Genomic DNA, 57671 nt, shown 5'->3' on the forward strand with positions numbered 1-57671 from the left:
TTCCTCCTAAGTTTGAGTTAGAGTCGTGTCTTACTCATATCTTACTGAGGAGCCCTATTTTTTTCAAAGCTCAGAAATAACGATCTACAGGAATGCTAAACTGCCCCGTTAGTTTAAGTGCATTTCTTTAAAATGTCTAACCTAATTTTAGTATTTTTAACAACCAGGTTATTCAACAATTTGACCCTTAACATAAAGAAAAAGCGCCTTTCTGCAGCAAGAATAGCGCTTTTTCAGAATAAAGCAATCAGAATTAGCTGTCTTATTCAACAAGCCTTTTAATATTTTGTATATCCTTCTCGCTCATTCTAGAACGTAAGCTATCATTAATCAGCAATTGCATCTCACGAATAAATTGTTCTCCTTTTTCCATAAGAAAGATATCAACAGATCGTTTGTCATTTGCATCCGTTTGGCGTTCAACTAAGGATCCGCCTCGATGTTGTTCCAGTCTTGAAACTAAGCGTGATAGAGCACTATGACTCAGACCCACTTTTGGAACTAAATCTGATAACCTAATCTTTTTATGTTCTGATTGTGCCAAGTAATACATAAGGTAAAATTCTTTAATTCCTAATTGGAAATGATCTTGAAGTGTATAATCCATTGATTTCAATATACGGTCATGATATTTCGTCAGATTAATCCAAGCATTAAACAACTCATTATTATTCATGATATTTATCCTTTCCAGCCCTATTTATTGACATTATTATAACATAAGTTATATTATATGCATGCGCAAGCAAGTGTTTTGTTCAAGATTCACCTTCTTGTAATCCAGGCTTCAAAATTATATGCATGCGCAAACAAATAAGAGGGAAGGGGTTTTTTGTTTGATTCGTTTATTCAGCCCATATACAATTAAAAATCTTACATTGAAAAATCGTATTGTTATGGCACCAATGTGTCAATATTCGGTCACTAAAGAAGATGGTGCACCAAACGATTGGCACTTTGTTCACTATGTCTCAAGAGCGATCGGAGGAACAGGTCTAATAATAATGGAAATGACTAGTATAACTCCCGAGGGACGTATTACAAATGGCGATCTTGGTCTTTGGTCAGATGAACAAGTACCACAATACCAACGACTTGTTAATGAAATAAAAAAGTACGGCACCAAGGTTGGAATTCAAATTGCTCATGCAGGCCGAAAAGCAGAAGATGCCAATCAACCTGTGGGAGCTTCCGATATACCTGTAGAAGTATTACCTGAAGAAACAATGAATGGTGAACTTAAACCCCCAAGAGCTTTAACAAACCAAGAAGTGAAAGAAACCGTTCAGCAATTCAAACAAGCTGCTGAGAGAGCAATAAAAGCGGGTTTTGATACAATCGAATTGCACGGCGCTCATGGCTATCTCTTGCATCAGTTTATGTCACCAAGCACCAACAATCGTACAGATGAGTACGGAGAAGACCTAGCGCTCTTCGGAGAAGAAGTTATAAAAGCGGTAAGAAGTGTTATGCCAGCAGATATGCCGCTAATCATGCGAATATCTGCCATTGAGTATATAGATGGGGGCTATGAATTATCACACTCTATTGATATGGCAAAACGTTTTAAAAATGCTGGTGTCGATGTTTTTCACATCTCAAGTGGTGGAGAAGGACCTCCTGGAGAACGCAAACCACAAAACACACCGGGTTATCAGGTGCCCTTTGCACGCGAATTTAAAAAACAATTAGGCCTTCCAGTTATCGCTGTTGGTAAATTAAGCAGCCCAGAACTGGCAGAAGCGACCATTTCAAATGGCGATGCAGAACTTGTGGCCATTGCAAGAGGTATGCTTGATGATCCATATTGGAGTTTACACGCAGAAGAGATTAACTCATAAAGTTAGTCCGCCTTTTCAATATTCAAAAGGTATAAGATAAGTGATAAGAAGGTTCCTTATTAGGAGCCTTTTTAACCTGCACCCGTTCTATTTCTATTACCTCTTTTTCAAATAAACTGGACCTTTAATGGGCGCTCTAGACACAATTTGTAATTTTATAGATTTGAATTACAGCTTTACCAACTTATGATGGTATTTTGGATATATTGTACTAACCTGCCTCTTAGTCGAAAAAAAAACCTGGATGGCGGTTAATCTTAAACATAGCGTTGAGCAATATTAATTTAGTTTAATATCCTCCAAATGTTTCCGTCATTCATCTTAAAGAAAGTACCAAATATCCCAAGAGTTCTAAAAGTGAATTGCTCACCGTTTTGAAATTCAAAATCCGTCTCATAGGAGGCAAATATGCCAGTGTTTCTAAAATGAGAAGAACTACTCCATATTATCAGATTGTCTTTTGTACATTCTTCATTCCAACCTATATTGTTACAAACAATTCCATTCTCTGTTAATATCCATTTATCAAATTCATCCTTGGTAGGATTAGTAAGCACCATTATAACTATTAAAAGAATTACTGTAAAAATCCCTAATGCAAATCTCCTCTTCTTATTTTTCAAATGAGATACACCACCTTACTGCTTAATTACCCCATTTCCATAATCACATTTTTTATTTCCTTATTCCACTAACCTGCCCCGTTAGTCAAATAAGAAAAGCCGCCTGTTTCGGCAGCTGATTTATATCGTGAGTTCAAGAGAATTTTCACTTGAAATTATTAATATACGGTGGAGCTTCTTGAATCCAATCACGTTCTAACATAAGTTGTTTTAATGGTATTGAAACGGATATATGTTTGAATAAAAACTTTGAGACCAAAAATCCCACATCTGCACGTATTGATTCCGTTATTATTCTCATTCCCTGAGTCATGGCAATAAGAAGGTTAAAAGATAATAAATTAGCGATTTCTTCCTCCGTAAACTTTGCCCCATCCGGAATAGAATGATAATCAGCTATTGGCTTGGGTGCACTAGTTTTGGGTAATGGTACACTTTCTTGCAATAGAAACTCATTTAAATCATTTACAATTTCTTTATGAACATGGAAAACACTCGTAACTATCTCTTTAAATTCAATATCTTGAACTGTATTTATCCATACTTCCTCAAGCCGTAATGTATTTTGACCCATTCCTGCATATAACCATAAATTACTTGCTTCCAATGTATTTAATGGCTTTTTTTCACCATCTAAAAAAGGTTTAATGGTATCTAATAAAGTTTCAAAATAATTCATTTAAATCCTCCCGAAAATATAACATTTTTGAGTTAATTTAACCTTAGATGTCACATTTATTCAGATAGGTAATAAGATTACTCTAAAATTTATCAATATGTCCCCACTAGCTAGGTTTCAATTCTTTCTTTCTAAACCTAAGCCCCTGCACCTATTAGCATAATAAGAAAAAGCATAATTAATCAGTTATAGTGCTTAGTTACTTTAAAAACTTTTGGAATTATATGTTAAATCGAGTTAATGAAGATATAATAAAATATAGGGGGCTGAGGAATTGAGAATTAGGATTTATATTTTGCTAATTGGTTTGATGTTGATTGTCAGTGCTTGTTCTTTTCCATCAAATGGAGTTGCAGACACCATTACGAACCAGTCAAATGAAGAATTTGGAACAGGAATATTTATGCCTGAATATGAAGAGTTTCCAATTACTTCTGCAGAGATTATATATCCACCCACCGGTAACAAAAAAGATTTGGTTGTGGTCTATTCAAAAGAAAAAGGCAAGTTAATGGATGATGAATTCATAAAAAAATACAAAAAGAGTATAGGTTCGAAAGTTTTGTACGGGTTATACGATGGAGAACCTTGGCTTTTTAGAATAACCTACAGTAATTTTAAAATAACGGATGGAGATGGTGATAGCGAAACTAAAGATATAAACGGGGTAGATGTTAAATATAACGAAATAAAAACTAAGGACACAGAGTTGGTAGTGACGTTTTTTAATCTTAAGGAAGGCTCTTATTCTATAGAGTTTTCATTGAGAGAGGGATTAACCAAAGAAAAAGCATTCGAGATAGTCGAGTCTATTATTAAAGAAATGAAATAATTACAAAAGGGATGGAACTTTCCATCCTTTATTTGCAATTTCTTATCAAAAGGGGTGTCACATCTATTCAACAAAACTGCCCCGTTTGTTAAATAGTAAAAAGCCGCCTGCAAGGGAGCTGATCTTGGCATAAGCGTCGGTTTACTTTCCATATTTATCATCTCTTACTTGAATATCATACTCTTCAGGCTGATTAAAGTAATCCTCATAGGTTAATGAACTAACACTTCAAGTCATTTGGTATTAGGATAATATTCAAACAGTTCAATTCTCAAAAGGCTGTACAAATAGACCGTCGCCTTCAAGCCATTCTGCTATAAAAACATCTTTGTAGTCAGTAATATCATGAGTATTTAATTGTGACTTTAACCAAAATTCATTAAAGCCCAAATCAATAATTTCATCCCATAAAACTTTACCGTCTCTTATTAAAGTCACTGGAACTGAAACTACTTTTGAAGCCATGTTAAAATCTTCCTGAGTTGTTTTTTGATACTTTGATTTTTTTAAAATACTAATCGAACCATTTGCCTCTAAATAACAAAAGGCAACCTCACGAAGTGAAAAGGTTTCACTCTGTCGAAGTAAACTTTGCAGCTGGTTTATATTCATTCTATTTTTCCTTAACTCTTCTCGGTCTACAATTCCATTTTTAATAAGTGCAGAGGGTTTCCCTTCAAAAAGCCCCCTGAATGCAAGGAATTTTTGACCTAGATATTCAACTGAAAATAGTAATCCTCCCCAAAGGGTCATCGAATAAACAATATAAAATACTCCTATTTTATGATCGTATAAAGCATTTCCTAATAATTCTCCCAATACAATAGATGCGATAAAAGTAAAAGGAGAAATTTGATTAATGATTTTTTTACCCAAAAACTTTACCATTATAAATAGAAAAAAAGCCAACTATTAATTCAATTGTTAAGTACGATAATTTCATTTATCTGTGCCCCCCTTCATCTATGACTTAAAATTATATCCTCAACTATTGTTTTCAATAATAGAACTCATCAATATTTTCTCCATTTATTTGAAAATATAAAAAATGACTACATGACTTACATAGAATTATTAAACTATCCTGCCCCTTTTTTCAACAATAAAAACAGCTGCCTGATTAGCAGCTATTTTAAAACAAAATCGCCCCTTAGTCGGAGATGAAAAAAGAGTTGCCGATCCCTGATGGATCTTCAACTCTCAACCTTTCCCGTTATTGAGGAATGAACGGGCGATGTTTTAATAAAACATTCCCTCCTTATTAAATTATCTATTTGGAAATTAGATATTTTTCTTTGAAGATTGGACTAAGTTTACTCCATACATCAAATTTATTTCCATCTAAATCATAAAAAACGAAATTTCTTCCCGTGTGTCCTCTGTTTTCAATTTCTCCAACTCTAATGTCACTTTGCCTAAAGTCTTTATGTATTGCTTCTAAGGCATTTAATCCATTAACTTCGAATGTTAACGAAAAACGTTCATTACCGTAAATATCAAAGAAATTGGAGCTTTGATTTTCATTAGATTTCACAAGAAAAATACTTTGATTGGCAAAGTTTAATATAGCTTTGTCTTGATCTTTGTAACTTAACTCTGCTCCTAGTTTATTTACATACCAATCAGAGGAAAGATCTACATTAGTCACTGGAATATATGTTGTGCCTACCCTTAATAATTTCTCGCCCATTTTTTGTCTCCTTTCAAAATACCAAATTATACTAAATTTATTTATTCAACAAAAAAACCTTGCTTCCTGCATCAGGTAAGGAGTTTATACTTAATTTATACAACTTTTATTGAACAAATCTGCCCCGTTTTGAATAAGTCATCTTTTATTTTTTTATTTAAATTCAAATTTTACTGGTCTTAAGAGCAGGTTCTCTAATATTTCTTTTGCATCTTTATTTTCAAATAAAATCTCATATAATGCGTTACAAATCGGAAGTTCAACCTCATACTGTCTAGATATTTCCTTTATGGCCTTTATTGTTGAAACACCCTCTGCCAGTTTTCCAAACCTTTCTCCTTCAACATAAGATTGTCCAAATTTTCTATTGTTGCTATGTATTGAGAAAAGTGTTGCTTCATAATCACCTAAATGACTTAAACCATAAATCGTTAAATCATTCCCACCCATTATACTTACTAGACGAGAAATTTCTCTTGTTCCTCTAGCCATAAGTGATCCTTTTAGGCTGCTATAATTTAATCCATCTAACATACCAGCTGCAATTCCTATAACATTTTTCGTTGCAGCACCAATTTCATTTCCAATAAGATCCTGACCATAATAGAACCTAATTAAATCACTATTAAGTTCCTGTACAATCTTTTTAGTAATGTCAAAATTCTCTGAACCAATAACCATACAATTAGGAATTTTATTTACGTACTCCTGTACATGTCCTGGACCTACCCATACTGCTACATTCACATTTCTTCCAAGCTCCTCGCTAAACACTTGCGAGAGTCTTTTTCCACTAGAGGCCTCTAGTCCTTTCATACATAAAATGAATGTTTTGTTTTGCGATTCTTTTATTGAATTTAGTTGCTTAGCAAATGACCTTAATTCTTGAGCACTGATTGAAATGATAATTAGTTCCGCAAATGATATGGATTTATCTAATGAACTGCATAATTCAATTGTATCTGGCAGTGAGAGATATTCATTTTTTCTAGTTTCTTTTAATCCAGCCAAACTTTTTGAAGTTTCTCTCCCCCATAGCATTACATCATGACCAATTTTATTGGCATACCAAGCCATAAATGTGCCCCATCGACCACATCCTAAAACAGAAACTCTCATCTTTATCTCCCTTATCCTTATTATTTCTTTATTCATTTTTAATGTCTTTTAAAAAAGAATGACCACTAATGAACCAGACACTAATAATTTAATTCGACTACATAAACGTAATTCCTTTTTAAACTAAACCTGCCCCGTTAGTTAAGCAAGAAAAAAAGCCGCCTGAAACGGCAGCTGGATCTTAAAATAACGCACTCGTTACTTTAAGTGTAAATCTTTACAAACTTATTCATCGTAATATATAACTGTTGTGAAATCACCATCTCACTGTAATAAAGCATAAAATATACATCTAAAACTTTATTATGGAGTACACTTTTAAATCCTTATGTTCCCCTTTAACATACATTACCTTTCTGCTTATACCTTCGAAAGACATACCTAATTTTTTCATAACACTCTCTGAACCCTTGTTTTCTAAGAAGCATCTCGCTTGTATACGAACTAAGTTCATACTGTCGAAACCAAAAAAAATGATTGCCCTTGCTGCTTCGGTAATTAGCCCTTTGCCCCAGTATTCATTAGATAAAACATATCCAATTTCAGCACTTTTGTGTTCTGGCTGCCACCAAACAAAGTGAACTGTTCCAATAAATTTACCATTTTCTTTAAGCTCAATCCCCCAAAGAGCATCATATTGAGGTAAAAACGTATTGATAAACACAATTGTATCTGATAATGAAGAATGCGTATCCCAAGTTACATATCTCGTTACTTCTTCATTCGAAGCATATAAATACATATCTTCTGCATCATCTAATGTGATCTTTCGAAGGATGAGACGTTCCGTTTCTATTTTAGGTACATCAGCAAACTTTTCTAAAATATTCATGAATCCACCACTTTACAAAATATTATCAACTGATAATAAGTTTATCATTTTTTAAAATTATGTATTTAATTAAACGGCGACGTTTGTATGGAAAGGAATGAATGCGTAATACTTCGTAAATCAAGAGGGCATACTCTAATAATAAATCTTAAAATAACACACAGATGAGGTGATAATATGATTCGTAAGGGACTATTTTTATTTGTTGTTATTCTGTTTCAATTTAACTTATCAATTGTAAACGCCCAGGAAAATAATATTGTTAAGCTTCTTGATATTAAAAAGGATCAAATAATAAAAACAACTCCAACAAATTCTAACGTTCAATTAGAAACTGAAAAAATAATTAAAGGCATTGATGGTATTGTGAAAAAATTCAAGCCTATTCCAAACCAGGGCTATATGGTTAAAATCCCTTTAGAACCGCCTTACCTTATAGAGAATAAATGGATAAACACTTTAATTGATGAAATTATCATAATAATTCCTAATGAGGAGGATCCTTATTTGGTTACCTTTGATGACGAAAACAATCCTTATTTTTTTACCTTTAAAACAAAAATTGATGCGTTATTGAATACTTTAGACTTCTCCCTTTAAGAGAACTTAATGCACTTTTTAAAGTAATCCGCCCCATAGTACCTAAGATAATTCATTTTTAGATCGAAAAAATATCCCTCTTAAATCTAAGTTTGACAAAAGATAAAATGATCATTTGGATTCCAAACGTGCAGATCATCTGCATTGTATCCTCTCAGCCACAACACGCCGTTAATTCTTCTAAGATAAAAGCCTTTTGGAAAATCATCTTCTTTAGATAGTTTCTCCGAGGCTATTGTGATTGATCCTGATGGAGCTTGATTCCTCTGTAAAGATTTCCCCGAATTACCCTCAGGCTGATCCAGATATTCCAGTCTTAAATAAGGTCCCAGTTCAAGCGGACACAATTCCAAACCTAATTCGCTCGCTTTTTTAAAGATTTGAGCCGTAGTAGCTCCATCTGGGAAGCCAAGATTGCCTACCGTTAGTTCTATGGTATGAAGGTTGTACTTTGCATCAGAGCTAGTAAATTTATTATCAGCTATTAGTTTTTCTCCATACTCATTCATCAAGATAGAGTACTTTTGCATTTTCTGGATGAGCTGCGATTTCGTGAGTCCACCAACTTCTATTTTTCTGGTAATAACTAAACAATTAGGGTATACTTTCCCATTTTCAAAACGCATTCGTTGTCACTCCTAACATATTGGTACATAGATCGTAACGATACAATGGACTACATCTTAATATTCTGCAATTGCCAATAAATTTCCTTGTTGGACTAACCTGCCCCGTAAGTCAATTAAGATAAGCCACCTGATTTATATCGTTCACCTTTTGAATAGTTATTCTTATGAAACAAACAATAAGAGTAATTAAGCTAAAAAATCAGGAGGGATCACATGCTAAATGTATGGGAAACAGTTATGGATACCATGAAATCGATGACAGATCAAGATGAAGATCAACCTCTTCATGTAGGAGAAGTGATGGCATGCTGGATTTACTTAGCAGGCCTTGAATTAGCAAAAGTTTCTGTTCAAGCAGGTATAAATACCACGACGGATAATGAATTAAAAGCAATACTTGAAGAAGACATGAAACTAGGGAACAGTCAGAGGGAACGACTTCATGATTTTATGATTAAGGAAGGAATTACATTGCCTTCTGCCCCTGAAGACATGCCAAAATCAGACCCTAACACTGTTCCTCTCGGTGTAAAATTAACAGATGATGTAATTGCAAATGAATTATCTTTAAAAATTATTAGCTTAATTATGCGTGCCGCCAGTACTGCTTCAGAATCGATTCGTACTGATGTAGGTATTTTGTTTATTCAGTTTCAAGCAGAAAAATTAGCTTTCGCAACTAGATTAAAACATTTAATGCGCAAGCGCGGATGGATAAAAGTCCCGCCTTTTTACGTCCCACCTGGTTCTCAACAACCCTTAGGCTAAAAATTCTCTAGTTCTGCTAAGTGGGTGATAAAGGTAAACATTAGGTAGAGCAAAAACAATCAAATGCAATTTTAGGTTTACATAAACATAACGATAAAAGTAGAAAAACGCCAAAATCCATATGAATCGGAGGATTGGCGTTTTTTTATTTTTTGTAAAATTTTCTATCATTTATGAAATGAACCTGTCCCGTGAATTTAAAAGAAACCAGCTGCCTGTTAGCAGCTGATCTTAAAGCCTGTCTTGCAGTTCTTATTTTTTAAATGATAACCCTTCTTCTTTTAAGAAAGATCTCATAATGGGTAAGGAAGCCGGTCCAATACCATGAATTTTTAATATTTCTTTTTCAGTGTACTTTGATAGTTTTCTCAAAGTGTCTATTCCTTCGTGAACCAATGCATTCCTTGCAGGAGCACTGAGTTTCGAAAGGAAGCCGCTTTTAGGCCTATTCTCTTTATCACAGGCAGGGCAGCTTTTACACTCACTACTTTTGTAAAACTTATGTCCCTTTTCACAAACCCTTAAACTTTTATTTACTGTCAAAATAATTCCTCCAAACAAATTCTGACCCAGTATTATATATTATTAATTATTAGTTATATAAACTCGGCAAAATATGAATTCCATTATTAAACAAACCTGCCCTTTTATCCAAAAGGAAAAAGCCGCCTTAAAATGATCATTCATTACCAGGATTATGTTTCGGGAGAGAGATTATAGCCTTAAATAAGTCTCCGTCAATTTGTATGTTGAATTTCCCTTTTTGTATTTCAATCAGGCTTTTCGCAATTGACAGTCCCAATCCGCTGCCTTGGCTGGATCTGGATTCATCGCCTCTTTTAAAACGCTCCATTAATTCGTCTGCTGAGATATTTAACTCAGAAGCTGAGATGTTTTTGAAGGTAAGGAGGATTTCACTGCCTAATTCCTCAATAGAAATATATACCCTTGAGCTTTTGAGGGCATAATTAAATATATTTGATAATAAATTCTCGATGGACCTCCACAATAATTTCCCATCTGCTGTAATATAGACTTTCTCCGGCGGATAACTCAGCTTAATATCTAAATCCAGTAATTCAATCTTATCATTCACTTCCCCTAGCCCCTGGGTTATTAAAGACACGACATCTATTTTTTCAAAATGAACTGGAATATTTCCGCTGGACGCCTTTGTTGCTTCAAATAAATCTTCTGCCAGTATTTTTAGCCTTTTTGACTTTTGATCCAGTACTTCAATGTAACCTTCTGCCTTCGATGAATCCTTTTCAAATTTCAATAAGTCAACATAAGTAATAATGGAAGTTAAGGGGTTTCGAATATCATGCGATACATTGGTGATTAGCTCTGTTTTCAACCGCTCACTTTTTAGTTCGTTATCCACCGCTTTTTTTAATCCATCCGTGATGCTGTTGATGTTGGCAGCAAGCCTGCTGAATTCTCCTTTTTCGCCTGCTTCAATACGGTGATGAAGGTTCCCTTCCTTAATTCTCTCTACCCCGCTCTGTATAGAGTTAAAGGTCTTGATTTTCTTAAAGGCAAACCAGGCAGCCAGGCCAATCGTTACCGGAAACATGAAGAACGTTAAAGCAATCACTATTGGATAGCCGATGACAAGCAGTACCGTCTTTACGCCGGTGCTTCCGCTTTGATATACATCTCCTATAAATTTAACCAGTTTGTGGATCAATGTATAAATTAATGTATGTCTGATAAGCGTTCTATTTTTGAAATGCTTTATGAGTGATAGAATCGGCACGAATCCCAGAGCGGCAAAAGGGATCGTAATAGGTGTGATCATTTTTTCTATATTCTCAAACACATCATCCACTAAAGCAACCCAAAATACTATAAGCATAATACATAATACGATATTGATGTCATTGTATAATTTATCTGCCGGATGAAAATGCAGCTCTTGATCCTTAAATGACTTTCTGCCTGCTATAAGTACAAGGTAAAAGAATGAAAGAATAAATCCAGCCAGGAATCCAAATACTTGATATACATTTTTTCCAGCAATGGCTTTGTTTTTTTGCCACTCTTCTGTTTTAAGATCCAGCAAATCTTCCGGAAAAGCAACATACACAACTGTTTTTCCTGAATTTAGTTCATCCATTTGCTCAGTAATTACATGCAAATGTTCATTTTCTTCCATTTCCTTTGGATAGAACTCTCGTTTATATTCCTCGAACAGCATATAAGAAGGGTAGCTTTCAAACTGTTCTTTTTCGGTCTTTGAACTGTTTTTAAACACATTTGTCCCATCACTGGCATAAAACATTAGCTCTGAAGACTCTATATTCTGCAAAAGCAAATGAAATTCTCTTAAATCCTCCCTGATCAGCTGGTCCTTTTCCTGAGAGAGTGTCTCTGCGTACTCTTCTTTAAACCGTTTGAAATTTTCTTCTTCATTTAATTCAGGATTATAACTTCTGGATTGGTTCCGAAATTCTGAATATAAATTCTCTTCAACACTTCTCCATTCATCCTGGCTGATTGTTTTGCCGCTTAAAATATGTTCCTCATTCTTATATTCCCCTAATAGTCTTGTGAGATCACCTATGAGAGCTTCATTTTCCAGCACAAATGCCCTGCTCTCTAAATAATTGTCTTCTAACACGCTGCTGAATTGACCATCATTTACGACCTCTACCTCAACAATGGCTCGAATGGCCCCCGTAAAACAGATGACGGCTATGATGAAGACAATGATTTTCGTCATGACAGAATGACTATATCTTTTCAACTTTATATCCAACTCCCCACACCACCTTCAAATATTTTGGCTCTTTCGGATTTATCTCTATTTTTTCTCTAATTTTCCTGATATGAACGGTTACTGTATTTTCAGGACTAAAGGATTTTTCATTCCATATCTTTTCATAGATCTCTTCAATGGAGAAAACCCTTCCGGCATTTGCTGTCAGAAGCTTTAAGATCTTATATTGTACGGGTGTCAGATGGACCTCCTTCCCATCGATCGAAACTGTTCTCCTTTCATCATCAATCATAAGTCCCCCCGTCTGATATACATTGCTTCTTGTTTCAAGACTTCCAAATGTCGTATATCGTCTCAGCTGTGATTTAACCCTTGCAATTAGCTCCAGGGGATTAAATGGCTTTGTTATATAATCATCTGCTCCTAAATTTAAGCCTAAAATTTTATCCGAATCCTCCGATTTGGCAGAAAGCATGATTAATGGGATATTGTTTTCTTCTCTAATCTTCATGGTAGCTCTAATCCCATCCATCTTGGGCATCATAATATCCATGATAACAAGATGAATCTCATGATCTCTGATTACTTCAATGGCTTCTTCTCCATTAAATGATTTATGTATTTTATAGCCTTCGTTTTCTAAATAGATGCTTATCGCATCTACAATGGCTTTATCATCATCACAAACCAATATGTTCATGAAAATTCACTCCCAAAAATGTTTTCAATATAAGACCCATCCCTTTATTATTCCTGCTAATAGAATAATATCAGTTAAATCTTAACAAACACTTTATGCAATTCTTAAGATTTTCTTAGTGTTTTAAAAAAACAGCAATAAACCGGCCAGTTATATGGTTATTATCAGAAAAGAGATAAGCTCAATTAACCTTTCAGGCACAGCTGCTATCCTGGTGTATGAGGCGTTGCCCCAGCAGGATTTCCGAATGAATAAACCATCTTCCGCGCTGGAAGATGGTTTATTTGATTCCGTTTTTTACTCCACAGGAATAAACTGGTGGTATAGTAACTCTACATCGTTAAGGAGGTCTATGATGTGGCTGATGTATCTTGTGTCATTCAAATAGCCGAAGCAGAAGTTGGTTATCTTGAAAAAGCAAGTATCAGTAACCTTGATGACAAAACCGCTAATGCTGGCACCAATAATTACACTAAGTATGCACGAGACTTAGATGCAATCAGCGGATTTTATAAAGGTTCAAAGCAGGGATTGGCCTGGTGCGACGTATTCGTTGATTGGTGCTTCGTTCAGGCATACGGTGTCGATGAAGCAAAAAGGCTTTTGTGCCATGGAGTGCTTGGGGCTCGGTGCCCAAATTCCGCTGAGTATTTCAATAACAATGGGCAATTTTATACGTCCAGTCCTAAAATTGGTGATCAAATTTTCTTTGGTACAAGCATTTCGAGTGCTCATCACACAGGAATCGTTTATGCGGTTGATTCCAAGTATGTTTATACAATCGAAGGCAATACTTCAGGTGCTTCCAGCATGATTTCTAACGGAGGAGGTGTTTGCAAGAAGTATTATTTTTTGTCTAATTCAAAGATTGCCGGTTATGGAAGGCCAGCTTTTGATCAATAGCAGTTACTTAGGCTGAAGATATAGAAAAGTTCCAGTCTTTTTCTAAACGAAAGTTACTCTCCAGAGCTTGGTAATATTTACTCTGACTCCTCAAATCCAGGCAGCGGTTTGAGAAAGTCCCATAAACAAACAAAAGCCCTTTTGGGTTTACAAAGGGCTAAATACTTATAAAGTAAATGATTTAAAACCCTAATAAACCTACCTTGGGTCAAGACATCACTTTTAGTTTGATATCCAGACATTGAGCCGGCAAAAAGCGCGAAAAGATAAATGATATCAAACCGCAAACTGTTAGAAAATCTCTAACAATTGAGATGCAGTTTCATACAGCCTTGTTAAGAGAATCAACCATTACCAGGGGCACCGGGCATATATTCTTAATATCCAATCAGGTTTTAAAACTTGCCCAATTACCGACACTCTTAAATTCTTTATACTCTGGTTCCCACACTGCATCTGCCACAGCTTTTGCCACATCCGTGATGTCTGCTCTTGCAATTCCTTCTTCTATCGCGGCTTTCGCTACTTCAACACCCACATAGATAGAGACATCATGCAATTTTTCAATCGGAGGGAGCAGGGACGCTCCTTGCTGTACTAAAAATAGGCGGGTCATAAGCATAACAGCAGGTAAAAACAGCATTCCCGCTGTAAGCCAATGGAGTGAATCGACAGGAATTCCTACAGCAATCCTGGAACCAAAGTAGGAAAAAATGGCTCCAAAGATGCCTGCGGTTAAGCCCGCTTTCACATCAATATTGCCCTGCCGGTAATGGCTGTAAGCTCCGGACAAGGTCGTAAACACCATAGCCGCAAGCGAAGTCCCTAACGCTGTGTGGATAGGCACTCCAAAAACAACGGTTAAAATGGCAATGATAAACCCGGAACCTCCGGCCCCAATAAACCCTAGTAAAATCCCTATTAAAAACATAGTAAATGTAATAATAGTAAATGCCCCCAAATACACTTTCATATCATTCGACAAACTTAGTCCAACTATTATTATAGTATAGGAAACATACAGGAGACTTTTTGTAATTAAAAAAAGTGTTCAGTTAGAGGCTTTTAGTATATAAGAATGTTTACGAAACTAGCAGCCTCCCAAATTTAAAATGGACCTGCAGATGCAGGTCCACTCAAATTAAACGGCAGATGATGCTGCGTATTTTTCTTCCAAGGTCTTCTTTAATAATGAAGCTAATTCGAGCATGCCATATTTTCCGGCCTTTGCTTCTGCATCCGTATTATAGTTTGTGTTTGTATTAATATCATAAGTGTAAATGTCACCTTCAGCATTTCTGATAAATTCAATTCCAGCAACTTGAATATCATTCCTGGCCAGAACGTCTTTATATTTTTCTAAAATTTCGTCCTCAAAACCTTCAATGATCTGGAACTTAGGCTTCTCTTCAACCTCTTCTCCGACCGGACAGAATAAGTCGCCAATCTGGCATGCGTCCGCCGGGCAAAGTTCAAATCCTTCAGAAGTATCAACCCTTACAGCATAAACAAAGTTGCCTCCTACAAATTCACAGCGGGTGATATAGCTTTCAGGAGATTGAATGTATTCCTGAATAAGGGTAATGCCATCAACAGGCTCTTCGAAGGAAGGTCCCTCCACATAAGCTTTTAGAGCATCAAAACTATGGAATAATTGAACACCCAGGCCTTTTCCTGCTCGGTTATGCTTCGTGATAAACGGCTGTCCCGCAAACGTCTCGGCTGCCTTAATAATGTGTTTTTTTCCAACCGCTGCAATCGTTTTTGGAGTCCTTACACCAGACTTGTTTAACTCCAAGTACTGCAGGACCTTGCTAACTTCCAGCTTTAAAGCGCTCGTTCCATTTAAAACAGTACGGCCATGTGCTTCAAGCCACGCCAATACTTGTCCGGAAAATTCAGCTGCAAAGCGATGATCACGGGTATGAGATGAAGCACTCATTCGGCTATAGAAAATTCCTTCCGGCGGTTCTGCCGATAAATCTAACGTTCCTTCGTCTAAATGCCATTCTTCATAAGGAACACCCAGTTCCTCCAGCCTTTTTGTCAAATGGACTGTCCACTCACTATTTTCATGTATTACATATACCTTGCTCATTATTCAGGCCCCTTTCTAGCTCTTTATTAAACTGCGTTTTTGTTCCACTAATGGCATTACCGTCTTTGCAAAGCGTTCCATTTCCTCCAGCTGAGGTGAGAATTGCAATAATAGCAGGTCCAGGCCAGCTTCTTCATATTGCAGGATTCGATCAGCAATTTGCTCTGGTGTTCCTATTAAGTTTGGCCGCAGACCTCTATTGGAGACAGAGTAATCCTGCAGCTGAATCTGCTGCTCTAATTGTGACTTTGTCGTGAAGTCCTTAAAGCCTGCGTAACCGCTGGAATCCTTCACAGTCGTGATTTTTTCAAGCTCAGCAAGAGCCTCTTCTTCTGTTTCACGGCAAATAACATACGCAGCCATTCCGAAAGAACTGAATGGCGCATTCCCCGTTTGTTCACGCCGTCCCTTCATTTCTCCTATTTTCCGGTCAATCTCTTCAACCGTTCCGCCGTGCATGACATAAGCATCACATTTTTCTGCAATGGTCTGCTTGCCTTTTTCGCTCTCACCGCCTGCATAAAGAATGGGGTTAGGCCGTTGAACAGGCTTCGGTGCAAGCTTCGTTTCATTTAAGTCGTAAAATTGGCCAGAAAAGCTGAAGGTATCTTCTGTCCATAAGCCTTTCAGAACATCAATGAACTCCTCGGTGCGGGCATAACGCTCATCATGTTCTGTAAAAATACCACCATATTGACGCGCTTCTTCAGCCCACCAGGCAGAAACAACATTAAGAGTAAAGCGGCCGCTGCTGATTTGATCAATATTGGCTGCCATTTTTGCTGCTACAGCAGGATTATGAAAACCAGGGCGGATCGCGGTCATAATTTCAATTTTTTCCGTCACGGCTGCAAGTGCGGCTGCCGTGGACCAGGCTTCAAGAGAATCATGGTCCGTTCCTTTAATATCATTTAAATATAATTCAGCTATTAACGTAGTCGAGTATCCCCATTTTTCAGCCGACTGAATGACGTTTTTAGCATATTCAAAGGTTGGCGGCATATTTTCGTCTTCTACATTTCGCAGCCAGCCTCCAAAAATCGGCAACCAGAAACCATATTTCATTTTTCTTCTCTCCTCTTGCATTTTTAAATATCTACTTTTCGCATAACTTAAGTTGGATTTATAAACAATTAAAAAACTCTCCTCCTAAGAAGAGAGTTTTTTAAACCCTCTTCTCATCTTTCAAGCGATGCGCTTGCTGGAATTGGCACAGTATTCATCAGAACCTGCTGCCGAGGCTTCAAAGGGCCAGTCCCTCCACCTCTCTGGATAAGAAGAAAATATTCAATTTTTTAATTATTTAAAGCGATAATAATTAAAATTCATGGAATTGTCAATCAATTATTTCTGAATTCTAAATAAAATTAATATGTTTTTTCCTGATTTTAGGTAAATTCCCGCTAAAAGTTTCCCACCTAAACTGCCCCGTTAGTCGAAAGAAACGCATCACGCTGTCCAAAGATATACCCGCACGTTTAAGTACATCGTTACAATCCAATCATCTAATTGAAGGAGCATACAATGAAATATGTAGTCAAATTATTTCATTAAAATAATTATGGATAACCCTCAATGGAAGGTTATCCACTTCATTTGAATTTCACTTAAAAATTTCCTTTAGACCCACAAAAGGAACTATGCTTCTCTAACTTAGTTTCGCGCTTGGCCCCTTTCGAATGCATCCAAATGGTTCATTGAGGCATTTCTTAACTGTGTAAATACTGTTCTTACATCTGTTGGAAGATTTAAAGACAGAAATTTATTATACATACTTATATTCTCTATCTCACCTTGTACTCCAAAGGCAAAAGCTTTTTTTATTGATTCTGGGGCAGTAACAAACATCCTTGAAATATCTTCTGGGACAGGTACTTGATATCGTTCAAGAAGTGGAAGTAACGCACTAATATGCCTCAATTCAGCTTCTTGGATTCGGGCAAATGTACGTATATAACCAAAGTTTAAAAGAATATTATTATACCTGGCCTGAGCAAGAAATTCATCTTGTAAAGCAAAAGTCAGCATCTGAGGTAAAGTTAATGTTGGAGCATTCAAAGCCCCTTTGGCACCATAGCCGTTAGCATTTTGTCTTTCTGATGATGGTTGCAAATGATGATAAGGGGGGTGACTATAGGAGTGGAAATTTTTCGCATACATTATTTTATTCTCACCTCTTAAATTATTTTCCTGCTACTGAGCGGCTGTTGTAGCTCATTGTCCTCCTCAATAAAAGTAATTCCTCTTATTAGATTATTATGAAAGGAATTGAAATGTACCTTGGAAACTCGAAAGTGTCATTTAACTTTAATAAGTACCTTCCTCTTCTACGTACATAAGATAATTTATTGATAATAAATAAAATGAAGGGATTGAGGAAAATGTACTGTATGCCCTATACGTATCAAAATCCTTATTATGCAAATGTACCAGCACAACCTTACGGAAATCCAACTGGTTATTGGGCTTATTCTAATGATTTGGCATTCCGTTCTTATCGTTCATTTTATGGTGATAGCAGAGACGTATTAAAAGATTATGGATCAAACCCATTTGTTATAAATATCAATGAGGCCGCAAAACAAAACAGCACGTATCGTACTGCACTGTGGACAGGAAATCATTTGCAAGTTACACTAATGAGTCTTAATGTTGGTGAAGATATCGGATTGGAAATTCACCCTGATGTGGATCAATTCTTACGTGTTGAACAAGGTCAAGGGATTGTACAAATGGGCAAAAATAAAGATAATTTAAGTTTCCAATGGAGAATCTTCGATGACTCTGCTATTATGATACCGGCTGGAATGTGGCACAATGTCACAAATACAGGAAATGTTCCGTTAAAACTATACTCCATATATGCCCCGCCAAACCACCCATTTGGTACAGTTCATAAAACGAAGGCAGATGCAATGGCAATCGAAGAAGGTATGGGGAATGGAAATGGGAAAACAGTAACTTTCGGAAAGACTCCAGATGAATGGGTAAGACATACGGAGTTTTTGGTAAAAGAAGGCTTGGAGGACGTTAAACGAGGAATTAATATGACACACATACTTCAAGAGTTTATTCTAATGGGAGTTCTTGTAGGGAAGGGGTATTCTCCTGAAAAAGCATATGAAACAGTAGAAGAATGGGAACGTACAGGAAAATCCAAACTTCTTCAGGAAAGCAAAAATATGTAGAGCAACCGTAACTCGATAATCAAATGCTTTCGTTAAATAATGATATATTATTTCCTGCTGCATTAAAAACTCGTCAGTCATGACGAGTTTATTTTGTGTTATTTTCGATAGTTTAATAGCCCATTCGTGTGTCAATTAAATAAAAAATGCACCCCAAATAGCCCTTTATGGCAAATACATCATTTCTCCTTGTTCAGCTAATCTGCCCCTCGTATATTATGTTTAACTCCTTAAATACCATTCTCTTTTTCATCTTTTCTATCAATATAAGGTGGTCTGTTTGGACGTCTCGAGATATTTCTAGATAATGGTCTTAGGATCATTTGGGACAATTCTTCCTGCCCCTGTAGCTTGACTACATCTAAAGACTGTTTCTCAGTGTACGTGCGGCACTTCATACTCGCAGGCTGAGCGCACTGCCTCTCGAACTCAGGTGACAAGCAGCCCTGAGGCGGCTTTCGATGCAGATGCAGTTCTGATACACGAGGTTGATGATCGGCGTCCATACTAGAGATATCTCGAGGCGTCCAAGGAAATACCCAATGATTCCACAATGAAAGGAGGGTAACCCCCATGCGATTATTTGTTGGTTTAGACGTAAGTTCGTTTGACATGAAAGGCTGTATCCTTGATCAGGAAGGATCAAAAGTGGATACCTTCACGGTATCAAATGACCTTCCAGGAGCCACAGTTTTGAAGGAACGAATCCTCGGCCTTGCGAAAGGACGTAAAGTTGAAAGCGTTAAGATCGGTTTGGAGTCCACTTCGGTCTATAGCTTCCATCCTTCTATGTTCCTTCATTATGATGAAGACCTTAAGGTCTTTGACACTCAAGTGTTCGTCATTAATCCGAAACAGATTGCCAACTTCAAGAAAAGCTATTCGGATATGAATAAGACGGATGAAATTGATGCATTCGTGATTGCCGATTATGTCCGATTCGGCCGTAACCAGATGTCCATTGTCAAGGAGAGCCAGTATGTCGCACTCCAACAGTTGACCCGTTCACGTTATCACTTGGTTAAGATGATGACAAAGGAGAAACAGCACTTTCTCCAACATCTGAATTTCAAGTGCAGCAACTTTTCCCATGAGGTGGACTCTTCCGCCTTCGGAAATGCGATGATGGACCTCTTCCTCGAAAGATACAGCCTGGAAGAACTGGCCCAGATGCCTTTAGATGAATTGGCTGCGTTCCTTCAGGAACACGGGAAGAATCGTTTCTCTGATCCCGATAAAGTAGCTACTTCCATCCAACGGGCAGTCCGCTCTTCCTACCGCTTAGATAAAGTGGTAGAAGACTCAATGGATCTCCTTTTAGGTACTTCCATTGAGCTGATCCGTTCCTTTCAGAAACAGATCAAGGAAATCGACAAAGCCATTACCCGTCTAATGACAGGCCTTTCCCAGACCTTGGAGACTATACCGGGCATCGGACCTGTATATGCCGCAGGCATTATTGCCGAAATCGGCCAGATTGAACGTTTTGAAGATGAAAGCAAGATTGCCAAATATGCAGGTCTATACTGGCGGAAACACCAGTCTGGCCGCTTTACAGCTGAAGACACTTCTCTTTCGCGACAAGGAAACGAATATCTGCGCTACTACCTCGTTGAAGCCGCCAACTCGGTTAGGAGACAGATTCCCGAATATCGCGAGTTTTACCAAAAGAAATGTCTTGAAGTTCCAAAACATCAACACAAACGTGCCCTCGTCCTAACAGCAAGAAAACTCGTGCGATTGGTGGATGCGCTGCTTCGCAAACGCCAAGTCTTTGCGCAAGAAAGGTGCGTGAAGATCTGACAAATATACTTTGTCAGCGCAAGCCTTCCTGATTTCCAGTAAATTACATTTATTTACTGGTGTAGTTCCTTACGGTCTTTTTTAGTCACAAGTAAATTGAAAACTAAACATCTTTAAACTTTTGGAGTTGACATATTACCGCAGGTCTTTAATTGATTTTAAATGCTGCACACCAGCATCTAAATAATCTCTAATTTAATTCACTTCTCAAATGTCCACTCAGGTATGCATAGCCTCTGGTGGTTTCTCTTTTTTCGTGCCCATTAAATTTTGTATAAACGCAATAAACTCACAATCTTGGTCAAATGAATATCTTTTAATAAACTGAGCATGATAATTTTGATCAAAATCCTTGTTAGGACTATCTCAAAGAGCAGGTGAAATTTATTGACTCGATTGCTTCTTATTATTAGCATATCTATTCTTGTAATAGGCTGCACCAGCTGTGGTAATAAAGCAGATGAACAGGAAAAGAAAGTATCTGTTATTCAAACAGAAAGTCAGACCTCACCTAAAATTATACTTCTTGTTATCGATTCACTTATGGATGAGCCGTTAAAGAATGCTATCCAGGAGAAGAATGCCCCTGCTCTTGCCTTCTTTTTAAAACACGGCCAATATAGTAAAAATTTAGTAAGTTCCTATCCAACCATGTCGGTTACAATCGACAGCTCTTTAATAACTGGTACTTACCCGGATCAAAGTAAGATTCCTGGACTTGTTTGGTTTGATAATAATGAGAAGCAAATCAACACTTATGGGAATGGCATGTTTGAAATTATGAAACTCGGGGTTTCCCGATTTGCTGATAATATCATGCATCAATATAACAATGTTGACCTCAGTCCAAATGTAAGAACTATACATGAAGATCTGAACAATTTAAAAAAAGATTCAGCATCCATTAACGCATTTATTTATCGGGGAAATTATCATCATACCCTTAAAGTTCCAAAGTTGATAACAAAAGTGAGCAATCTGCCTGAGGAATACGAAACCCTTGGACCAAAAATACTGTCTTTAGGGGCATTTATACGCCAGGACCCAAAGAATAATCACATCGTCAATCGTATAGGACTTAATGATGCCTTCGCGGTTCAAGAATTAAAATATCTATTGAAAAAAAATATTCTTCCTGAATTTACAATCCTGTACATCTCAGAAAATGACTTTACTGTACATAGGAAAGGTCCAGATACAACAAAAGGAATTGAAAAACTTGATAAGCATCTCCAGGAGGTCCTGAATATTTTCCCAAAATGGGAAGATGCCCTAAATAATAACATTTGGGTTATCATTGGAGACAGTAATCAGTCGTCTGTCAATGAACGAAAAAAAGAGGCACTAATAGATTTACAAGAAATCCTTTCTAAATACAGAATTTTAAAGCTCGGTAAGCCTGTTTCAGAAGACGATCAAATTGTCATTACAGCAAATGAACGGATGGCCTATATCTATAAAATTAACGAGAGTGTTTCTGTAAAAAATATCGCAGGAAAATTGCAAACTGACCCTCGGATTGCCTGGATTGCAAGGAAAGAAAAAGAGATGATACATGTGATATCCGGAGATCATAAGGGGTCCTTTATTTTTAAACCAGGCGGGACCTATAACGATATTTATAATCAAGCCTGGACTATTAAAGGAAATACCTCCATTCTCGATTTATCCTTAAAGGACAAGAATATTCATTATGGGGATTATCCTGATGGATTAGCAAGGTTATATGGAGCTATGCAGTCTCAGGAAGGTGAATTTCTTGTTGTTGATGCAAAACCCGGATTTGAATTCATTGGAGAAAGTTCACCTGAACATTCCGGCGGCGGTGCCCATGGTTCAATGCATAAAGAGGATTCACTAATCCCCATCATTGTTACAGGAACCAATAAAAGTATCGATCAGCTGCGGATTGTAGATTTAAAAAAATGGATTTTGGATTTTTGGAATTAATTAGTTTCCATGCCTCGCACACAAGTATAAAGCCCTCAGAACTTGAGGGCTCATTTTTATATTTATATTAGTACTTTTGTATAAAGCAAGTAAATTAACGTTATTTTAATACATATCCTTCTGAGTAAAATTCCAAAACGCCACAGCAAGACAGGCAGCCGTCCAAACCCCGAGCACGGTCAGCGAAAACGGCAGGGACATCCCTTCAATCGGCGGTGCCTGGCCTTCCAAGTAGTTAATCAGATCAAAGTTCAAGTTCACTAAAAACTTGGAGCTCGTCCAGCTCGAGCCGATAGAAGATAGCAGAGTGCCTGCGATTAACACAGCCATCATCGCCCCTATTCCAGTCGCTGTATTTTTCACCAGAACTGATATCATAAGGCTTATGGTTCCAACAACCGCTGTTACTACCCAGGCAAGGCCAACTGACATCAGCAGGTATTCCCACATCGGCAGTGTATGGATGTATTCCGTTGAAAATTCACCAGATGCAGAAGCTTGAAATCCGGTTAAAATAGGTGCGGTCCATCCATCATATCCGAGCACGATTCCTGAAACCCCATAACAGACAATCACGGTTGCCGCCATCAGCATGGAAGTATACAGTAAAATCGTCAGCCATTTAGCCATCAGGATTCTCCATCTTTTAACCGGCCGGGACAGTAATGTTTTGATGGTGCCATCATTATATTCCCCGCTCACAATATCAGCCATGATAATAATAATGAATAAAGGCAGGACAAGTGTGACCCCCTGTGAGAAAAAGATGCGGATAAACGTAGGGGCTCCAGGATAGTTCGGGTTGATATCGTTGTCCAGATAATACTGCTTCTGCTTCAGATCAAATTCAAGGAACTGTCTGAAATCGTCCTGTATTCCACTCGATGCGAGCCGATTTTGCCGATCGACAATCTCCTGCTGAAGCTCCACCCGCCAGTCCAGGGTGCCCTGCTTTTCTATTTTCTCCTGTATCTCCCTGTATTGTGCATATGTAAACATCGAGACCAGAATGACTAATATAACGCTGACAACCGCCAGGCGTTTTTTGGAAGCAATTTTCATCACTTCATTACGAATCAGTCCAACCATATTCGGATTAGACAATATGATCGCCTCCTGTCAAACTGATAAATAGGTCCTCCAATGTCTGCACTTTCCTTTCGATCGTCCATACCTCAATACCCGCCTTCATTAAAGCCTCATTCAGATTTGAGGTTTTGCTTTCATCCATAAGTGTGTGTATAGTATGGTCATCGTATAGTTCTGCAGCCTGGACATATGGGGATTCTTGTAAAATAGCAAGTGCACGAATAGAATCACTGACTCTCCAATCCACACCGGATGACAGTGCACCAACCAAATCGCTTACGCTGCCGACCTTGACGATTTTCCCATGGCTCATAATAGCCACACGATCCGCCAGCAATTCGATTTCACTTAAAATATGACTGGATACGAGCACCGAAAGGCCCGTATCATCGACCAGCTTCCTGATAAATGTCCGAAGGTCTTTTATTCCCATCGGGTCCAAGCCATTCGTAGGCTCATCCAATATCAGCACATCCGGGCGGCCTAACAATGCTTGTGCAATACCAAGACGCTGACGCATTCCTAATGAATAGGTCCGAACCTGATCATCAATTCTAGCAGTCAGATCAACCAGATCAATGACTTCCTGTATCCGTTCTTCATCCACATCAGGCAGCATCCGCGCAAACATCTGCAGGTTGTCGCGGCCGCTCAAATACTTATACAGCTCGGGATTTTCGACGATAGAACCAAGGCGCTGCATCGCCTGAACAAATTGCTTTCTTACATCAAAACCGCAGATGTGAATCTTCCCGGATGTTGGCTTAATGAGCCCGACAAGCATCCGGATCGTGGTGGTTTTACCTGCGCCATTAGGACCCAGGAACCCAAATACTTCTCCTGGATAAATGTCAAATGATATATTATCAATAATCGTTTTCTTTCCAATGATTTTCGTTACATTTTCCAATTGGACTGTCGGCTTTAAGCTCATAGCATCACCCTTGTTCTATTCTAACTAAATTTTCGAACAAACACTCTTTTAAATACTCCATTTGAGAAAAAAATGGATACAATCACATTAGAAGGAGAGGTAAAACGATGAAAAAATGGATGTGGCCGTTATTTTTAACATTGTCCCTTGCGCTGACAGTTCTTTTTGGGTATGGCCTTGCCAGTGCCTATATGGATGTTACCAGTCCGCCTCAAGCGGAAATATTAGCGAAATCAGAGAAAGTTCCTGTCACACCTGGTGATACATATATCGCACTCGGAGATTCCTTAACCAGGGGTGTCGGCTCATCAAAGGGAGAAGGTTTTGTCCCGCTGGTTGGAAGTGAACTTAAAGAAAATAATACTGTTGAACGTTTTCAAAACCTGGGTGTAAGAGGTGCCAGGATTGAAGATTTACTGGTCCAGCTAGAGCAAAAGGAAGTCAGGAGATCTCTTAAAGATGCCAAAATCATTACGATCACTATAGGGGGAAATAACCTATTTAATAGCGGGGAGACCCTAAAAAAATATTCTGAAGAAACCGCCCTTGGCATCCTGGAGACCGAAATTCCGAATTTGGAAAAGACGTTTAAAAACATTCGTGAAAGTAATCCGAATTCAGTCATACTCTATATGGGGCTTTATAATCCATTCAAGCAATCGCCCAACGGGGATTCATTTGATTCCATCATCCAAAAATGGAATGAGTCTGCCCGTACATTGGGCTTGAAATACAGTGTTCAAATAGTGGATACTTTCAATTTAGTCACGGATGCCAAACGAGATCTTTCCAGTGACATTTTCCATCCGAATGATGCTACTTATAAGCAAATAGCTGAAAGCATGTCAATTGTCATTGAAAAAAGTATCGTTCAATAAAGAAAAGGTGAATCCACAGTCCACATGAAGTCTGGACTGCAGATTCACCTTTTTCATTATTTGCATGCTTCACTAACCTTTACCCCTAGTGGCCTGTGGGCCATAATTCCGTTTGGCTAATCCCATAATGGTGTCCTTACCCTAACTGACGTTTAAATTCTTTAACGGCGAAGAAGTAAGAGATGACCATGATGCCGACGCACCAGGCAAGCGCGATCCAGATGCCGCTGCCAACAGACCCTTCATACAAGAGAGCACGAATCGCATTCACGATTGAAGTCACGGGCTGGTTCTCAGCGAAGGCACGGACTATTTTAGGCATGGTATCGGTTGGGACAAAGGCCGAACTGATAAACGGCAGGAAAATCAGCGGATACGAGTAGGCTGTCGCCCCTTCCATAGACCCCGCTTTCAATCCGGGAATGACCGCCAGCCATGTCAGCGCCAGCGTAAACATCCCGAGTATCCCAGCTACCGATAGCCAATCCAGGATATTAGCGCTGGAACGGAAGCCCATCAAGAGCGCAACGAGGATAACCACTATAATAGTGAGTGCATTGGAAACAAGCGAGGTCAGCACGTGAGCCCATAATACAGACGATCGCTTAATGGGCATCGTAATAAAACGCGCCATCAGCCCGCCTTTAACATCCGTAAACAGCCGCACGGAAGTGTAAGCGACACCGGATGCGATAGCCATCAGCAGAATTCCCGGCAATAAATAATTGACGTAGTTGTCCGTTCCTGTCTCTATGGCGCCGCCAAATACGTAGACAAACAGCAGCATCATCATAATCGGCGTAATCGCCACCGTGATAATTGTATCCGGACTGCGCAAAATGTTGCGCATTAAACGCCCCAGTAATACCCCTGTTTTGCTTTTCATTTACATTTCCTCCTTTTTGCCGATGATTGCGAGGAAAATTTCCTCCAATGTCGGCTGCTTCTCGATATACTCCACCTTCGCTGGCGGGAACATCTCCTTGAGTTCGGTTAGAGTACCGGTCGTGATGATTTTTCCGCCATGCAGAATGGCGATACGGTCTGCCAGTTGTTCGGCTTCCTCCAGGTACTGGGTCGTCAGCAGGATGGTCGTGCCGCCGCCGGCGAGCTCCTTGACGGTATCCCAGACTTCAATCCGCGCTTCCGGGTCAAGCCCTGTCGTCGGTTCATCGAGAAAAATGACTGCCGGCGTCCCGATCAGGCTCATGGCAATGTCAAGCCGGCGCTTCATCCCGCCGGAATAATTGTCAGCCCGGCGGTTGGCCGCCTCGGTCAGGCTAAATCTTGCAAGCAGATTGTCAGCGACTTCTGCGGGATTGGAAACTCCCCTCAGCCTGGCGATCATCATCAGGTTTTCCCGCCCTGTGAGCATGCCGTCCAAGCTTGAGAACTGCCCTGTCAGACTGATACTCTGGCGAACAAAATCCGGTTGACGCTGGACATCAAAGCCGCAAATACCTGCTTCACCGCCATCGGACTTCATCAACGTCGAGAGGATATTGACGGTCGTCGTCTTTCCCGCTCCATTTGAGCCAAGCAGGGCAAAAATTTCGCCCCGCTGCACCTCAAAATCCACCCCCTTTAAGACTTCCTTGTCTTTAAAGGATTTTTTTAACCCTTTTACATAAATCGCTGCATTGCTCATACTTTTTTCCTCCTTGTAATAGCGCCTTGTGGGGCTGGATTACTGCAAACCCCTACTTAGTCTGACAGATATTCTGTACAACTTAGTACTGAGGTAAAAATGAAACTGAATAGTGCAGGTGACAAATCACATTTGTAAAACACCTATTCAGTCGGTTTTATCTCTAGTATTTACTTCTTTCCCAATCGCTTCATGATACTCTGATTCAAATCTTCACGATACTTGGCGACATAGGTTTTAGCATTTGCCACCAGTTCGTCGGCAAAGGACGCCACGTCATCTCCGGTGATTTCCAGCACTTGTCTGCCTTCCGCCGCACCGGCTTCGAACAACTCGATTAATTCATACTGCATATGCAGCATATCCATCCCGTTGCCCGCTGAGAAATTCCACATGTAGTTTTGAATCTTCTTAAATACAAACTGGTAGTCCTCTGGCAGGGCTTCAACCCGTGCCATCATCATTTTGTATTCTTTTTTATCACCAATCAATTTTTTGAACATTTCCAACATGTTATATTTCCTCCTTTTTTATAAAGCTGAACAAGACACTCCAAAGATATCGGACAGAATATCTTATGAAACTAGGTTGACTTCAAGACGTTGATTTTTGATGATACAAAATCCCATTTCTTCCAAAATAATTCGAGTTCCTCGCGGCCAGCCTCATTAAGTGAGTAAAACTTGCGGGGCGGCCCCATATCGGACGGTTTCTTTTCTACATCCACCAGTTTTTTCTTTTCTAATCGCACGAGGATGGTGTAGACCGTCCCTTCCACGACTTCGGTAAAACCAAGCTGGTTCAGCCGGCGGGTAATCTCGTAGCCATAGGTTTCTTGGCGGCTGATGATTTCCAGCACACAGCCTTCCAGCGAACCCTTCAGCATTTCAGTTAAATTTTCCATGTTCAGAGCCTCCTCTATTATGTCTGACTTATATTCAGTATTACTTAGTACCAAGGAAAATTTATACTGAACAGCTTTTGGGAACCTTCGCTATTCAGTATTGCTTATTACAGGTACATTGTAACACCGAGTAGTTAAGGGCGTCAACTTTTTATTATAAAAAAATTAAAATTGGTCAACTGCCCCTTCTTGCATAAAATGAAATTAGCTGTTTTATTAAAAGCTAATGAGCGCCTGATAGCTCAATAGCAAAAAAATGACAACTCGCTATTTCTCCCAAAGCTCGACCAGGCGGCCTTCAGGGTCTTCGATCCAAACAAACTTACCAAACTCACTAACCTCTTTTTCCTTAGCAAGAGGTACACCCATTTGTTCAAGATGCTTAATAGTCTCATCTAGATTATCTACTTGAAAATTTAACATCACTTGTTGCTCTGTTGGAAAATAACTGTCATCCTCAGCAAAGAAAGAAAAGATAGTCTCATTTTCTGATTGGGGTTTAATCACAGTCCCATTCCAATTGTCTATTTCAATCTTCAGCACTTCACTGTACCATTTTTTCACAGCATCAAGATTCCTAGTTCTCCAAAATATTCCTCCGAAACCTTTTATCATCGTAACTAGCCCCTATCTTATTTTATTCTTTTCGTTTTTCGAAAGTTATCTTTACAAACTTTTGTTTTTCTATAAAAAAGGAACTGCTGCACACAGTTCCTTTGCATACTCCTCCAATGACCAGTTAAATCCAATCTTCACTCTCATCAGCAAGTCTTTGTAAATCATTCATAAAAACACCCGCATGGTAGCCATCACAAACAGCATGATGCATTTGTAAAGAGACAGGCAGGAATAATTCATCATTTACTTGTGAATACTTCCCTCCAGTTATTATGGGCAAGAGAAAATCCCCGCCATTATTTATATTTAAATTAAATGAGGTAAAAGAACTCCAAGGAATCATAGAAATCGGAATAGTATTATCTGGTATAGGTGTTTTGGGAAATAATCTCCCCGTACCATTGTATTCTTCAACATCATTTCCATATTGAGAATGAAACTCTGAAAAAATAGTTAGGTTTGGTGACCAGATGCCAGAAAATGTGTACATCTTCTTATCAAAAATCGTATATAGAGGGCAAATCTCTGTCCAATAACCTAAATGACCTTCTGAGTTAAAACTTATTCGAAACTCTCTGTGGGAGTTAACGATTTTTGAAACCATAAAAATAAACGCAGGATATAGCTTATAATTCTTTTTCTTTAAGTTCTTCATAAGAATAGTAATATTTATTTCATTCGTCATACTGAATGTGGTCTGCTGCTTTAAGTAGTGTTCAAAATATTCTTTTCGATCCCACTTGTCACGATTAATAATGTTAAATTTCATACTCAACGCCTCCTAATATAATTTAATTTTTATCTTAGGAGGCTATTTTCACTGCTTTTTTCATGACAGTCATCCTTTTTATATATAATATTTCCTTATATTACCCGGTATCTCTAACTAGTATCAAAAGTTTTCTTCCACTTACAAGCCCTCAGTTCAAAAAGCAGTAATAAAGAATGGCACTTCAGCTATTAAAACTCATTAATGTTTGATATTACACCTTTTAAAATTTCAATTGATTTTATTGGTTCTTCATCAAGCTCTAAACTGTGATTCCCACCATCAATCACTTTTAATATAAGATTTTGATTCTGTTTCAATTTTTCAAAGCGTTCTTCAATGAAACAGCTATCCCGATCTCCAATAATACAAAGTCCCTTATGATCACTATGAACCATTGCATTAAATACGTCATCTCTTTGCAGTAACGGTGTCAGCCATACGGCTTTTGCATCTTTCAGCATAGTATTATTAAACAGATAACTTAAAGCAATTGTACCTATTGATTTAGCCACCACATAATAATTACTGTATTTCTTGTTCTTAATGGCGTTGTCGATTGCATGTTGTACATTTCTCGTGAAATCCTCTTCATTTAGCACAGACATCTCTTCCCTGCTAAATGTATAGTTAATGTGTAATACATCAAAACCTTTTGTGTAAAATAACCCTGATGTAAAGTGCAGCAGCGGAGCATTTGTTGAGTAGCCAGCCCCGGGCAAGACAATAACTAAACTATTTGCTTCTTCCTTTTGTTCTATCAATCTAAAAGGAATACTTTTTGAACCAGCAATTTTATGATTAGTCACCGTTTTCTCACTTCCTAAGTTTTTATTGGTACCTATTCTTGACTATCACCCAATATTCCTTTTTCACGTGATCTGCTCCCATAAACAAAACATCTTAAAATAAAATATCCCACTAGTAAAAGAGCTTCCCAAGAAAAATGGGAAGCTCTTAACTTATTTGTCCTTAATTCTCAGAAGACGCAAGCCGTTTAATGTGACAATAAGTGTCGCACCCATATCTGCAAAAATCGCAATCCAAAGCGTTAGCCAGCCTGGAATGACCAAAAGTAATGCGACAAGCTTTATTCCTAATGAAAACGTAATATTTTGCTTAATAATGCTAAGGGCTTTTCTGCTTAACTTCACGGTAAATGGCAGTTTCCCAAGATCATCTGCCATCAGGGCAATATCTGCTGTTTCAAGAGCCGTATCTGTTCCAGCTCCCCCCATGGCAATCCCAACAGTAGAAGCAGCCAATGCAGGGGCATCATTTACACCGTCACCAACCATTGCCACACGGTCATATTTCTTTCTAAGATCTTTGATAAACGTTAATTTATCCTGCGGCAATAATTCAGCTTTAATATCCGATACGCTGACTTGTTCACCAATCGCGTTTGCAGTGCCTTCGTTATCGCCAGTAAGCATAATGGTTTTTTGAATCCCCATAGAATGAAGATCTTCAATCACATTTTTGCTGTTTTCCCTTAACACATCCGCAACGGCAAACAGACCTAATACTTCTTCAGAGGTACCTGCCGCCATGACCGTTTTTCCCTGCTTTTGAAGACGGGCAATAGCTGTTTTTAATTCAGCTGGAATTCCATTTTTTAATAGTTCCTCGAACAAATTCGGGCTTCCAACGTAATACATCTGATTTTGAAAGATCCCTTTAATCCCTTTTCCCGTAATGGAAGAAAAGTCTTCAATACGGATGTCCTGGTATGGCGCATTTTCTTCTTCTGCTTTTTTCATAATAGCTGAAGCAAGCGGATGCTGTGATCCCTTCTCCAATGCGGCAGCAATGGACAAAAGCTCATTAGAATTTGCATGGGATTGCGGCAGGTAATCTGTTACCATGGGAATCCCTTTTGTTAGTGTCCCCGTTTTGTCAAAGGCAATGGCTTTGATTGCCCCCATCTCTTCTAAATGAATACCGCCTTTAATCAGTACGCCATTTCTTGCGGCATTCCCAATCGCAGTTACAATGGCAACTGGGGTCGAAATCACGAGCGCACAAGGACACCCAACCACAAGTGCAGCTAATCCCTGATAAATCCATGTATCCCATTCAGCTCCAAAAAACAGCGGAGGAACAACAGCTACACCTAAGGCAATAAGCATGATGAGCGGCGTATAGTATTTAGCAAATTTGTCGACAAAGGCTTGTGAAGGGGCTCGCTCAGCCTGAGCTTCTTCCACCAAGTGGATGATCTTTGCAATTGTCGTATCATCTACATGCTTCGTCACTTTAACCTCAAGCAGACCCTCTTCATTCAAGGTTCCTGCAAAGACTTCATCTTTAGCCGCTTTGGCAACAGGGACAGATTCCCCCGTAATAGCCGCTTGATTGACGGAAGATAAGCCCTTAACTACAATGCCATCCATCGCGATTTTTTGCCCTGGCTTGACAATCATAATGTCACCGAGCTGAATATCCTCCACCTCAACCATCATTTCTTGGTTCCCTCTTCGGATTAAGGCTTCCCGTGGAGCTATATCCATTAAGGAACGGATCGATTGACGGGCTTTATCCATGGAATACGTTTCAAGCGCTTCACTGATCGCAAAGAGGATGACAACGGTTGCCCCTTCTCCCCATTCCCCAATAAAGGCAGCACCAATGACAGCAATCGTCATCAGTGTTCTCATATCAAACTGAAGGCGAATTAAATTTTTCAGCCCTGTTGTGAACAAGCGGTATCCGCCAATAACCATTGATGCACCATATGCTAAAATGGAGAGAATGTCCCCTTCCCCATTCAGTTCCCCTGCAAACCATCCCATAACGAGAAGGACAAAGGAGGCGATGACAGTAGCATGTTTTTTCAGAAAAGGTTCTTTCTTCTCTACAAATCGCTCCTTTTCAGGAATAACTTTTAAATTTTCAAAAGCTCCGGCCTTCTCCAGCTCTTCAATGGTTGCCTCTCCGTACACCGTCAGCTTTGAAGCACCGAAATTTATATTTGCATCAGAAACACCATCCAGGTGTTTTACGTTCTTTTCGAACTTTGCAGCACAGCCTGCTCAGGAAAAACCCTGTACACGGTAGACATTTTTTTCATCTGATTTCGCTAAAGCCTCACTCATATTGATACACCTCCTTTTGATGTGTAAAGGCAATTTGAATCAGCTGTTTGACATGATCATCATCGAGCGAATAAAAGACTAATTTGCCATCCTTGCGATATTTCGCCAGTCCCATATTTCGAAGGAGCCGTAAATGGTGAGAAGCAGTAGCTGTCGTGCACCCCACAATATTAGCTACATCACAGACACATAATTCTTCTTCTTCACATAGTGAAAAGGCAATCTTTACCCTGGTGTCATCAGATAGCGCTTTAAATATTTGGGCAACAGCAGAGGTATTCTGATGGGAGACAGATTCTTTCACACGTCTTACTTTTTCTTCATCCACGCAGGTTACTTCACAAACATCATCGTGCTTCAAAAGAAGCCACCCCCTTAATCAAACGATTGTTTGATTATTAGTATATGTACCTTTTTCTAAATAGTCAAACAATCATATGGTTATTATCTCAAAGCAAAAAATGGTTCATCCAAATCGGGGATGAACCATTAATTTGAAAAACATAACCGTCATAAACAGTTGCATATGTTATTTACTCTTGTGCTTTAGGCTGGGAGTGCGTGCCAGAGGGGATGATAGCAAAAAGGCCAATTAAAGCCCCGTCAGCATAATTACTAATACGCCCAATCAATATGCTATAATTTGGAGGAAAAATTGAAGATAGAGGTGACAATCCTTGGCCATACATGTCGTACTATATCAGCCTGATATTCCGGCCAATACCGGAAATATTGCCCTTACTTGCGCTGCAACGGATACATCCTTGCATTTAATCCGGCCGCTTGGCTTTTCAACAGATGAAGAAATGATCAAACGGGCAGGCTTTGATTTCTGGGATTCCGTGAACATAACATATTATGATTCAATGGATGACTTTTTTTCAAAAAACCAGGGGGAATTCTATTATATTGAGACCTTTGGTGAACAGGCACATTCATCCTTTGACTTCAGTGATGCATTAAAGGAGCATTATTTTATGTTTGGAAAAGAAACAACGGGCTTGCCAAAAGATTTACTGGAGGAAAATAAAGATCACTTTCTAAGAATACCCATGAATGATAATGTCCGTTCACTCAACCTTTCGAGCACAGCTGCTATATTGGTGTATGAGGCTCTGCGCCAGCAGGGATTTCCCCATCTTAAATAAAACATCTTCCGCGCTGGAAGATGTTTTGTTTTTGCACTTTATAAAAGACAAAACCCAATTCATACATTATGTATCTGTTTTAGACTGAATGCTGTTTTTCTTTCTTGTTTCTGGCAATAAGAAAAAGCTGCCCTAATGACAGCCCAGGATCCCGCTATCGCTCTATAACACTTCAGGTCAGTCATTTTTCCGGTTTCAGAATGGTTCTTTGCAGGGGAACGCCTCCCATTGAAACATTGCGTTCTATGAAAATATAGGTCTGGCCATCAATGACAAACTTTCGATTCCCTATATAACTGGCCTCCCTCCCTTGATTGTCAAGTTCACTCTGGATTGCTTCAACATACTCTTTAAAATCCGCATACCTCTCATCCAGATCAATGGTGATATGATTTTTTCTATATCCCATAAGCCAATTAAAACCAATCAGGCATAAACCGAGTATCACCAAAAATAAAATGATTTTCATACCGAGGTTTCACCTCCCTTTAAAACCTTTTCCCCCTATACCTAATGTATGATTTAGTAAATGTTACGTTTCATAAAAAAAGAATCCTCAAGCTTATGTGACTCCAAAAAAGTAGTGAGTTTCTCATCTCTTTCAAATGCTAATTTACCTATCCAGATTAAATGTCCCCAAGAATCAAGTACGCTGAGTTCAGAGTGTGGAATATTTTTGTGGGCGTGATAAGGATGTTTCAGTGGAATAAAACCGTCATTTTTACTATGAAGAATCAAAACAGGACAGGCGATGGATCTTAAATCTTGGCCGGTTAATTCCTTGGTTTGTTTAATGTCAATAAGAAAACCACTGCCTGATCGCTGACGGTTATTCATCTTTTTAAATTCCTCAATATCATTGTCACCAATTCTTTGTTTAATGTCTTCTTTTGAGAGGGAACTAAACTGCGAAGACATCATGTTGAACATTACCTTTGAAAAGGAATTACTGAAAAAACTAAGCATCTTCCATGTGAACCCTTCAACAGATGGCCGAAAGATAATGTGGGCTGCCTTATACTCCAGATCCTTCGGTGTAAGCCATTCCTTTGAAACCGCACTCTCTAAGGTAAGACTTTTAACTCTTTCCGGAAATAAAGAGGCAAATCGGATACCTGTTGGGCCGCCAGCCGATATAGCCAGTATATGAACCTGTTCAATGCGAAGATGGTCTACCAATTTTGCGTAATATTCACATGCAGCAGTTAAACTTTCCCCTATCGCTTCTGAAGTCTTTCCATATCCTGCCCTTGACGGGGTAATGATGGAATATCCATTCTCTACTAAACCTTTATATCCAAATTCTTCGTTGCAATTTGAGTGTCCTCCATGAAAAACAAAAATAGGTTCACCTTTCCCAATAACGGAATACTCGATGGTCACATCGTCTACTGAAAATAATTCAACTCTTCTCTCCACACTACCATCTCCCTGATTGCTTATCTCTCTATATCAATACTAACATAATATTCCAGATGCTAAAAAAACAGAGGGATATTTTATTTCCTCTGTTCTTCCCTGCTAACCTATAATCCCTTTTTTACCTTCCCCTCCATCACCTGGGCCATTTGCTTAGAATCAAAATCATTCTCTTCATAGAGTTTATGAATGATGTTTTGATAGTCTCTTTCATTCCGGTTCTGGCTTAATTTATCGGCAGCTTGAATTTCCTTTACCTTAATCTTGAATCCAACAATTCCTTTTATCTGCTGTTCTAAAAGCTCCGGAGAAAGCTTATCCCATAAGACTGGATTTTTGCGATGTTTTTCATATTTTTGTAGCAGCATGGCCAGGTCCTGCTTTAATTCCTCTTCGCTCAGAATACTGGCTTCGCCATATACATGGACAGCCTGATAATTCCATGTTGGGACATTTTCTTCCTCATACCAGGAGGAAGAAATATAAGCATGTGGCCCCTGGAACATCACCAGCACATCTTCAGAGGCTTCGAATGTTCTCCATTGCGGATTCCCATATGCCATATGCCCTGTTAAATAGCACGTATCTCCTTCTATAATTAACTGCAATGGCAGATGAGTAGCAATGGGTCTTCCTTGTTTTGTCGAGACCATCGTGCCAAACGAGTTACTTTGAACAAACTCCCAAATTTCATCCGCATTTGTGACTTTATAGTATTTTGGAATATACATAATCATCCGCCCTTCGAAAAAATCATTTGAGAATCTTGACCATTATAAAATCCGTTTGTTCTTCATCACCCATATAAAAAGAGTGGGATCCAGTTTGGACAAGCCCCATTTTCTTATAAAAGGCAATTGCCTTTTCATTTTTTTCCCATACACCCAGCCAAATTTTCTTTTTATTAAGTTCCACCGCAGCTTCCAGGGCTTTATGGAACAGATATTTACCAAGCCCCTGTTTCTGAAATGAACTTCTGATATAAATCCTCTCGATTTCGAGTGCTTCATCGCCCATTTCTTCAGTCTGAGCCTCATCGGTATTAACCTTTAAATACCCGGCAGTCTCGCCCTCAAATTCAACAAAGCAGAACTGTGATGAAGGTTGGGATAGTTCAGTTTCCAATTGCTTTAGGTTAAATGCCTTTTCCAAATAGGCTTCCATATTTTCGGGTGAATTCTGTTCCTTAAACGTTTCATTAAAGGTTTCATAACTAATTTCCTGAAGTCTTCTTAAATCTTCAAGCGTACATTTTTTCATATTAATAGTCATTATGCCTCTCCCTTAATAATTTCTCTTGTTCCCCTTTTTTACATATTCCCAGTCTTTCTCTACATTTTTTCTAACTCTTTGAAGCAGCTTGAAAACGGTTGCTGCTTCTTTCTCGGAAAATCCCTCTAAGGCAATCGCATTGGAATATTCATGTTCTCTTTTTATAAAAGGAAAAGCTTTTTTCCCCTTCTCTGTTGGGAAGAGCCTCCTGATTTTCTTGTTCTGTTCATCGTCTTTCTTTTCTATAAAGCCATTCAGTTCAAGCTTTTTAATCGCACGGGCTGCCGTTGTCCGATCTGCTTTTATCATCTCAGCTAACTTTTCCTGAATAATTCCTGGATTTTCACATATTCGCACAAGGTACAGGTACTGCCCTTTTGTAAGGTCAAGCTCTTTAAATTCGATATTGCTTATGGAATCCAGCGCCCTCGCGATCATGCCAATTTCACGGAGAATTTCCAGTGTACTCAACTCCTCAACACGTTTTTTGTTGTAAATGCAACAATAACACCATGTATTCAATCTAACTTATTTTTGTTGCATTTGCAATATTTTTTTATTCATGAGGTCTTTTAAACCTAGGAACCGCTTATTTAATATCAAAAGGCCCGCTTTTCAGCGAGCCTTAAAGTGTTATCTTACAAATGTAAGCTTACTTTTCTCTTCATTGATTTCACATTGTGATCCTTCAGATTTTCCAAATACGATGCTTCTGTCGCAGATGGCTTTTACATCTTCTTTATCATGAGTCACCATGATACAGGTCATATTTGCCTTTTTCAGGATCTCCCGAAGTTCATCCCTTATCGAGCCCTTTAAATTCGCATCCAAATTACTGAATGGCTCATCCATCAGCAGCAATTTCGGCTTTGGCGCAAGAGCCCTGGCCAGAGCTATCCTCTGCTGCTGCCCGCCGCTTAGCTGATGCGGATACCTTTTTTCAAAATCAGTCATCTGCACAAGCTCAAGCATCTCCCTGACACGCGGCAATCTTTCCTTCCGGGTCAGGCGGGATAAGCCGAATAAAAGATTATCTTTTACTGACATATGAGGAAAAAGCGCGTAGTCCTGAAACACCATGCCTACTCCACGGTCTTCCGGCTGTAGGAAAGTCTTCTTGCCTGCTGCTTCTGTACCGGCGATTTCTATCGTTCCCGTCCTTGGAATTTCAAGACCTGAAATCAATCGAAGAAGCGTGCTCTTCCCGCTTCCACTCTGTCCAAGTATGCCAACGATCTCCCCTTCGTCCATTGTAAAAGAAAAATCTTCAATTACAGGAACACGGGCTTTTGGAAATGAAAATGTCAGGTTATGAATTGTAAGGATGTTCATTTTTTCACCTTCTTATCAATCATTTGAAACACCGCAACAGATATAACACTTACGAGAATAATCATGAGGGAAGGTATGGCCGCCTCATAAATCATCTCATCTTTTGCGTATTGATAGGTTTTCGTGGCAAGGGTATCAAAATTAAATGGCCTGAGCAGCAAAGCTAATGGAAGCTCTTTAATAATTTCTACAAATGTTAAAATAAAACCGCTAAAGAAAGCGCCTTTAATCAATGGCAAATCCACCTTGAAAAAGGTTTTTGTGACGCCGATGCCCAGCATCCTTGATGCTTCTGTATATTTGTTCCCTATTTTCTCAAATCCGATTTCAACAGCATTATAGCCTGTTGCCATAAATCGGATGGTATAGCCAATCACCAGCATGGCCAGAGATAAACTTAAGATTAGGGGAGCTTTCCCCCACCCCATATAAGAGTAAAATGGCGCAAGCAAAGAATCAAGTTCTATAAATAACGCAAGGACTCCAATCGCAATGATCGCACCGGGAATCGAGTATCCTGCTGTTGCCAGCTTGGATAAAATGTATGCTCCTGAGGAATGGGACCGTGTTACATTTGCGATAATCACGGCAAACAAAAGAATCAGTGCCGTAGAGATTATTCCAACAAAAACAGTCTGGTACAATAATGTAAAGAACGTATCATTCCACACTTTCGCGAAAGTCAGCCTGGACCATGCCAGCAGCTGAACCACAGGTATTAAGAACCCAAGAAGAAAAATCACCGAACAGTAGATAAAAACCGCTGCAGCCCGAAGCCCCTTCAACTTTTGGCGTACCAGGGTCCTGGCTTTGCTGCTGATATTATACCGTCTGCCCTGCCTGAGCAATTTTTCAATAAAAAACAATCCAACTATGATGACCATTAACCATGCAGCCAGCCGCATTGCTGAATCTGCATCATACATGCCAAACCAAGTCTGGAATATGGCTGTCGTAATCGTATGAATGCCAAAATAGCTTGTCACACCATAATCACTCAAAACTTCATAAATAACAAGCACAGCTCCAGCAACGATTGCAGGTCTTGAGAGCGGCAGGACAATTCTCACAAAAATTGAAAAGGGTTTTCTTCCCAACAGTCTTGCATTTTCCAGAAAAGAAGAGCTTTGATTTTCAAGAAAAGCTCTGCAGATGATATAGACATACGGAAAAAGAAAAATCGTAAATATAAATACAGCACCTCTAAGCGAGGATATGGATAGCCATTCCGGGTTAATTTTATAATCGAACTCGTTCCTAAAGGTTACCTGAACCACCCCTGTATAGCTCAACATCGTTCGATAGGTATAAGCTGCAATATAAGGAGGAATGGTCAGCGGAAGAATCAGCCCCCAGCTGAAAAAGCGCCTCATCGGAAAGTCGTATGCAGCAATGAGCCAGGCCAGGCTTACTCCCAATATTGCTGTAAAAATCCCTGTCAGCACGACCAGGATAATCGAATTGGCAGCATAATTTTTTAATAGATACTCCCTGATCTGAAACCAATTTTCATTCGGTTCCTGGAAAATAGAAAAAAAGATAAACAAGATGGGCAGCAAAATCATTGCCGCCCCAATCAAGCTTACCAGCCACCATCCGTTAAAATCCTTTCGAAAGAAATGTTTAACAGATTCAGTATTCATTATTATTTCCAGCCTGTTTTATTAAAAATTTCAATGGCCTTTTGGTTATGCTTTCCTAAAGTATCAAAGTCAAGCTCCTGCATCTTAAAGTCGCCCCATGACTTAAGGATTTCCGGCTTCTCCGCTTCAGGATTAACAGGGAATTCATAGTTGTTTGCCGCTAAATATTCCTGAGCATCCTTGCCAGTCATATATTCAATCAGCTTTGTCGCATTTTCAGGGTTCTTGCTGTGCTTCGTTAGCCCAATTCCGCTGATATTCACATGTGTGCCGTTTGTTTCCTGGTTAGGGAAGAATACGCCCAAGCCTTCCGCTACTTTCACTTCTTCAGGGTCAGATGAATTGGCAAGCAGTCCTACATAGTACGTATTCATAATCCCCACATCACCGATGCCGGCTGCGATGGCTTTCGCCTGGTCACGGTCACCGCCATCCGGCTGGCGGGCGAAGTTCTTCACAATTCCTTCTGACCATTCTTCTGCCGCTTTTTCACCATTTAATTCAATGAAAGAAGCAAGAAGTGACTGGTTGTAAAGGCTTGTTGAAGAGCGGGCAAGCACTTTGCCCTTCCACTTATCGCTTGTTAAATCTTCATAAGTGGATAATTGATCAGGCGAGACTCTCTCCTTTGAGTACACGATTACACGCGCCCTGGTAGCCATTCCAATCCACATGTTTTCTTTATCCCGCAAATTCTCAGGAACATTTTCGCTGATAACATCAGATTCAACCGCCTGAATAATATCATTATCTTTTGCGTGCGCAAGGACACCGCCGTCAACTGTAATGAATAAATCGGCTTCCGTGCTTTCGCCTTCACGCTTTAGGCGCTCAATCAGCTCTTCAGCTTCACCTTTCACAACATTGACTTTAATGCCTGTTTCTTCTGTGAAATCTTTATATACTTGATCATCCGCCTCATAATGTCTGGCAGTATACACATTAACTACCTGCTCTTCCTTTTTGGAAGCGGTATCTCTTTCACCATCAGAAGTACTTTCTCCCCCGCATCCAGCAAGAGCAAGGGTTAGAGCAGTTGTAGCGATAAAAGGCTTTAGTAAATTTGATATGTTCATGTTTCTTTCCACCTTTACATATGTACTTGATATTGATAATTATTATCACTTACTACATTCTACATACCCCTGCTCGTTTCGTCAATATCCTTTTGCTCTGAAAATAGCAAATTTGTCAAATCATATGTTTTGGAATGTAAGGCGGGGCTGTCCAATTATCCCTATTATTCTTTCCTAACGACAGCAACCTCCCCAAACCTATATGCTAAAATAGATAAAAATGGGAGGTGTTTATTTGCCGGATTGGTCGTATCATCCTATTTTTAAGCCCATACTTCAGAAGCTGCCGCCTTCCTTCAGCCGAGAGTTTATCCATCGCGGAATGAGCATGATTTCATCCAGCCGTATAGGGGAAGGATTAATCGAATTTCTTGGTCATATGGAACCCTCCAGCAAGCTTGCGAAAAATGTATTTGGTGTTCATTTTTCCACTCCAGTTGGATTAAGCGGCAGGATTGATCCTCACTTAACCGGGATGAAGGCTTTTCAGAATCTGGGGTTTGGATTTACTGAAATCGGACCCGTTTCCATTCGAGGGTCAGCAGAAGAACTATATGCAGACCCGAAACAAGAAAAGATACATAGATTAATGGACGCTTCAGTAGAGTTAACGGCTGCCAAGAAACAGCTGCTTTCTCTAAAGAAAAAGAAAATCCCTTCCCTCATTAATGTGGAAGGAACTTATCAGGAAGCCATGCATATTTGTGAAGAATTGCTGCCTTTTAGTGACGGATTTATTTTGGGCAGCCATACTATACAATCAGCGAGCCAATTTAATCAATTAAAATACAAATTAAATAAACCTATCATCCTTTCTTTTTCACAGGATGATACTCTCAGCCTGGACTATAGCCCGGACGGAATTCTTATTACAGGCAATGATTCACTGGAAGAACTCGTTCATAAGCTGGCAGCTCTCAGAAAGCTGTACAGCGAAGATTTCCCCATCATCACTTCAGGCTGTATTAAGGAGCCTTCAGATGCTATTAAACTGTTGGAAAGCGGAGTTTCTTTAATTATGTTAGGCGATGAGTACATTTTTACTGGACCCGGATTGCCAAAGAGGATAAATGAGGCCTATACCAGTACATTCCAGAAGGAGCCTGTTAAAGGGGAAGGATGGCGCTGGTACTGGCTGTTTGGCTTGGCTATTGCCATTGCAGGGGTCATTGCCCTGTTTTTCAGCATGACTTCGGTGATCCTTCCCTATGATGAGAGATTTCTGGGGATCTTTAGGAAAGACATTATTTATTTTAACCCTGCCATTTTATACTTTATGGCCCATGACAGAATGACACTGTCAGGAACGATGATTTCAGGAGGAATCATCTATATGCAGCTTGCCAGGCATGGAATAAGAAATGGCCTCCACTGGGCAAGAAAAGCAGTAAATATAGCAGGAACTATTGGCTTTCTGGGAATTGTCCTGTTTATTGGCTACGGTTATTTTGATTGGTTACATGGGCTGTTCTGGCTTATTTTACTGCCCTTGTTTATATTGGGATATGCAAAATCAAGAACAGCAAGTGCATCTCCCTCCAGTTCAAATCTTTGTAACAGTGCGCAGTGGAAGCTGAGCTTATTCGGCCAGCTTTGCTTTGTGATACTGGGGTTTTCATTAGCTATTGGCGGGATGGTCATTTCCGTCATTGGAGCTTCACATGTATTTGTACCAACGGACCTTGCTTATCTTTGCCTGACTCCTGAAGCTCTGAACGAATTTAACGATCGGTTAATTCCTGTGATCGCACATGACCGTGCGGGATTTGGAAGCGCACTTTTAAGTGTAGGCTTGCTGGTCTTGATGCTGGCTTTATGGGGGATCCGCGAGGGGGAAAGATGGGTGTGGTGGACCTTCACCATTGGGGCGATTCCATCATTTGCCGCCGGAATCTTAACTCATTTTTTTATTAACTATACGGATTTCATCCACCTGCTTCCTGCTTACTTCGCATTGCTTTTATATGTGATTGGAGTTATCGCAACCGCCCCTTTCTTATTAAAAAAATAGTGGCTAAATAAAAAACCGGGCGGTATCAGAACTGGATACCACCCGGTTTTCAGCATATAGATCACTCTTTAACAGCCGCTTCTTCACCTGTTTGATTTTCATGATGGGGTTTCACTCTTTTAATAAAGAAAGCAAGGATGAGTGCAATCACCGCAATCAATGCAGAAATGAAGAAAGTGAAATTAATGCCATGCAGCATCGCTTCATTCATGATTTGCTGCTGCATGTCAGCTGCGGCCTGTGCAGATGGCTGAGCTGCACTGGCACTCATATTGGCCAGTGTGTCAGCAGCCAATTCCTCCGCTTTTTCTTTCGTGCGGTTGTTCATGACGGTAATCAGCAGCGCGGAGCCAATGGCGCCGGATACCTGCTGCAGTGTATTATTCATAGCGGTTCCGTGCGGATTATTTATCGCCGGCAGCTGATTCAATCCATTGGTCATGACAGGCATCATAACCATTGACATCCCGAACATCCGAAAGGTATACAGCAGAACAAGGGTAGAATAGGCCGTATTCATGCCGATTCTGCTGAAGTAATAAGATGTTACAACGGTAATGGTCAGCCCAATCACCGCCAAAACTCTCGCCCCATACTTATCAAAGAGTTTCCCTGTAATGGGAGACATGATTCCCATGACAATTGCTCCCGGAAGCATTAATAGACCCGAGTCCATTGGTGAAATTCCGCGGATGGTCTGTACATAGATGGGCATCAAAATCATCGCTGAAAACATGGCGACAGCTATCACGATTGAAATGGCCGAGGACAGGGCAAACATTGGATATTTGTAGATGCGAAATTCAAGCATAGGATCATCCATCCGAAGCTGACGGAGTACAAAGGTAATTAAAGCCAGTGCCCCAATCACAATCGTGCCGTACACGAGAGGACTATCCCATCCTTTTTCTCCTGCTGAACTAAAGCCATAAAGCAAGCCGCCAAATCCGATGCTTGATAATACCAATGAGATGACATCAAGCTTAATCGCTCTCTGCGGTGTAATATCTTTTAATTTAAAGACTGCAAAGGCGACGGTTAAGAGAGCAATTGGCAGAACAAGGTCAAATAACATTCTCCAGCTGTAATGTTCAATCAGCCATCCGGAAAGAGTCGGCCCAATCGCTGGTGCTGTGATCATGACAAGACCAAACATCCCCATTGCTGCCCCTCTTTTTTCAACCGGAAATGCGGTAAGCATGACATTCATTAATAATGGCATCATAATAGCTGATCCTGAAGCCTGAATCATCCGCGCCCCTAATAACACACCAAATGCAGGCGAAATACTGGCCAGGAATGTTCCCAAAGTAAACAGTGACATGGCTGTAATGAATAATTTCTTATCGGAGAATCGCTGAATAAAGAATGCACTCGCCGGTATTAAAATCCCGTTAATAAGCATATAGCCTGTAGACAGCCATTGTACGGCAGTTGCATTCACATCGAATTCTTCCATAATGGATGGGAGGGCAACGTTCAGCAATGTTTCATTCAATATCGCTACAAAAGCCCCGATAAATAAAATGGCGATCATGCCATATGGCGGTTTGTTTTGAACCGAATTGGTTTCCTGCGACATATTGAATCAATCCTTCTTTCTATGTTAATGATAGATTTGTTTATCGGATACACCCAGCCGGGTCAGACCTGGATGAAACCTTCCCGCAAAACGTTTTGCAAAAACGGGCTCGGTTCCCCTGCGCTGTAGAGCTGCAAATCATGCATAGCTCTTGTGCAGGCGGTGTAGAATACTCGGCGCAGGCTTTCATCACCATAGACATGCTCGGATGCATCATAAATGATGACGGCATCAAATTCGATGCCCTTGGATAAATACGAAGGTACGACAACCACTCCTTGTTCATATTCAGTCGAGTTGCTTTTCAAGAGTTTAATTCCATCGATGCCGGACAGGGCCTCATATGCACGCAAACTTTCTTCAGCCGATTTGCATATAATCGCAATACTTTTAAACCCTTGGCTTCGCAAATCCGCGACTTTAGACGCGATGCAGCTTTGCAGCTCCTCGTGACCTGCTATTTGCTTCAGCTCGGGCCGATTGCCGCTGCGGTCAAAAGGGATGATCCTTTCGCCGTTTGGAACGAGTCTTCGCGTAAATTCAATGATCGGCTTTGTGGAGCGGTAGCTTCTTGCTATATTGATCACTTCTGTTTCATCCGGTCCGTAAAGGCCCATAAGCGGTTGAAAATCAGCCATATCGCTGGCATGGGCAAATATCGCCTGATTAAAGTCGCCGAGTACCGTCATCTTTGCGGCAGGAAACAGGCGCTTCAGAAACTCAAATTGAAAAGGCGAGTAATCCTGCGCCTCATCAACGACGATGTGTTTTATCGAACTGTTCGTCTGAAAGCCTTGAATCTGCTCCTTCAAATATAAAAACGGAGTAGCATCTTCATAAAGCAGGTGACCTTCATCCAGCATTGCCACCGTCGCCTGGCAAATATCTGCCCATTCCACTGGTGTCTCGACCTCTGACCATTGTTTGATCTGCAGGGAATCAGCAAAAATCTGTTTGTATAATCCCTTAAAATCGACAAAACTCAACGCCCGGATTCGTTTTCGCAGCGGCTTCAGCTTTTTCCGGACAATCAAGCGGGCTAACGCTTCAGGCTCAATTTCATAATCATGAATCGAATCTTCTTTAAAGCCGCGTTTTTTCGCGAGATAGGCATGTGCCTGATGATATTCCTCATTGCTGAGCAGCTCGATCTCCTCCTGTACCCACGGCTTATTCCGTTCCCCCTTTTCAGCTTCATTGATTCTCTTAATGAGCCAATCCATTAGCTTTTCAAGCCTATTATGAAAGCGGAGTGACGTGTCGCTGCTATAAAACCTCTCTCCCATTTGCTGCGCGGAGACAATCGGCTTTCCTCTGAAATTTATGTCCTTAAATAGCATTCCCGATAACTCCAGCGACTTCATGTATGCGTGGATTGCCTCAAAAAAGCGGGCAGATGCTTTGAATTGAATGCCCGCAACCCTTGCCCTGTAAGAAGGGGTATGGTCTGCAGTTAACACGTATTCCAGCTGCCCGTATGGATTTTCAACCTCGAACTCTTTACTCAGCCGATGGTCCAAATATTCCTGGAAGGTGACCTGCTGCATATTCTCTTCACCGAGTTCCGGCAGCACATTGGATACATAACTGTTAAACATTGTATTTGGCGAGAACAAAATAATTTGCTCCGCATTCAGATTATCCCGATCCTTGTACAGCAAATAAGCAATCCGCTGCAGGGCCGCCGAGGTCTTGCCGCTGCCGGCCGCACCGTGAACAATGAGCAGCCTTCCGCGATCATGACGGATGATGCGGTTTTGATCCTGTTGAATGGTAGCTACTATATTGTGCATATGTTTATCAGTACCCTTTCCCAGAACCTCCTGCAGGATCTCATCGCCAATGGTGAGACTTGTATCGAACATGGACTGCAGAACGCCGCCGCGGATAAGATATTGCCACTTCTTCTCCAATGTGCCCTGGATTGTGCCGACGGGTGTTTCATACTTGGCCGGACCGGGCTGGTAATCGTAGTAGACACTCGAGATCGGCGCCCTCCAATCGTAAATAAGGAAGTTTTCGCCGCTGTCATCCCTCAGTGAGCTGATGCCAATATAGATTTGTTCTTGATCCGATGAACCTTCTTCCATAAAATCAATCCGGCCGAAGTATGGAACCTCCTCCATCCGGCGCAGCGTGGACAAGCGCTTGGATGCATGTCTGTGGGTGCTTTGGCTGACCGAAAGAGCCTGAGCCTCCTGCCTCAACCCGATGATGGTTTCCAGGTAATCATCGAAGGTATCAATATTCACCTTAACTTCATCCCAAAAGTGTTTGCGGATATGAACCACTTCGTTTTTTCTCCTGGAGGTTTCTTCTTCCAATCTGCTGACTTCCTCCGCAATTGTCCCCATTACACTGTCCAATCGGTTTTGCTCCTGCTGAAGTTTCGAATTCATAGCAAACACTCCTTAAAAAAATTTATAAAAAGGGTTGACAAACGAAACGATTGCATTATATAATTAAGATAGGGAAAATATATTTATTTTTTATTACATAATGCGCATCTATATAAATTTACCACAGGGCTTCATTTTTTTCAATGGTATTTACTTAATTCTTTGATTGTCTATTTCCACAGAGCCGTGTTTAACGTTTCCAATGTTAAATACGGCTCTTTTTATTCCTCCCCGTTTTATCGTTGAGGTCAGGGGTTCGGGCCCCTTATTCTCCATAAAACAAGAAATCTGCAAGGATTGAAAAAGGCTGTTAATTCCCCTTTAATTAGACAAAAAAACCTTCATGTTACCATGAAGGATAGAATGCTTGGATGGAATTTTTTCTATGGGAAAGAAATATTCTCTTAATATTCCATATTAAATGCTTCACTATAGATTTTACGCAGCTTAGCAGAGTTGTCGTGCCACTTAATTGGTTTACCATTGACGATTTGGACCAATACATCCAGACACCTATGCCATCCTGCCGCGGTATGAACTGCCCATGAATCATCGTTAAAAGTATGGGTAAAGATCATTCGACACCCTTTATCCTCTTCCTGCAATGAAATGTTTATCAGATCATCAACTTCATGGAAACCAAATAAATATGGCCTTTCTAACTCTGTTATGGTAGCCATATATGTCATTCCCTCACCATCATCGAAGGCAATGCTGCCATTCAGTCTGAGATCCATCTCCCCTGTTGCAAAAGGATACCATTGGGAGAAGTAACCGGGATTCGTAATGACATGGAAAACATCCTCTGGATTATGAGGAAAAAATCGTTCAAATTTTAAAGCATAACGACCTTTTGACCCATGTAATGTCCCATTTTCATTCATCTTTTCATCCTCCTTCTTCTACTCCTTTAAGTCTTTCTATTCACCACTAAAAAAACAATCATCATATCGTGTTTTTCAGCAATATGATCTGATTGCTGAAATGGATATGTTAGAAGCGCAAAGACAGTCTTAAACCGGTTATTTAACTTATATTTATTAATCTTCTGCCATACGCTTAATCCAATCTAACTTTCTATCCCAATCCGCAGCTAGATTTTCCATCCACTCAGCTGTTAAAGACAGTTGCTGTGGGCACACCTTATATCTCACTTCCCTCCCAACACGATTGCTGGATACAAGCTTAGCATCTTTTAAGATTGTTAAATGTTTAACAACTGCCTGACGAGATACTGTTACCGCAGTTGCTAATGCTGTTGCTGTGGCTTGTCCTCTTAAAGCGATTAGGTCAAGTAACTCTCGACGTGTGGGGTCTGCTAAGGCGATTAAGACATTTTCGAAATTAGCATTGTCTGCAGTGGCCAATTTATTGCTCCGCACGCTTCCGCAGTACTTCCATTTGCATCGCCCAGCCATTGACATTACCTTTAAAGAACTTTCTTCGCTCTTGTTCGGATACTGCCAGGCGAGAAAAGCCGCTTTCAACTATTGTAAGTACAGTTCCCCCATCCTTTGATGTCAATTTGAACTCAACGAGCGTAGAGTTCTCTTCTTTTGGTTCCTCTCCTGGAAATGAACTTGCCCACCGGCATGCAAGATAGTTTGGCGGTTCTGATTGCTCAATCAACACAGGGAATTGCCCATACTTCGTGTCCGCCACAACCCTTGATCCATCTACCTGAACCTTATCCGGACCAGGTGCATCACCAACCCACCATGCAGGCTGGCTAATTAACTCCCATACTGCTTGGATAGGTGCGTTAATAAAAATCTCTCTATTAATTTGATCATTATCCATTAGTACTCCTCCTTTTAACAAGTGCAACCAAAGTGTAGCACATATCGCCGCCAATGTGCAACCGAAGCATTGCACATTAGGGTAGTCAGATTCCCTTTCATCTCACTAATCGCCCAGGGACCTGCAAACCGGGTGGTAATTTCTCTCGGTCCATTTCCAACACATTCTTTACGTATTTCCCGAACCAGCATATTGAATTGATGTTCAATTGTCATTACGATTCTCCTCTTTCGCCGATTAAAACCAACCTCTTACCTGGTAAAAAATAACTAATCATAAGGACCAACACTACTAAAGATAACCACAGATTTTGAATTGGATGATCATTATTCACAATGATAAAACGGATGGTTGCTGTAATTCCTATATAAAGAAGATTCCTTAATGGAAAATGATAATTTTCCTTAAAATATTCGACAATCATCGAGATAAATCCGAAATACAGGAAAAAAACTAAAACCTTTCCAAGAATATCATGTACATTATAATTTCCAATAAATGCATCATTTACAATATGGTAAAGTTCCCTAAAAAGAAAAAAAATGAGGGCACAGCTTAGAATACTCAACGATGAATTTAACATTATCTGATAAAATTTTATTAACCAGGTCCCTTTATTCAATCGATCTAATACAGCCATTGTTCCCCTCCATCGTTACTAATCCTATTTTATTTTTAATTTAATTTAGACAGTGGAGTCACGGAGGTCTATTCCTTCATTCCCTCTCCAAGCCCTTTCAAAAAGTTGATGCCGAATCCCATGGCACGGTTCACATCAGGATCCTTCACAAGTTTTATTAAATCAAATAGACCTACTTTTTGATTCTGCTGAAGTCCTTCTTCTGCTTTTTGAAGACCTTTAGATAAGCCTTCCATCAATATTTTCGTCGTTTCAGGATTTAGCTCCGTCAACAGTCCTGCTGCAGCCATTCCATTATTAATGGCGTTGGTGACAGGCGGCCGCAGCATTTGCCCAACCGCAATCTTAGCGATTTTTTCCTTTGCTTCAACTAAACTAGTAACGGCTTCCAGGATTCCACTCTCATGAAGCTCTTGGAGCAGTTTTATTGCTTCCTGTATGCCATCCGCATTTTGCGTTAAGTCTCTCAGCATTTTTTCAAGAGCCTGGCCTTGCATATCTTTTTCATTTAATATTGGTTCAGCGACTTTGTATATCGGTTTCGCCATTACTTAGTCCCTCCTGTCAGGCCTGCAATGGGCTCATAATCTTCTCGTGCCCATTTTCGTTCCACCTGTACACCGAGCTGCGGATTTCGTTTTGCATAACGGGGATTATATAACGGAAGCGGCGTACTGCCTTTTGCCTTTAATATTTCCATTTTTACTTTTGTCTGCTTATAGGCTGGTGTCTGTGTCCGAACATCACCGACACTTCCAGTTAATAGATTGATCGCATTTTCATGACTGACTGAATGCATAGGGACATACAGTTCTTTCCCCTGTACCCGATCGGTTATGATCGTACGAAGCTTTATTGCTCCATACGGGGACACAAGACGTACAAGCGACCCGTCCTTAACACCTCGTTCACGTGCCAGATCCGGGGAAACTTCCACGAATACCTCAGGCAGTTTATACTGAAGCCCCTTGGATTTATTGGTCATGTTTCCTTCATGGAAATGTTCTAGTAGCCGTCCATTATTCAATGTCAGATCGTATTCCAGCGAAAATTCAATAGGCGGAACAAATTCCACTAGGGAAAGGCGGGCTTTTCCATCTGGAAAGTTAAACCGTTCCGTATAAAGGAGGGGCTCATCGGTTCCATCTTTTTGTACCGGCCATATTAAGCTGTTCCATCCCTCAAGCCGTTCATACGATACCCCTTCAAAAATCGGAGATAAGCCTGCAATTTCATCCATTATTTCGCTCGGATGTCCGTAATTCCAATCAGCTCCCATGTATTGGGCGATTTGCTGAATAATCCACCAATCGGGTTTAGATTCACCCAATGGTTCCAGCGCACGATAGAGCCGCTGAATGCGCCGCTCTGTATTGGTAAATGTTCCGTCTTTCTCTAGTGATGGAGCTGCCGGCAAGACGACATCTGCAAATTGGGCCGTTTTGGTAAGAAACACATCCTGGACAACAAAGAATTCCAGTTTACTGAGAGTATCATGCACATGGTTGGAGTTTGAATCGACCCATGCCATATCCTCTCCCATTAGATACATAGCTTTTAAATCGCCCTTCTCCACTGCTTCTAACATTTCAATATTGGTTAGGCCAGGCATTTCGGAAATTCTGACGCCATATGCCTGTTCAAACTTCGCCCTGGCCAAATCATCTGCCAGACGCTGATTCCCTGGAAGCCATTGCGGCAGAGTCCCCATATCACAGGATCCCTGTACATTATTATGCCCCCTAAGAGGATATGCCCCTGCACCAGGACGGCCAAAGTTCCCTGTTACAAGCAGAAGATTCGCGATCGCAGCGGATGTATGAGAACCTGCTACATTTTGGGTTACCCCCATTCCCCATAACACGCATGTTCCATCTGCTTCATGTATCATTCTGGCCGTTTTGATAAGATGTTCTTTTGAAAGCCCCGTTACTTCCTCTGCATATTCAAGGGTGTATTTTTCAAGGAGTGACAGATACTCACTGTATTGATTTACACGTTTTTCAATAAAGGTTTCATCATGCCAGCCTTGATCGATGATATATTTGGCAACAGCTGTTATCCATACATAATCCGTTCCCTGTTTTGGATGCAGATACAGATCAGATCGCTTAGCCATTTCATGTTTTCGAAGATCTGACACAATCAGCTTCTGGCCATATAATTTCTTTGCACGCTTCACCCTTGTCGCAAGCACTGGGTGGCCTTCAGTTGGGTTTGCACCAATAATGATCACAAGCCCTGCACTCACAATATCTTTAATCGTGCCGGAGTCGCCTCCATGTCCAACTGTCGCAAGCAGCCCATCGGTTGCAGGTGACTGGCAATATCGTGAACAATTGTCAATATTGTTTGATTCAAACACCTGCCGGGCTAATTTTTGCATAAGATAAGCGTCTTCATTCGTTGTTTTGGAAGAACTGACAAATCCTAGACCACGCCCTCCATACATTTGCTTGATCGAGCCCAATTTTTCTGCAATCAATGTCAGGGCTTCATCCCAGGAGGCAGGAACAAACTCATCCCCCTTTCGGATTAAAGGGGTTGTAAGACGCTGCTCACTATTGATAAAATCCCACCCAAACTTTCCTTTAACACAGGTAGAAACACTGTTAACAGGCCCATTTTCAGTCGGCTCGATCTTTAAGATTTCACGGCCCTTTGTCCATACTTCAAATGAACACCCCACTCCGCAAAACGTACAAACGGTTTTGGTTTTCTTTGTGCGGGTATCCCGCATGGCAGCCTCTACTTCTGACAAGGCAAAGATGGTCTTATAGTCGGGTTCGACTTCTTTAATCAGATCTACCATTGGGTTTAATAAATCATTTGGAATAGCGGTCATAAGACCAGCTTCCCCAAGCATTGATTTTTCCATTAGCGCGTTACATGGACAAACCGTTGCACACTGTCCGCAGGATACGCAGGAAGATTCATTGATGGATGAATCTTTATCCCAAATGACACGCGGCATTTTCCGCTCCCAATCAATCGTCAGTGTTTCATTAACCTGTAAATCCTGGCATACTTCCACACAGCGCCCGCAAAGAATACACTGATTGGGATCATATCGATAAAAAGGATGTGACATATCCACTTCGTATCCTTTTTCCCGGAATGGACGGGTTTGATGTTCCACTTCTAAAAATTCAGCGGTATTATGAACACGGCAATTCCCATTGTTATTGTCGCAAACCGTACAATAAAGCAAGTGATTCTCAAGGATGCGGTCCATTGCCTCTGATTGTGCCGTTTTGGCCCGTTCTGAGGAAGTCAGGATATCCATTCCTTCCTCCATTTGCGTAGAACAGGCTCTCCTCATTTCCCCATCGTGTCACAAGTCTGTATTGGGCCTAATACCTCTGAATAGCAGATATGCGGGTGCTCTATCCCTTGCTGCAAAAGATAATCGAGGATACGAGTCCCCTTTTCCGCCTCGCGTACCTCCCCATTAATCTTTACTCTGACTGTTTCTGACAATGTAAACTCCCCTTTTCCCAAAATAAAAAGCCCGCCATAAAATAGTTTTGTGCATGAATATACACAAACTATTTTATGGCGGGCTAATCTCTAAGCAGGTTATCCTACTAGTTATCCATCTCACCATTATACATTTAAGAAAAGACATAGAGTCAGGCAATTATACATTACGTAACTTCCATGAACTTTTATACTGTCATTATAGTGCTTTTTATATTTAATATCAATATCAAATTATTGGCCTTAAATCCCCTCTTATTTCTGGGATTAAGTATTTTCCGTATGCTTATTCACAAACTTCTCCAACAAAAGAATAAATTTATCGTGTGCATAAATGCCTTCAGATTCTGAAATAGTTTGAAGATGAACATTATGAATAGATTTTATTAATAAGTTTAAAGCCTGCTGGACCGAACCATTCTCAAATTTCTCCAATGACTCAGGCAATTCATCCTCGTCTAAAATAAAATATTCTCCATTCGGAAGCACCAAAATATCGATTATTAAATCTTCAAAAGATACCATTCCATCGCCTATCACTGTATTTCTTACAATGTTAAAGTAAGAGCCTAAATAATTTCCTTTATGATCTCTCCAGAAATATAAATTATATGGGCGATCTTCCCAGTAATAAGCAATCGTATAACTGCCTTTCGGTATGGTTAATCGAGCTTGATGAGCTATCATTGTAAAAGTGTCTTCAATAATATGAAAAAGCACCGCACTCTGATTTTGTGCTGTCAGCAGCATACAATTATATTCCACGACCTGGGAATCGTACCGTATTTTTCTTTCTATTACTTCAGCCCCATAAAATTGATGAGTTCTTACATTTAATATTGCTGAAACCTCCCTTTGTCAAATATGAACTAGTCAGCAAAAATTAAATTCATTATGTACTGTTCTCCAATTGGCCCTATTTTTCTGCGTCCTGTATCCTCAAATCCAACTTTCTCATACAGTTTTTGAGCAGCTATGTTTTTATGATTAACAGCTAACACGATTTCATTACAGTCAGGGAATTCGTCAGCAGCAAATTTTCTTAATAATAACATAGCCTGCTTTGCATATCCTCGTCCTTGCTTAGCCTGGTTAATGGATAATGATGTTAGCAGCATCGCCTGCGGATTGTCCGAATACTCCTTTACTCTTTCAGTTGAATGCAATAAAAAGAAGCCTACTGGTTCTCCATCACAAAGGAAAACGATCCGATGCTGGCCTTCTGATGCTTCTTTATAATTGCTTGGCAGTGAAGTGAATTGAACCTGCTCTTTAGTAAGCTCAAAAGAATTCAAGATATCCATATGATCATTAGTAAAATGTTTTAATTCCAAATAATTTGTTTTTTCATTTATTCTCCCCCTCAGTTCAATAGTAAGATAAGAACAAGTGTTTGTACAGTTAAAAATTTTATCATTAAACCAAAAATGAATCTAAAAAATAAGCTGCCGTGATGGCAGCTGGCACTATTTTTTCTTGCATTTTATCATGAAGAAGTTTATTGATGGTTTATTTTTCATATCCTTATTTGGCTCGTCAATTTCTGAAATCCCTATCAGGCCGTATTGTCCAAATTCTTGTTTTATGGAGTGAGAATCATAAAAAAACATTTTCACACCTTCCATGATCTCAAAATAGTCTTTATCCAATTGTTTGCCCTTGCCAAACATGGGTGCTTTTTTTGAAACAGCTGTAAAAATCATATAGCCATTTGGCTTTAACTGATCATAGCAATCTTTAATGAACTTCTCTCTCTCGGCCATATTCAATAAGTGAATAAGAGCATGGGAGAATACACCAGAGTAGTGTTGTGTATCAAAAGGCATGTCAGTTACTGAGCCATGGAAAATTCCGCTGTCAATCCCATTTTGCCTCGCCAGATCAATGGCTGTTTTTGAAATCTCAATACCTGTCACATTTATGCCATTTTCAATAAAAACCTTCGCATTTCTTCCATATCCAAAACCCGGCAGCAATATATCCTTAACATTCTTTTCAAGGAAAAAGTCCCTTGTTAAGATAGCGGAATCTGCAGCCTCAAACCCCCACATCGTTTGTTTTTCTATAAAACTCGATTCCCAGAATTCCATAATATCTCTATCTCCTTTTATATTTTAATTTTCATTAGAGGGCTAAGATGTTAACACTCATATATTCTTAATTACAGACATAATGACTCTTTAATAACTATAATTCATATTCATTTTTTTGTAAATGTAATTACTTTACAGTATTTTTTTATGCTTGTTGAACTTGGCTGCCATAAGGCTGAAATTTGATAAACAATGATTACGGTACAACCTGGCCTGCTATAAAGTAAGAATAATAGGTAAAAGAAAAAAGCTTACTCAATTCGGCTAATTTAATAGCTATAAGTAAGCTTTTAATGATTAGTATTTTTGCAGTAAACTGGTCAACAGCCCCTTATCCAGACTGCCTTTTCCTGTTGGCTTTGCCTCATCATGCCACCAGTAGGCTTTTTCCGGATTTTTTAGGACTTCTTTTATCTCACTCGGATGTTCAACGACTGGAGCGGAGCCGCGAAGCGACCTGCCTGCAGTCTCTCTTACAAATAGAGTGACAACTACAATTCCGAATGCACACATGCCCATCAGGTAAAATGCCGGTACCATTTTATTATCTGTTACACTCACCAGCCATGCCACAAGCAGCGGAGTCGTTCCTCCAAAAAGTGATGTCGCCGTATTATATGTGATGGCAAGTGCACCGTAACGCACTTTCGTGAAAAATAAAGATGGCAGAGTAGCCGGCAGGGACCCTTGCAAGGTGGACAGCAGCGCACCAAGAATCAGCAATCCAAAAAATGCAGCATAAATATTGCCTGAACGAACCAGCATGAATGCAGGTATGCTTAGTACAATCGCCCCCAATAAGCCTGCTTTTAATATTCGGTTCCTGCCATAGCGATCACTTAAATGGCCCATTGCCAAAACCATTGGAACCATCGCAATCATGACAAGCACAAGAAGCAATAACCCCTTCTGTTCACTGTAGCCAAGTTCTTCTGACATATATGAAGGCATATAGGTGAGAACGGTGTAACTCATTACATTGTAAAATATAACGATTGCTGTACAGATTAATAGCGCCTTCCAATGCTCAGCAAAAATCTCTCTTAAAGATGAATGTTCTTTTCTTTCTTCTATAGTTTGATTCATCGCTTCAAATGCTGGAGTTTCATCCAAATGATTACGGAAGTAGAAGCCGATTATGCCAAGTGGAGCAGCAATGAAGAAAGGTATTCTCCAGCCCCAATCCACCATCGTCTCACTTCCAAGAATAGATGTCAGAAGGGTTACAAGGCCGGCACCCGCTATAAATCCTACCAGTGTTCCAACCTCTAAACCGCTTGCCATAAAGCTGCGTTTTTTATCGGGAGTGGTTTCCGCAATGTAGGTCATAGCCCCCGCATACTCACCACCAGTTGAGAAACCTTGAACGAGTCTGGCTAATAGCAATAAGACCTGTGCAGTAATCCCAATTGCTGCGAAACTGGGTATTAAACCAATACTAAGGGTAGCAGCAGACATCAGAATCATGGTGAGTGCCAGAACATTCTTCCGGCCAATACGGTCACCCATCATACCAAAGAATATACCCCCTAGCGGCCGTGCTATAAAAGCCACCGCGAATGTAGCAAAAGCATATATTAACTGAAAGGATGGATCAATTTCCGGAAAAAAAACTTTTCCAATTGTAACGGCTAAGAAGGAATAAATACCAAAATCAAACCACTCCATCGCATTCCCGATAGATGTACCCATCATAGATTTTCTAGCGACACTGCTGTCTACTACTGAAATATCTTTTTTCTCTACGTCTCTTGGTTGCTTATTCACATTTTCCCTCCTGAATATCTTTTAATAGATAAATTGCTTAATAGTTTTTTCCCTGTCTTTTATCTATAAAACAATACAATTTTTGGAAATTATCAGAAAAGCCTTTATCAATACCTTCGACTAGTTAATCAAAAAAGCTGCCTTATTTGGCAGCTAATCTTGAATAAAAGCGGTATAATTTACGTCAACCCAATTAGTAGTTTTTCCTAAGATAAGATCGTCTTTGAATAATTCTTCATATATAACAGATAATTCATCCGGAAAGTTCACTTTCCCAGCATCACTAACAAATCGGATTCCCTTTATCTTATTTAATTCATTTATACAAGGTTCACCGCTGACAGAATCTGCAAAGTAGAAGAAACCCGTCCACTTGATATCGCTGAAATAGAAATCTTCCTGATGTACCTCAGTAAGTGCATGAACAGTTAATCCGATTTCCTCTTTTACTTCCCGTATTGCACACTCGAAAGGGGTTTCTCCTAATTCTTGTTTCCCCCCTGGCAAATTCCACAGATCCCCTCTATCCTGTACTGTTAAAATATGATGGTCCCCACCTTTTATCAGGACACGAGTAAAAATATTTTGCATAAACACTTTTTCCTCTCCACTAAAAGTAACAACTTTACCGCATAGAAGATACAGCTAAATGAATAAAAATGGTGGCCAGAACTAAAAAAAACCATAAAAAAGCTAGAGTACAATACCAGTTTTTTGACCAATTTTGGCTTACTTATTTGTTTATAAAGAATAAAGCCCAATATAATCGAAATAATCCATATAATCATGCCCCATAGGGAAAATAAAAAGTCTGAATTCGCAATCCAAAGAATTACAATAAAAAAATAATAAGAAACAGGACAGTATTTCCATATGTTCTCTCCAATTGATTGTTAAATATCTTTTAATTCCCTTTCAATCTCATCATTACTCACCTTTTCAATCTCTCTTCCATTAACGTTCAGGTGTTCAGAAATAAGCTTTAATTGATATTTAATGGATGAAAGGCTGTAAATGATGTAAACAGCTATCAAAATGTTGATTATGGTCCAAAACATCCTATTCCTCCAATGTTTAGTATTTAATTAAATAGT

General features: G+C 39.7%; 54 protein-coding genes, 6 pseudogenes and 1 riboswitch. Of the genes and pseudogenes, 11 read left to right on the forward strand and 49 right to left on the reverse strand.

The window, feature by feature from the left end; genetic code table 11:
- Positions 1-262 precede the first annotated feature (262 nt).
- Complete coding sequence (locus tag JI665_RS26550) at positions 263-676, reverse strand: MarR family winged helix-turn-helix transcriptional regulator (RefSeq protein WP_206845721.1); 414 nt, start codon at positions 674-676, stop codon at positions 263-265.
- A 160-nt stretch (positions 677-836) separates the two neighbouring features.
- On the opposite strand from JI665_RS26550, the pseudogene JI665_RS26555 reads away from it, so the two are divergent.
- Positions 837-1881: pseudogene (locus JI665_RS26555) on the forward strand (NADH:flavin oxidoreductase/NADH oxidase).
- A 244-nt stretch (positions 1882-2125) separates the two neighbouring features.
- Here the strand turns inward: JI665_RS26555 and JI665_RS26560 are convergent.
- Together JI665_RS26560 and JI665_RS26565 are read right to left on the reverse strand one after the other, a co-directional pair.
- Positions 2126-2464: a DUF4359 domain-containing protein gene (locus JI665_RS26560; protein WP_244671331.1), complete on the reverse strand. Its 339-nt coding sequence runs from the start codon at positions 2462-2464 to the stop codon at positions 2126-2128.
- A gap of 145 nt (positions 2465-2609) precedes the next feature.
- On the reverse strand, positions 2610-3143 hold the full coding sequence (locus JI665_RS26565) for a DUF3231 family protein (RefSeq protein WP_206845724.1): 534 nt from the start codon (positions 3141-3143) through the stop codon (positions 2610-2612).
- Positions 3144-3417: 274 nt separating this feature from the next.
- Here JI665_RS26565 and JI665_RS26570 point away from each other — a divergent pair, with 274 nt between their 5' ends.
- Positions 3418-3975 (forward strand): hypothetical protein, encoded by a 558-nt coding sequence (locus JI665_RS26570; protein ID WP_206845725.1) that lies wholly within the window; start codon positions 3418-3420, stop codon positions 3973-3975.
- A 264-nt stretch (positions 3976-4239) separates the two neighbouring features.
- Here JI665_RS26570 and JI665_RS26575 read toward each other — a convergent pair.
- The 4 genes and pseudogenes from JI665_RS26575 to JI665_RS26590 all read right to left on the reverse strand — a co-directional run bounded on the left by JI665_RS26575 (position 4240) and on the right by JI665_RS26590 (position 7616).
- Positions 4240-4918, reverse strand: a pseudogene (locus JI665_RS26575) (DUF421 domain-containing protein).
- A gap of 327 nt (positions 4919-5245) precedes the next feature.
- Complete coding sequence (locus JI665_RS26580; RefSeq protein ID WP_206845727.1) at positions 5246-5665, reverse strand: VOC family protein; 420 nt, start codon at positions 5663-5665, stop codon at positions 5246-5248.
- A gap of 153 nt (positions 5666-5818) precedes the next feature.
- Positions 5819-6820: an NAD(P)H-dependent glycerol-3-phosphate dehydrogenase gene (locus JI665_RS26585; protein WP_244671332.1), complete on the reverse strand. Its 1002-nt coding sequence runs from the start codon at positions 6818-6820 to the stop codon at positions 5819-5821.
- Positions 6821-7076: 256 nt separating this feature from the next.
- Entirely contained in the window at positions 7077-7616 is a 540-nt protein-coding gene (locus JI665_RS26590) for a GNAT family N-acetyltransferase (RefSeq protein WP_206845729.1), read from the reverse strand.
- A 177-nt stretch (positions 7617-7793) separates the two neighbouring features.
- Between JI665_RS26590 and JI665_RS26595 the strand changes: the two genes are divergently transcribed.
- Positions 7794-8216, forward strand: a complete 423-nt coding sequence (locus JI665_RS26595; protein ID WP_206845731.1) for a hypothetical protein — start codon at positions 7794-7796, stop codon at positions 8214-8216.
- Positions 8217-8302: 86 nt separating this feature from the next.
- Here JI665_RS26595 and JI665_RS26600 read toward each other — a convergent pair whose 3' ends face one another.
- A complete protein-coding gene (locus tag JI665_RS26600; RefSeq protein WP_206845732.1) occupies positions 8303-8842 on the reverse strand; it encodes a helicase in 540 nt (179 codons plus the stop codon).
- 216 nt (positions 8843-9058) lie between these two features.
- Between JI665_RS26600 and JI665_RS26605 the strand changes: the two genes are divergently transcribed.
- On the forward strand, positions 9059-9613 hold the full coding sequence (locus JI665_RS26605; RefSeq protein WP_206845735.1) for a DUF3231 family protein: 555 nt from the start codon (positions 9059-9061) through the stop codon (positions 9611-9613).
- A gap of 252 nt (positions 9614-9865) precedes the next feature.
- Here the strand turns inward: JI665_RS26605 and JI665_RS26610 are convergent, their stop codons facing one another.
- The 3 genes from JI665_RS26610 to JI665_RS26620 form a co-directional block, all read right to left on the reverse strand.
- On the reverse strand, positions 9866-10156 hold the full coding sequence (locus JI665_RS26610; protein WP_206845738.1) for an RNA polymerase alpha subunit C-terminal domain-containing protein: 291 nt from the start codon (positions 10154-10156) through the stop codon (positions 9866-9868).
- A gap of 136 nt (positions 10157-10292) precedes the next feature.
- Positions 10293-12374 (reverse strand): sensor histidine kinase, encoded by a 2082-nt coding sequence (locus tag JI665_RS26615; RefSeq protein WP_244671333.1) that lies wholly within the window; start codon positions 12372-12374, stop codon positions 10293-10295.
- Positions 12349-13035: a response regulator transcription factor gene (locus JI665_RS26620; protein WP_206845740.1), complete on the reverse strand. Its 687-nt coding sequence runs from the start codon at positions 13033-13035 to the stop codon at positions 12349-12351. The genes JI665_RS26615 and JI665_RS26620 overlap by 26 nt, the downstream gene beginning before the upstream one ends.
- Positions 13036-13392: 357 nt before the next feature.
- Here JI665_RS26620 and JI665_RS26625 point away from each other — a divergent pair, with 357 nt between their 5' ends.
- Positions 13393-13938 carry a CHAP domain-containing protein gene (locus tag JI665_RS26625; protein WP_206845741.1) on the forward strand — a complete coding sequence of 182 codons (546 nt, stop codon included), beginning with the start codon at positions 13393-13395 and terminating at the stop codon, positions 13936-13938.
- A gap of 591 nt (positions 13939-14529) precedes the next feature.
- On the opposite strand, the pseudogene JI665_RS26630 reads toward JI665_RS26625, so the two are convergent.
- The 4 genes and pseudogenes from JI665_RS26630 to JI665_RS26645 all read right to left on the reverse strand — a co-directional run.
- A pseudogene (locus JI665_RS26630) lies at positions 14530-14911 on the reverse strand (sulfite exporter TauE/SafE family protein); the annotation flags it as partial.
- Positions 14912-15079: 168 nt separating this feature from the next.
- On the reverse strand, positions 15080-16036 hold the full coding sequence (locus JI665_RS26635) for an ATP-grasp domain-containing protein (protein WP_206845742.1): 957 nt from the start codon (positions 16034-16036) through the stop codon (positions 15080-15082).
- 15 nt (positions 16037-16051) lie between these two features.
- On the reverse strand, positions 16052-17101 hold the full coding sequence (locus JI665_RS26640) for an LLM class flavin-dependent oxidoreductase (RefSeq protein ID WP_206845743.1): 1050 nt from the start codon (positions 17099-17101) through the stop codon (positions 16052-16054).
- Between the two features lie 110 nt (positions 17102-17211).
- A riboswitch (SAM riboswitch) is annotated at positions 17212-17315 on the reverse strand.
- 374 nt (positions 17316-17689) lie between these two features.
- Positions 17690-18121: pseudogene (locus tag JI665_RS26645) on the reverse strand (rubrerythrin family protein); the annotation flags it as partial.
- A gap of 296 nt (positions 18122-18417) precedes the next feature.
- Here JI665_RS26645 and JI665_RS26650 point away from each other — a divergent pair.
- The 3 genes from JI665_RS26650 to JI665_RS26660 all read left to right on the forward strand — a co-directional run bounded on the left by JI665_RS26650 (position 18418) and on the right by JI665_RS26660 (position 22977).
- The gene (locus tag JI665_RS26650) at positions 18418-19224 is read left to right on the forward strand and encodes a cupin domain-containing protein (RefSeq protein WP_206845745.1); all 807 of its coding nucleotides are present in this window, start codon (positions 18418-18420) and stop codon (positions 19222-19224) included.
- A gap of 573 nt (positions 19225-19797) precedes the next feature.
- Entirely contained in the window at positions 19798-21027 is a 1230-nt protein-coding gene (locus tag JI665_RS26655; RefSeq protein WP_009333976.1) for an IS110 family transposase, read from the forward strand.
- Positions 21028-21414: 387 nt separating this feature from the next.
- Positions 21415-22977: an alkaline phosphatase family protein gene (locus tag JI665_RS26660; protein WP_206845746.1), complete on the forward strand. Its 1563-nt coding sequence runs from the start codon at positions 21415-21417 to the stop codon at positions 22975-22977.
- Positions 22978-23082: 105 nt separating this feature from the next.
- Here the strand turns inward: JI665_RS26660 and JI665_RS26665 are convergent, their stop codons facing one another.
- Together JI665_RS26665 and JI665_RS26670 are read right to left on the reverse strand one after the other, a co-directional pair.
- Positions 23083-24066 carry an ABC transporter permease gene (locus JI665_RS26665; protein ID WP_206845821.1) on the reverse strand — a complete coding sequence of 328 codons (984 nt, stop codon included), beginning with the start codon at positions 24064-24066 and terminating at the stop codon, positions 23083-23085.
- A gap of 7 nt (positions 24067-24073) precedes the next feature.
- Positions 24074-25000, reverse strand: coding sequence for an ABC transporter ATP-binding protein (locus tag JI665_RS26670; protein ID WP_206845747.1), 927 nt, complete (start codon positions 24998-25000; stop codon positions 24074-24076).
- A gap of 107 nt (positions 25001-25107) precedes the next feature.
- Here JI665_RS26670 and JI665_RS26675 point away from each other — a divergent pair, with 107 nt between their 5' ends.
- Positions 25108-25878 carry an SGNH/GDSL hydrolase family protein gene (locus JI665_RS26675; protein ID WP_206845749.1) on the forward strand — a complete coding sequence of 257 codons (771 nt, stop codon included), beginning with the start codon at positions 25108-25110 and terminating at the stop codon, positions 25876-25878.
- Positions 25879-26014: 136 nt separating this feature from the next.
- Here JI665_RS26675 and JI665_RS26680 read toward each other — a convergent pair whose 3' ends face one another.
- From JI665_RS26680 to JI665_RS26720, 9 genes are all read right to left on the reverse strand, one after another.
- A complete protein-coding gene (locus JI665_RS26680; protein WP_206845752.1) occupies positions 26015-26764 on the reverse strand; it encodes an ABC transporter permease in 750 nt (249 codons plus the stop codon).
- Complete coding sequence (locus JI665_RS26685; protein WP_206845754.1) at positions 26765-27526, reverse strand: ABC transporter ATP-binding protein; 762 nt, start codon at positions 27524-27526, stop codon at positions 26765-26767.
- 170 nt (positions 27527-27696) lie between these two features.
- Positions 27697-28038, reverse strand: a complete 342-nt coding sequence (locus tag JI665_RS26690) for a DUF1048 domain-containing protein (protein WP_206845756.1) — start codon at positions 28036-28038, stop codon at positions 27697-27699.
- A gap of 71 nt (positions 28039-28109) precedes the next feature.
- Positions 28110-28430: a PadR family transcriptional regulator gene (locus tag JI665_RS26695; protein WP_206845758.1), complete on the reverse strand. Its 321-nt coding sequence runs from the start codon at positions 28428-28430 to the stop codon at positions 28110-28112.
- Positions 28431-28697: 267 nt separating this feature from the next.
- On the reverse strand, positions 28698-29045 hold the full coding sequence (locus JI665_RS26700; protein ID WP_206845761.1) for a VOC family protein: 348 nt from the start codon (positions 29043-29045) through the stop codon (positions 28698-28700).
- A 124-nt stretch (positions 29046-29169) separates the two neighbouring features.
- Complete coding sequence (gene catA, locus JI665_RS26705; protein ID WP_206845763.1) at positions 29170-29817, reverse strand: type A chloramphenicol O-acetyltransferase; 648 nt, start codon at positions 29815-29817, stop codon at positions 29170-29172.
- Positions 29818-30008: 191 nt separating this feature from the next.
- Complete coding sequence (locus JI665_RS26710) at positions 30009-30626, reverse strand: alpha/beta hydrolase (RefSeq protein ID WP_206845766.1); 618 nt, start codon at positions 30624-30626, stop codon at positions 30009-30011.
- Positions 30627-30779: 153 nt separating this feature from the next.
- A complete protein-coding gene (locus JI665_RS26715) occupies positions 30780-32915 on the reverse strand; it encodes a heavy metal translocating P-type ATPase (protein WP_206845768.1) in 2136 nt (711 codons plus the stop codon).
- A complete protein-coding gene (locus JI665_RS26720; protein ID WP_206845769.1) occupies positions 32908-33276 on the reverse strand; it encodes an ArsR/SmtB family transcription factor in 369 nt (122 codons plus the stop codon). The genes JI665_RS26715 and JI665_RS26720 overlap by 8 nt, the downstream gene beginning before the upstream one ends.
- A 316-nt stretch (positions 33277-33592) precedes the next feature.
- Here JI665_RS26720 and trmL point away from each other — a divergent pair, with 316 nt between their 5' ends.
- Positions 33593-34063, forward strand: a complete 471-nt coding sequence (trmL, locus tag JI665_RS26725) for a tRNA (uridine(34)/cytosine(34)/5-carboxymethylaminomethyluridine(34)-2'-O)-methyltransferase TrmL (protein ID WP_206845771.1) — start codon at positions 33593-33595, stop codon at positions 34061-34063.
- Positions 34064-34244: 181 nt separating this feature from the next.
- Here trmL and JI665_RS26730 read toward each other — a convergent pair whose 3' ends face one another.
- The 8 genes from JI665_RS26730 to JI665_RS26765 all read right to left on the reverse strand — a co-directional run bounded on the left by JI665_RS26730 (position 34245) and on the right by JI665_RS26765 (position 40805).
- Complete coding sequence (locus JI665_RS26730) at positions 34245-34532, reverse strand: hypothetical protein (protein WP_206845773.1); 288 nt, start codon at positions 34530-34532, stop codon at positions 34245-34247.
- Between the two features lie 53 nt (positions 34533-34585).
- On the reverse strand, positions 34586-35482 hold the full coding sequence (locus JI665_RS26735) for an alpha/beta fold hydrolase (protein WP_206845774.1): 897 nt from the start codon (positions 35480-35482) through the stop codon (positions 34586-34588).
- Positions 35483-35589: 107 nt separating this feature from the next.
- Positions 35590-36213 carry an FMN-binding negative transcriptional regulator gene (locus JI665_RS26740; protein WP_206845776.1) on the reverse strand — a complete coding sequence of 208 codons (624 nt, stop codon included), beginning with the start codon at positions 36211-36213 and terminating at the stop codon, positions 35590-35592.
- A 22-nt stretch (positions 36214-36235) separates the two neighbouring features.
- Positions 36236-36754 carry a GNAT family N-acetyltransferase gene (locus tag JI665_RS26745; protein WP_206845777.1) on the reverse strand — a complete coding sequence of 173 codons (519 nt, stop codon included), beginning with the start codon at positions 36752-36754 and terminating at the stop codon, positions 36236-36238.
- Between the two features lie 12 nt (positions 36755-36766).
- On the reverse strand, positions 36767-37192 hold the full coding sequence (locus tag JI665_RS26750; protein WP_206845822.1) for a MarR family winged helix-turn-helix transcriptional regulator: 426 nt from the start codon (positions 37190-37192) through the stop codon (positions 36767-36769).
- A gap of 195 nt (positions 37193-37387) precedes the next feature.
- Complete coding sequence (locus tag JI665_RS26755) at positions 37388-38086, reverse strand: ABC transporter ATP-binding protein (RefSeq protein ID WP_206845778.1); 699 nt, start codon at positions 38084-38086, stop codon at positions 37388-37390.
- Positions 38083-39729: an ABC transporter permease gene (locus JI665_RS26760; protein ID WP_206845779.1), complete on the reverse strand. Its 1647-nt coding sequence runs from the start codon at positions 39727-39729 to the stop codon at positions 38083-38085. Before JI665_RS26760 ends, JI665_RS26755 begins: the two co-directional genes overlap by 4 nt.
- 2 nt (positions 39730-39731) lie before the next feature.
- Complete coding sequence (locus tag JI665_RS26765; protein ID WP_206845780.1) at positions 39732-40805, reverse strand: Fe(3+) ABC transporter substrate-binding protein; 1074 nt, start codon at positions 40803-40805, stop codon at positions 39732-39734.
- Between the two features lie 235 nt (positions 40806-41040).
- On the opposite strand from JI665_RS26765, the gene JI665_RS26770 reads away from it, so the two are divergent.
- A complete protein-coding gene (locus JI665_RS26770; protein WP_206845784.1) occupies positions 41041-42816 on the forward strand; it encodes a dihydroorotate dehydrogenase in 1776 nt (591 codons plus the stop codon).
- Between the two features lie 61 nt (positions 42817-42877).
- Here the strand turns inward: JI665_RS26770 and JI665_RS26775 are convergent, their stop codons facing one another.
- From JI665_RS26775 to JI665_RS26845, 15 genes and pseudogenes are all read right to left on the reverse strand, one after another.
- Positions 42878-44398 carry a DHA2 family efflux MFS transporter permease subunit gene (locus tag JI665_RS26775; RefSeq protein ID WP_206845786.1) on the reverse strand — a complete coding sequence of 507 codons (1521 nt, stop codon included), beginning with the start codon at positions 44396-44398 and terminating at the stop codon, positions 42878-42880.
- A gap of 62 nt (positions 44399-44460) precedes the next feature.
- The gene (gene helD, locus JI665_RS26780; protein ID WP_206845788.1) at positions 44461-46797 is read right to left on the reverse strand and encodes an RNA polymerase recycling motor HelD; all 2337 of its coding nucleotides are present in this window, start codon (positions 46795-46797) and stop codon (positions 44461-44463) included.
- 404 nt (positions 46798-47201) lie between these two features.
- The gene (locus JI665_RS26785) at positions 47202-47681 is read right to left on the reverse strand and encodes an SRPBCC family protein (protein WP_206845790.1); all 480 of its coding nucleotides are present in this window, start codon (positions 47679-47681) and stop codon (positions 47202-47204) included.
- Between the two features lie 156 nt (positions 47682-47837).
- A complete protein-coding gene (locus JI665_RS26790; protein ID WP_206845791.1) occupies positions 47838-48164 on the reverse strand; it encodes an ArsR/SmtB family transcription factor in 327 nt (108 codons plus the stop codon).
- Between the two features lies 1 nt (position 48165).
- A complete protein-coding gene (locus JI665_RS26795; RefSeq protein WP_206845792.1) occupies positions 48166-48597 on the reverse strand; it encodes an SRPBCC domain-containing protein in 432 nt (143 codons plus the stop codon).
- Between the two features lie 77 nt (positions 48598-48674).
- Positions 48675-48812 (reverse strand): annotated as a pseudogene (locus JI665_RS26800) (Na-translocating system protein MpsC family protein); the annotation flags it as partial.
- Positions 48812-49237, reverse strand: coding sequence for a phosphate-starvation-inducible protein PsiE (locus JI665_RS26805; RefSeq protein WP_206845794.1), 426 nt, complete (start codon positions 49235-49237; stop codon positions 48812-48814). The gene JI665_RS26805 and the pseudogene JI665_RS26800, both read right to left, overlap by 1 nt.
- Before the next feature lie 68 nt (positions 49238-49305).
- Positions 49306-49785 (reverse strand): DUF1641 domain-containing protein, encoded by a 480-nt coding sequence (locus tag JI665_RS26810; RefSeq protein WP_206845796.1) that lies wholly within the window; start codon positions 49783-49785, stop codon positions 49306-49308.
- Positions 49785-52717, reverse strand: a pseudogene (gene fdhF, locus JI665_RS26815) (formate dehydrogenase subunit alpha). The gene JI665_RS26810 and the pseudogene fdhF overlap by 1 nt, the downstream one beginning before the upstream one ends.
- Positions 52718-52984: 267 nt before the next feature.
- On the reverse strand, positions 52985-53467 hold the full coding sequence (locus JI665_RS26820) for a DUF402 domain-containing protein (protein ID WP_206845798.1): 483 nt from the start codon (positions 53465-53467) through the stop codon (positions 52985-52987).
- A 119-nt stretch (positions 53468-53586) separates the two neighbouring features.
- The gene (locus tag JI665_RS26825) at positions 53587-54021 is read right to left on the reverse strand and encodes a GNAT family N-acetyltransferase (protein ID WP_206845824.1); all 435 of its coding nucleotides are present in this window, start codon (positions 54019-54021) and stop codon (positions 53587-53589) included.
- Positions 54022-54183: 162 nt separating this feature from the next.
- Positions 54184-54807, reverse strand: coding sequence for a class I SAM-dependent methyltransferase (locus JI665_RS26830; protein WP_206845799.1), 624 nt, complete (start codon positions 54805-54807; stop codon positions 54184-54186).
- Positions 54808-55107: 300 nt separating this feature from the next.
- Positions 55108-56577, reverse strand: coding sequence for an MFS transporter (locus JI665_RS26835; RefSeq protein WP_414635285.1), 1470 nt, complete (start codon positions 56575-56577; stop codon positions 55108-55110).
- A gap of 153 nt (positions 56578-56730) precedes the next feature.
- Positions 56731-57168 carry an NUDIX hydrolase gene (locus JI665_RS26840; protein ID WP_206845827.1) on the reverse strand — a complete coding sequence of 146 codons (438 nt, stop codon included), beginning with the start codon at positions 57166-57168 and terminating at the stop codon, positions 56731-56733.
- 302 nt (positions 57169-57470) lie between these two features.
- Positions 57471-57635 (reverse strand): hypothetical protein, encoded by a 165-nt coding sequence (locus tag JI665_RS26845; RefSeq protein WP_206845801.1) that lies wholly within the window; start codon positions 57633-57635, stop codon positions 57471-57473.
- Between the last annotated feature and the right edge of the window lie 36 nt (positions 57636-57671).

This window comes from Bacillus sp. NTK034 (genome assembly GCF_017303275.1).
Lineage (GTDB): Bacteria > Bacillota > Bacilli > Bacillales > Cytobacillaceae > Cytobacillus.

Excerpts from the sequence above, each read along its gene's own strand:
- JI665_RS26595 (WP_206845731.1), top strand. The coding sequence starts at position 7,794 with ATGATTCGTAAGGGACTATTTTTATTTGTTGTTATTCTGTTTCAATTT.
- JI665_RS26825 (WP_206845824.1), bottom strand. The coding sequence starts at position 54,021 with ATGGATATCTTGAATTCTTTTGAGCTTACTAAAGAGCAGGTTCAATTC.
- JI665_RS26730 (WP_206845773.1), bottom strand. The coding sequence starts at position 34,532 with ATGAAAATCATTTTATTTTTGGTGATACTCGGTTTATGCCTGATTGGT.
- JI665_RS26745 (WP_206845777.1), bottom strand. The coding sequence starts at position 36,754 with ATGACTATTAATATGAAAAAATGTACGCTTGAAGATTTAAGAAGACTT.
- JI665_RS26655 (WP_009333976.1), top strand. The coding sequence starts at position 19,798 with ATGCGATTATTTGTTGGTTTAGACGTAAGTTCGTTTGACATGAAAGGC.
- JI665_RS26765 (WP_206845780.1), bottom strand. The coding sequence starts at position 40,805 with ATGAACATATCAAATTTACTAAAGCCTTTTATCGCTACAACTGCTCTA.
- JI665_RS26585 (WP_244671332.1), bottom strand. The coding sequence starts at position 6,820 with ATGAATAAAGAAATAATAAGGATAAGGGAGATAAAGATGAGAGTTTCT.
- JI665_RS26600 (WP_206845732.1), bottom strand. The coding sequence starts at position 8,842 with ATGCGTTTTGAAAATGGGAAAGTATACCCTAATTGTTTAGTTATTACC.
- JI665_RS26580 (WP_206845727.1), bottom strand. The coding sequence starts at position 5,665 with ATGGGCGAGAAATTATTAAGGGTAGGCACAACATATATTCCAGTGACT.
- JI665_RS26620 (WP_206845740.1), bottom strand. The coding sequence starts at position 13,035 with ATGAACATATTGGTTTGTGATGATGATAAAGCCATTGTAGATGCGATA.
- JI665_RS26795 (WP_206845792.1), bottom strand. The coding sequence starts at position 48,597 with ATGGATAATGATCAAATTAATAGAGAGATTTTTATTAACGCACCTATC.
- JI665_RS26840 (WP_206845827.1), bottom strand. The coding sequence starts at position 57,168 with ATGCAAAATATTTTTACTCGTGTCCTGATAAAAGGTGGGGACCATCAT.
- JI665_RS26755 (WP_206845778.1), bottom strand. The coding sequence starts at position 38,086 with ATGAACATCCTTACAATTCATAACCTGACATTTTCATTTCCAAAAGCC.
- JI665_RS26845 (WP_206845801.1), bottom strand. The coding sequence starts at position 57,635 with ATGTTTTGGACCATAATCAACATTTTGATAGCTGTTTACATCATTTAC.
- JI665_RS26605 (WP_206845735.1), top strand. The coding sequence starts at position 9,059 with ATGCTAAATGTATGGGAAACAGTTATGGATACCATGAAATCGATGACA.
- JI665_RS26690 (WP_206845756.1), bottom strand. The coding sequence starts at position 28,038 with ATGTTGGAAATGTTCAAAAAATTGATTGGTGATAAAAAAGAATACAAA.
- catA (WP_206845763.1), bottom strand. The coding sequence starts at position 29,817 with ATGAAATTTAACATTATTAATCGTGACAAGTGGGATCGAAAAGAATAT.
- JI665_RS26805 (WP_206845794.1), bottom strand. The coding sequence starts at position 49,237 with ATGGCTGTATTAGATCGATTGAATAAAGGGACCTGGTTAATAAAATTT.
- helD (WP_206845788.1), bottom strand. The coding sequence starts at position 46,797 with ATGAATTCGAAACTTCAGCAGGAGCAAAACCGATTGGACAGTGTAATG.
- JI665_RS26670 (WP_206845747.1), bottom strand. The coding sequence starts at position 25,000 with ATGAGCTTAAAGCCGACAGTCCAATTGGAAAATGTAACGAAAATCATT.
- JI665_RS26740 (WP_206845776.1), bottom strand. The coding sequence starts at position 36,213 with ATGTATATTCCAAAATACTATAAAGTCACAAATGCGGATGAAATTTGG.
- JI665_RS26750 (WP_206845822.1), bottom strand. The coding sequence starts at position 37,192 with ATGATCGCGAGGGCGCTGGATTCCATAAGCAATATCGAATTTAAAGAG.
- JI665_RS26775 (WP_206845786.1), bottom strand. The coding sequence starts at position 44,398 with ATGTCGCAGGAAACCAATTCGGTTCAAAACAAACCGCCATATGGCATG.
- JI665_RS26785 (WP_206845790.1), bottom strand. The coding sequence starts at position 47,681 with ATGAATGAAAATGGGACATTACATGGGTCAAAAGGTCGTTATGCTTTA.
- JI665_RS26565 (WP_206845724.1), bottom strand. The coding sequence starts at position 3,143 with ATGAATTATTTTGAAACTTTATTAGATACCATTAAACCTTTTTTAGAT.
- JI665_RS26830 (WP_206845799.1), bottom strand. The coding sequence starts at position 54,807 with ATGGAATTCTGGGAATCGAGTTTTATAGAAAAACAAACGATGTGGGGG.
- JI665_RS26760 (WP_206845779.1), bottom strand. The coding sequence starts at position 39,729 with ATGAATACTGAATCTGTTAAACATTTCTTTCGAAAGGATTTTAACGGA.
- JI665_RS26675 (WP_206845749.1), top strand. The coding sequence starts at position 25,108 with ATGAAAAAATGGATGTGGCCGTTATTTTTAACATTGTCCCTTGCGCTG.
- JI665_RS26650 (WP_206845745.1), top strand. The coding sequence starts at position 18,418 with ATGTACTGTATGCCCTATACGTATCAAAATCCTTATTATGCAAATGTA.
- JI665_RS26700 (WP_206845761.1), bottom strand. The coding sequence starts at position 29,045 with ATGATAAAAGGTTTCGGAGGAATATTTTGGAGAACTAGGAATCTTGAT.
- JI665_RS26640 (WP_206845743.1), bottom strand. The coding sequence starts at position 17,101 with ATGAAATATGGTTTCTGGTTGCCGATTTTTGGAGGCTGGCTGCGAAAT.
- JI665_RS26810 (WP_206845796.1), bottom strand. The coding sequence starts at position 49,785 with ATGGCGAAACCGATATACAAAGTCGCTGAACCAATATTAAATGAAAAA.
- JI665_RS26590 (WP_206845729.1), bottom strand. The coding sequence starts at position 7,616 with ATGAATATTTTAGAAAAGTTTGCTGATGTACCTAAAATAGAAACGGAA.
- JI665_RS26820 (WP_206845798.1), bottom strand. The coding sequence starts at position 53,467 with ATGCTGCTGACAGCACAAAATCAGAGTGCGGTGCTTTTTCATATTATT.
- JI665_RS26635 (WP_206845742.1), bottom strand. The coding sequence starts at position 16,036 with ATGAGCAAGGTATATGTAATACATGAAAATAGTGAGTGGACAGTCCAT.
- JI665_RS26665 (WP_206845821.1), bottom strand. The coding sequence starts at position 24,066 with ATGGTTGGACTGATTCGTAATGAAGTGATGAAAATTGCTTCCAAAAAA.
- JI665_RS26685 (WP_206845754.1), bottom strand. The coding sequence starts at position 27,526 with ATGAGCAATGCAGCGATTTATGTAAAAGGGTTAAAAAAATCCTTTAAA.
- JI665_RS26550 (WP_206845721.1), bottom strand. The coding sequence starts at position 676 with ATGAATAATAATGAGTTGTTTAATGCTTGGATTAATCTGACGAAATAT.
- JI665_RS26680 (WP_206845752.1), bottom strand. The coding sequence starts at position 26,764 with ATGAAAAGCAAAACAGGGGTATTACTGGGGCGTTTAATGCGCAACATT.
- JI665_RS26695 (WP_206845758.1), bottom strand. The coding sequence starts at position 28,430 with ATGGAAAATTTAACTGAAATGCTGAAGGGTTCGCTGGAAGGCTGTGTG.